Here is a 47,434-nt window from a genome sequence, read left to right as displayed (position 1 = left end):
GGGTGACGGCTTCTTTAATAGGAATGAGTAGAGAGCACAAGACTCTCAACAACCGTCATTCCTGTGCAGACAGGAATCTTCTGAGGGCTTGGTGCACGCTTTGAGTAGACCCCTGCCTACGCAGGGGTGAGGGCTTCTTTAGTAGGAATGAGTAGAGAGTACAAGACTCTCAACAACCGTCATTCCTGTGCAGACAGGAATTTTCTGGAGGCATGGTGCACGCTTTGAGTAGCCCCCTGCCTACGCAGGGGTGACGGCTTCTTTAATAGGAATGAGTAGAGAGTACAAGACTCTCAACAACCGTCATTCCTGTGCAGACAGGAATCTACCGGAGGCTTGGTGCACGTTTTGAGTAGCCCCCTGCCTACGCAGGGGTGACGGCTTCTTTAATAGGAATGAGTAGAGAGCACATGACTTTCAACAACCGTCATTCCTGTGCAGACAGGAATCTACTGGAGGCTTGGTGCACGCTTTTAATAGGAACCAAATCATTACATGATCGGCTACATAGGATTATTTACATTAATCACAGTTGCAGTGACGAGCTCATGCGCAGTTTTGCATGGCCTGATTTGTTACGCTAAGCCTCAGCGCTTCGCTGCGAGTGTAATTAGCCTAAGCCGATTCTTCAGCACAATATCTTTCTTGTTCTCGTTAAGCTCTATTCTAGTATTGGCTTACGCATTCGCAGTTGACGATTTCTCTATTCGTTACGTTTCAGACAACTCCAATCAACAACTCCATTTAGGTTACAAACTCGCCGCCACATGGGGTGGACACCAAGGCTCGATGCTATTTTGGGTAGTGACATTGTCACTTTGGGGTGCGATTATTGCTTGGTCAAAGCCGAAAAACCGTTCAACGAGCTATTCAACGAGTCATGCAAGCTTGGTCATGCAGTCTATAGTCGCTATCTTCGCTTGGTTTACACTGCTCGCATCGAACCCGTTCGAGTTAAACACGGTCATGCCATTACAAGGTCGTGATTTGAATCCCATGTTGCAAGATATTGGGCTTATTATCCATCCACCACTACTGTATGTCGGTTATGTTGGATTTGCGTCAGTACTCGCGATGGCTTTGGGGGCACTACTGTCAAAGCACGTTGATCTAGACTGGATCCCACGTGCACGCATCTTCACTCTGGTGGCTTGGCTGTTTTTGACAGCAGGCATCGCTGTAGGTTCTTGGTGGGCATACTACGAGTTAGGCTGGGGAGGGTGGTGGTTTTGGGATCCGGTTGAAAATGCCTCTTTGCTTCCATGGCTCACCTCTACTGCGTTACTGCATACCATGATGGTTGCTCGCAGCAAACAGCTTGTTTTTTGGACCTACGCTCTCGCGTTTATCACTTTCTGTTTGAGTATTCTTGGCACCTTCATTGTACGCTCTGGGGTGCTGACATCGGTGCATGCGTTTGCCGTCGATCCGACCAAAGGCTTTAGCCTGCTGGCGATTCTAACCTTAGTGTTTGTTCTCGCCTTTGTCGCTTTAATTGCCAGGGTCGATTCTATCAAGTCGCTCAGTATTACAAACTTGGCGACTAAGCCATTTCTAGTTCTGATTTCAGCTAATTTGTTTGTATTGGCTACCGCTGTGGTTGTGTTTGGTACCTTTTACCCGATGGTTTACGAACTTGCAGGACTTGGGAATATTTCGGTTGGTGCTCCGTACTTTAACTTGTTGTTTGGTCCCATCGCGATAGTGAGCTTATTTGTCATGGGAGCTGTACCGTTTCTTAGCTGGTCGCGTACCAGCCAGAAGCTGAGAATTGGACTGCCCGTTATGTTGTTGGTTGTTTCACTGATGTTGGCTTTTGTTATCGTGATCTATTGCACCATGCACTATGAGCCAGTCGGCGCGCAGTGGTCGAACTGGGCGCTCTTTACCGTTTGGGCAAGCCTTTGGGTGTTAATGTCACATATTGCTACAGTCTTCGCCAAGACTAAGCAGACATCGCTGTCGGCATGTATTGCGCACGTTGGTATTGCGATCGCGGCGTTTGGTTGTGTGATGAATGCTGAGTATTCTTATGAAATTACCAAAAGGCTTGACCCTGGCAGTCAAGCAGAGTTTGGGGATTACCAAGTTACCTACGTTGATACCCATTTATACGTCGGTCGAAACTTTACCGCCGAGCAAGCCGTTATTGAGATCACCGATAAAGACAACGACCCACATACTAGAACCGCCACGCCCGAAAAACGTCACTATTCGGTGCGAGTTATGACCATGACAGAGCCTTCCATGACACCACTGTGGCACGGTGATATTTATATCTCTTTGGGCGATAAAGTCGATACAACGGATTACGCCGTGCGTATTCAATTCAAAGCGTTTGTTCGTTGGATTTGGTTCGGTGCACTATTGGTGTGTATCTCTGCATGTACCGTATTGCTGAGATCGTCCAATAATGTGGCAGCTTCAAAAAATGCGTCACTGATATCGTCATTGAGGGAGACTGCGAATGATTGATAAATTGCGTTTGGCTTTTTCTCCAATCAAGCTGTTGTTTGCACTCTTGCTATGCTCAAGTCATGCATTCGCGACACAAGCCCACTCTGTTGACCTGTTTGAGTTTGATACTCCCAAACAGCAGAAGCAAGCTATCGATCTCGCTAAAACCCTTCGTTGTCCCATGTGCCAAAACCAAAACCTGATCGAGTCTAACTCTCCAGTCGCAAAGGATATCCGATTACGAGTGTTTGAACTGGTCAAATCAGGGAAAAGCAATCAGCAAGTGAAAGACTATATGGTCGATCGTTATGGTGAGCACGTCCTTTATCAACCCGCATTAACTGGTAAAAACATTCTCCTTTGGGGAATGCCCATAGTCTTCGCCTTATCACTCGGTGGTTTGATGGTTGTGACTATCCGTCGAAATTCCCGCAAGTAGTTTGTAGCGATGTAAATAGACTATTGATATCAAAGCCTAAATTGTTTATCTCTATAACTAGTTCAAGGATGAAGGAGATAAGCTGCTATGCCGTATTCAGTTTCTACTGATAAACAACACCTCGATATCACACTCATACACCGCTATCTCTCAAACAGCTATTGGGCGAAGGGCGTTCCTTTATCTGTGGTTGAAAAATCGATTGAACACTCTTTGTGTTTCGGCGCCTATGACAGTGGCGGTAACCAAGTGGGCTTTGCACGCATTATTACTGACCGTGCGACGTTTGCCTATCTGAGTGATGTCTTTGTCATCGACGAAAAACAAGGTGAAGGCATTGCCAAGCTCATATTAAGCACCATAGAAAAGCACCCTGATCTGCAAGGCTTGAGACGAACCATGCTGGGTACTGTTGACGCGCATTCGCTCTACCAGCAATTTGGGTTTGAATCGATTCAACAGCCGGAGTTCTTGATGCAGAAAAAGGGAATTGAAGCCTATGTCTAACTTTAAAGGCCTTAGCAGCGAGGAAAGCGGCTATTCACTTTTGACAGATGCGCCTCAGCATAAGTCCACAGTCATCGATTGGTATTTTGATGCTTGGGGCAAGCGCGATCCTAACAACACTCTAGAAAGCTATTCCGAAAAACTCGAGAGCTTTTTGCAAGATGGCTCTATCCCGGCACACGTTGTTATTTGCGATGGTGAACGGCTAGTTGCCACGGCGCATATTCGAAAGCATGAAATCCCGAGTTACGTGGATTATGAGATGTGGCTTGGCGGTGTCTATGTTGACTCCGAATATAGAGGTCAAGGCGTCGCAAAAACAGTCGTCAATGGTGTGATTGAAGAAGCAAAGTCCCGTCGCATTAAGGCGCTTTATTTGCAAACGGAAGATCTATCTGGTGGGTTATATGCGGTACTCGGATGGAGAAAGCTTCATCAAATTAATAATAAAGGCTGTGAGGTGATAGTCATGGTCAAGGAACTATAATATGACACCTATGCAACGAGAGTTTTTCCAACGGTTTCTCAATACGTTGTCGGCGCCTGAAAGCATCAATATCGACAACGTCATTGCTGAGCATTACTGCGCTGATGAATACAATGCCAACGAGTGCGCCAGACTGATTAACGAAGGTATCAAGACCGCATCATGCGGATTAAAAGCGGGTTGGGATATCGAAGATGAACCCTTGCCTCAAGTAGGCAGCTATTCGCTTGTCCTAGATTGGCAGCAAAATCCGGTATGTGTGATTCAATTAACGTCTGTTGAAGTATGTCCGTTCGATCAAGTGAGTGACGAGTTCGCCTATGCAGAGGGCGAGGGCGATCGCACATACGCATGGTGGAAAGAAGCACATATTAAGTTTTTCGAATGGTACGCCAATGAGATCGGTGTGGTATTTTCGCCCGAAAGTGAATTAGTACTAGAGCGTTTTAAAAAGGTGTATCCAAGCTAAATGAAAAGTATCGCAATCCAAACAGAGCGTCTCTCAATGGCGCAGATCACTCACGTCGATTTTGACTTGTTTAAGCGCTTACAGACCGAGCATGAGGTTATTGAGCTTTGCTTTGATAAACCTAGCGATGAAGACATTCAAGCGCGATTTGATGAACGCCTACCCACATGGTGTAAAGGTTCAGAAGAGTGGCTCTGTTTGGTTGTTTCACTCAAGCATACTGGTGAAGCCGTTGGTGTGACGGGCTTCAAAGTCTCAAATGGCTATGCGGAAGTTGGCTATTTGTTGCTTCCAGAATTCCATGGCTGTGGAATTGGCACTGAGTCGTTAGAAGGTTTAGTCAAATGGGCGGAGCGCGATCTCGATCTCAACAGGTTTTCCGCGATTGTGACAAAAGGAAACAGAGGCTCAGAGCGTGTGTTAGAAAAATGCGGTTTTGTGCTGACCAAGGTAGAGAAAGACGCCTACCAAATAGGTGGTCAAACATTTGATGACCATATTTTTCATCGTGGATAATGTCACGAGGAGTGCCCTTTGATTCGTAATGTCACCGTAGCGGATGCGGAAGCTATCGCAACGATATACAACCACTATATAGTCCATTCAACTTGCACATTTGAAGAAGAGATCGTGTCAGCGAAGCAAATAGCTGAGCGTATTGAGACGCTGATTGACTCGAAGATGCCTTGGCTTGTGTATGAGCATCAAGGGCAAGTGGTCGGTTATTGTTATGCTAAGCAATGGAACGCGAGAAGCGCTTATCGGTTTACGGCCGAGTCCTCTGTTTACCTCTCGCCTGAGTGTCCGTTAAAAGGGGTGGGCAGTAGACTCTACGAGCAATTGTTTAGCCGATTACGTGACGATGGAATTAGGAACGTCATGAGTGTCATTACACTGCCGAATGATCAGAGCACCAGATTCCATCATAAAATGGGCATGGAGCAAGTAGGGCATTTCAAACAAATTGGCTACAAGTTTGACCGCTGGCTCGATGTTGGATATTGGCAGAAAACACTCTAAGCCAGAGGAGTATCTGTGGCTACTGCTAACCAAAATCTAACGTCAGTAATAGTCTGTTCTCCCCAGAAGCAACGGAGGGCGAGCGATGAACCAGACCGCCACCTTCGTTGCCGATCCATTTTTCTCCTTTGAGTAGCGCGACATCTCCACAAGTCAGACGTTGAACATCAGTTTCACTTTGATACAGCCCAGATTCTGAATCTGGAAGACCATTGCTGCCATGTCCGAGTTTAGAGCGATCTACGATATCGTGCTCTAACCAGTCAGTGGCGACACCGCTGTAGGTGGTTACCAAGCGGCAAGGCACTTTGTCAGTATGGAAGCGCGGGCACATGGCGCTTTCTAGTGTGGCGAGCCGAAGCCCTGCGTAATCAAGCTCAAACAGACAGCAAAACATATCGACCAGTTCAGCGATATTTTGGAGCAGCGCTTTTGGAGCCAAGCCATCGGTGGCGTATTCCAATGCTGCAAAAGCGTCACTTGGTGATACTGAAAGAGATTTTTGAAACTTAGGGTTATTAGCAAGAAACTCATTGGTTAAACGTTGTAAATCGGCGTTGAGTTCACGTTTCCAGATAGCGATATTCACTGATTCTTTATAGATATCGGTTAACACGGTTGGGTGGTCGCCAGAAGCACTTAATCGCACTGTGGTTTGTTGGGTAGTGGGAGTTTGTATACTGCCTCTCGGCGAAGTGAGTGGGGCAATTGAGTCGCGTAACATGAAATTTCGCTCCTGGATTGTTTGAATTAATTGTTATGTTATAACATAATTTCGAGTATTTAAAACGGTCGATTTTTCTCTATCCACTGCGTATTAGCCACCTATGACTGCGATCGATTCATTGTTTCGAGTTCATTAACGCGCCTTAAATTTTCTTGAATTTATTTCCCCGTAGCCCCCATATTATCCTTAGACTTATGGGGAAATCGGGGAAGCTCGATAGAATCAAGAAAGTGGAAACGAAATGGGCAAGCGATACATTATAAGCAATAAGCATCATGACAATTTCATGCTAGCACAGCGTCACGTCGACAAGATTGCGTTGGTGACTGAAGGTGGTGGACAGCGCGGAATATTCACCGCAGGAGTGCTGGATGCTTTCTTGCGAGCGGAGTTTAATCCTTTCGACCTACTTATTGGAACGTCAGCAGGGTCGCTGAATCTCGCCTCTTATATTTGCGGTCACCAAGGTCATGCTTACAAGATGATCGCAGAAGCCACTCGCCACCCAGAGTTCTTCACCTTAGCGAAGTATCTGCTGAGCGGTGAAGGACTCGATCTGGACTTTCTCGTCGATAGTGCCGAATCAAGAATACCTCTTAACTGGGATAAAGGTGCGGACTTTCTTAGAACCAAACAAGTCGTTGCAGTTGCGACTCATGGAACCGAACTCACTAGCGCTTGTTTTGATGTCACTCGGGAGAACTGGAAGCATGTGTTAAGCGCTTCTTGCGCGATCCCTGCGCTTCACAAACGCCCCGTTGTCTTTGACGACACTCGTTGGTTTGATGGCGGTATTGCTGCGCCCATTCCGGTGGAAGAAGCCTACCGACGAGGCTACAAGCATATTGTCGTGGTCAGAACCATGCCGATAGACTTTGAAGATCATCACCCCATGCTCGAAGCGTTGTTGAAACGCGCACCATCGAAAACGCTTACTGAGTTGTCGGCAATGCTGATTAAGCATGAAGAGAGCTATCGCCAGACTCAGCGCTTTCTTGCTTCACCACCGGACGATGTAGAAATCTATGAGATTTCCCCTGATAGAGCTCTGCAGTCCTCTGTCATTGGTAGCACCAAAAAGCAATTGGATTCTGATTATATGCATGGCGTGCGCCTTGGCCGTCTCTTTGTTGAAAGCGTGGGAAGAAAGCTTGATATCCCTTACAAACCTTATCAGCGCTATAAGATACAGACCTCAGAGTTTGCATCACAGGCGCAAAACAGCGAACGGATAGAAACAACATGGGCATCCCGCACGACAGGGCAATTTGAGGGTGAGGTTGGTGTCAATATAGAGTGGATTAACGTTAACCCCAATCGTCACCAAAGAGCGATAGTGTTGGTACAAGGGAGAAATGAAACGTTCTGGAAGTATCAAGAGTTAATTCACGAGCTTAGCCAGTACTTCAGTGTGTACACATACGATCATCGCGGTCAGGGTGAGTCTGAGCGCTTGGTTGAGGAATCAGAGCTTGGTCATATTGATGATTTTCGCCGCTATGTAGAAGACTTAGCGACCTTCATTGAAACGGTTGTTCATAAGCAAGGCGGTCATGATGACATTGAAATGTTGGCTCATTCGATGGGCGGTGCTGTCGCGACTCAATACTTAGCTACAAAACCAAATAAGGTAAAGTCATGTGTGCTAACAAGCCCTATGTTTGGTTTAAAGTTACCCAAAGTTGTTGGTGGACTTCATTCTGCAACCATTAAAGTCATCAGCCAGCTACAAAAAACACCTCACTACGCACCCACACAAACAGCGTTTGTGACTAAGTCGTTTGAAAACAATGACCATACGACGAGTAAAGTCCGTTTTCAGGCGTACAGCAACTTGTTAACCAGTAATCCACACTTGCGGCTAGGCGGAGTCAGCCCAAAATGGATCACTGAAGCGATGGCAGCCGGAAAGCAATGTTTGCACTACGCCAAATCGATCACCACGCCGATACTCATCATCCAACCAGAAGCGGACAACGTAGTATCCAATCCTGCTCAGGACTTGTTTAACGAGCGCTGTCTAACTTCTCGAATATTGAGTGTCCCTCATGCTCGGCATGATATTTTGATAGAAGCTGACCGTTATCGAGATTGGACTCTAAAACACATCTTTAATTTCTATGACCACAGATACAAAAACGTTTAAACTCTGAGGGGTTACGCTAGCATCACGCAAGCATGTCATCGCCAATCAACTGCTAGGTAAAGAGAAGTGGTATGTAAATTACACCGTTGAAGTCGTTGAGGTAAAAAGGAGTTACTCAAATGAACGTGTCGTATCGTGAAATGCAAGTCGCGGACTATGATGCTGTGATGGCATTGTGGAATGAAACAGAGCATATGTTAATCCGTGAAGCGGATAGCCGAGAAAATGTGACGGCTTATCTCGACAAGAACCCAAACATGAGTTTTGTTGCGACGGTTCATAGCAAAGTTGTTGGGGCCGTCCTTGCTGGAACAGATGGTCGTCGGGGCTATCTTCAACATCTCGCAGTTGATGAAGGGTATCGAGGTCAACGGATTGGAAAAACGTTGGTTGAAAAAGTAACCGACGCCTTCGCTCATATTGGCATCAGTAAAACCCATCTATTCGTGAACACTGAAAATGAACAAGCTCAGATGTTTTATAAGTCCATGGGGTGGGAGGTGCGTCAGGAAGTGAAGATGTATTCGTTTAACTCATCAGCCAATCTGGATATTTAACGTGATATCAGTCCTTTAAGTGTTCTCGTAGAGTACTTGATTAGGCACCGATTCTTGTAGGGGTTTGGAGACTACACATAAACGGGCTGTGTCTATAGGAGTTAATGCATTCTTTTGCTGAATGTGATCGACCAAACTCATTCCTCCTATTGATAAAAATATTTGAAAGTGACAATCCTCTTACTAGCATACTTGAGCGGGATCTAGCAAAGCGGTGTTTCCGTAATTCATTCTAATGATCAAGGAGAGGAAGAGTGAAGTCACTACTTATCGCTGTAGGTCTATTGTTGGCAACATTTTCCAGCTTAGCGGAAAATGGTGGAGCACCTGGCACAATTTGTCAGTTGGAGTCTGGGCAAGTAATAACCACAAACCTTACTACGTGTCCTAAGAACACCAAGAAGCTTTAACCAACATATAAAAGGGAACCAACGCCAGCGTTGGTTCCCTCGTTAGTATTTGATATCCGTTTTTGTCGGTTTAGTTTTTAAGGAAGCGGTTGTATACGAACAGTAGGATGAACGCACCGAGCGTCGCTGTAATTATACTGCCGATGTTTACTCCACTTGCACCGCCAAATCCCAAAAAACCGCCGATAAACCCGCCTACAAACGCGCCAGCAATTCCGAGGAGCATTGTTTTTATCCAACCACCAGCGTCATTCCCTGGCATCAGCCATTTCGCTAAAGCACCTGCAATAAGCCCGAGAATAATCCACGAGAAAATGCCCATGTGTACCTCCTTTGAAGTGAGAATTTTCTTAAGCATAGACGATCGGTAGATTTTCAACGGTTGGCTATTGGTTGCAGACGGTGATCTTATAGACAATCTCAATTTAGAGATGGTGGGCAGTAAGCGATAGTGTTCTATTATTAGGGAACGAATAAAAAACTTAGCACCATCAAGGAGTTTTGAATGTGTGTTTCCTTTTCCTCGGTTTTTTCTGCCTCGTCTTTACAGCGCAGATGGTCAGCCATTTTTCTATCGCTATTTTTGCTTTGTTTTAGTGGAGCTCTCTTTGCAGAGAGTGAATCGGCGCAAACAACATCTCCCGCGGCAACGAGAGCGGAAGCCGCTCTAACACGTGTTAACGGCGAAATTCGTGATTTATCTGAGCAATTAAAAGTCACAACTGGCGATCAAAAAGATGCCATTCAGTTTCGTTTGTTTAACAAGAACAATGAGTTGCGTGAAGTAATAGGCAATGCCATTGATGCCGGATCACTTCCCAAAGAGATGTTGATTGAGCAAGTGAGAGTCCAACAGCAATATACTATTGGGGCAAAAGAGTACCTTGAGAAGAAAATCGACGCCGTCTCTGAGGAGTTTAACGGTGCGAAAGAGGAGAGTAAGCTTTCAATTTTGAATACCTACAGTGAGCTTCAAGACTATTTGAATTCAAGCTACGATGCCAGCTGGCAGAACTTGGAGTGGCTCGACAAACTGGATGTGCGAGACGAAGAGGCGGAAGCCGAGTTTAAGCTTCTAATTGGCAATAAATTACGTCTAACCTCGGCGTCAATTGAATATTTTGGTCAACAAGCCACGGCGATCAGCGCGCAAATTGCTTCCGCACCAGAAGCGGATAAAGCGGGTTTACAAACCAGCCAGCTCATTTTAAAGCAGCGTTTGAGTATTGAGACCAAAAGCCTACGAAATCTTATTGTACTTGGTGATGCAGTCGGGATAGACACATCAGAATATAAGCGCCAAGTCTTTTCGATTACGGGGAACATTACCCAAGACATTCTCGATGGAAAAGTGATGCTGTCACTCATTAGCCATTGGTGGAGTCAGGCGGTAGATTGGCTTGCTGACAATGCGCCGCAACAGTTATTCCAAGTGTTGATTTTCCTACTAATCCTGTTTGTAACTCGCGCTATCGTTAAACTAGTGAGGAAAGTGGTTTCCAAAGCGGTGATCAATAAAAACCTCAAACTGTCCCACCTCATGCAGAACTTCTTTGTATCGATGTCAGGCAATATTGTCTGGGTGATCGGTATTATGGTCGGTTTGTCTCAAATTGGCTTAAACCTTGCGCCTATCCTAACCGGTTTCGGTATTGCGGGTGTAATCATCGGTTTCGCATTGCAAGATACACTGTCAAACTTTGCCGCTGGGATGATGCTACTCATCTATCGCCCGTTTGATGTTGGTGACTTTGTATTTGCAGGGGGTGTAGACGGCAAGGTAAGCCATATGAGCTTGGTGAATACCACGATTCGAACGTTTGATAACCAGATTATCATCGTGCCGAACAGCAAGATTTGGGGCGATGTGATAAAGAACGTGACCCATGAGCGCACACGACGAGTTGATATGGTTTTTGGTATCGGTTATGGGGATGACTTGCTAAGAGCAGAAGCGGTTCTGACGGAGATTGTTACAGCGCACCCAGCAACGCTCAAGTCCCCAGAACCAATGATTAAGGTACACACGCTCAATACTTCATCTGTCGATTTTATTGTTCGACCTTGGGTAAAAACAGACGATTATTGGGATGTGTATTGGGACATTACTAAGGAAGTGAAGCTTCGTTTTGATAAAGAAGGTATTTCAATCCCATTCCCACAGCAAGATGTGCATTTGCATATGATTAAAGACAAGCTAACGGATTGATAAGCTGAGTTTAGTATTTTCACTCACACAGTGAATTGCGATTGTATTCACAAAACTTCTAGCCCAAGAGAGCTGCTAAAGTGCGACCATAACGGTTGGATGTTTAGCTCGTCTCTTGGGCTTTATTCATTCTTAATGTATTGAATGAATTAAATTTTCAATAGAAAGGAATCATATTATGTTAGGTAAACATCAGGAACCCTATAGCGCTTTTTATCGCTCCACTCACGACAACAAACATCTCGATACTAGAACAGAGCTTTTGGTTGGGCTATCCGCCGCAATGGCCATGAACTGTTTGCCTTGTACTCGTTACTATTTACATGAGGCAAAGAAAGCAGGGATTACCAAAGGTGAGATTTCGGATGTAACAGCGAAAGTGATGGCCGTCGCTGCTGGTCAGAAGAAATTGCAAATGCAAGAAGTACTGACGAAGTACAACATTTCACTAGATGACTATGATTAAAGTTCTCAACCGATTGTCGGTTGGGCTTCTGATGCACAAATGGAGTTGATGATGTTCCCTATAGAAGTCTTTATTGCGTATACCACCGCATGTGTGTTGCTGGTGTTATCTCCTGGTCCAGACAACTTGCTTGCTATAGGCAGGGGACTCAGTCAAGGCAAGCTTGCTGCTTTGGTGTCTGGCCTTGCTTCTGGTTGTGGGATCTTGTTTCATGTGATGTCGGCAACATTTGGGCTGACCTTACTTATTCAAACGTCGGAGTTGGTCTTTTACGCTGTGAAACTGATTGGCGCAACGTACCTGATTTGGTTAGGAATAAAGGTGCTTAGAACGCGAAGTTTATTCACTCTAGAACCGGCCAAGCCAACACCGTTAAAATCCATTTTCTCGACTGGTTTTCTATCGGCAGCACTCAATCCAAAGCCAGGCTTATTTGTACTCGCGTTTGTGCCTCAGTTTGTAAATCCATTGTTGGGTTCAGTGACATGGCAAATGGTCGTTTATGGCTGCTGGTTCGCATTACTTACCGCGGTCGGCTTTGCTTTGATGGGCGTATTTGCATCCCGTTTGGTAACTTGGCTCAAGAATAAACCTAAGGTGGTGTCTGGGCTTAATGTCGGCGCTGGCCTTACTTTTCTTGGTTCAGGGTTCGCCATAGCACTGATGCGTCAGAGGTAATGCTAGGTGGTACTGGTTCCATTTCTTGGTTACTATCTAATGAATTCATTACGTTAAAGTTAATTCATTAATAGGGACTTGGTATGATACGTCACATATTACTCATCCAATTCAAATCCACGGCGACGGAAGCTGACGTTCAGGCACTTATGTCATTATTTGAGGCAATACCATCAAAAGTTGACGGAGTAGAAGCGGTGGAGTGGGGCATCAACGATAGCCCTGAAAGAAAAAATAAACAGTATACTCACTCTGTGTTGATGACGTTTCGCGATGAGCAAGGCCGTCAAAACTACTTACCGCACCCAGAGCATGACGCGCTCAAAGCCGTGTTTCGACCACTACTCGAAGACATTATTGTCTTTGACTACTCTCTTTAAACTATCATGTTACATATTTCAAATACCGTTACGATTGCCGATTGGGAGATTGAGCTCACAGCCATTCGCTCTATGGGCGCTGGTGGTCAAAAGGTTAATAAAACCAGCTCTGCGATACACCTGCGCTTCGACATTAAACGTTCTACATTGCCTGACTTTTACAAAGAAAGACTCCTGTCGTTAACCGATTCGAGGATTACAAAAGAAGGCGTCATCATCATAAAGGCTCAACAATTTAGAACACAGGAGCAGAATCGTGAAGATGCTCTCGAGCGGCTCAAGCAAATAATACTTTCTGCGACAGTCGTTCAAAAAGCGCGGAGAGCGACTAAGCCGACAAGAGCATCCCAAAAGCGACGTGTTGATAGCAAAAAGCGTAAGAGCCAAACAAAATCGCTTCGAGGAAGAGTACAGTAAATTCAATGTTGTAACCCTCCTTATCCCTGCCAAGGTGTATTTAAGACTTACAATACTTTCAACGATTGTATGCTGGTCTAGTTTTGAGATCTAAACCTCACAAAGCATAGCAAAGGCTGTTAATTTTCAACGAGATATGGATTTCATGATACGGGGTCGTATATTGTTAGCTTGAAGCTAGTAACCGAAGGAAAGATAGTTGGATATTGTTAAGGACGATTTGCAAAGCCACAAAATTAAAGCTCTACTTCAAGAGCACTTAGATGATATGTATGCCACGTCACCGGCGGAAAGTGTTCACGCTCTTGATATAGAGGCTCTACGCCAATCTAACGTAGAATTTTGGACGGCGTGGAACGAGCAAGAGTTGTTAGGGTGTATTGCGTTGAAAGCTTTGGACAGTGAGCACGCGGAAATTAAGTCGATGCGCACTGCTCATAATGCGAGAGGCAAAGGGGTGGCGAAAACACTGCTCAATCATCTTGTGAGTCAGGCATCTGCGCGGGGTTTTTCTCGTTTAAGCTTAGAAACGGGCACAGAGGACTACTTTACAGCGGCTCGCACACTTTACTCCGGCCATGGTTTTGTTGAATGCGACCCTTTTGCTGATTACGTGCTCGATCCCAATAGTGTGTTCATGACCAAACAGCTTTAGGAGAAACGATGCTCAACCTAATTCGTCTTATAGTCGTTGCTAATATCGTTGCTGCGTTAGCTGTCTTTGGGCTAGGTTTGTTTATCCCGTTTTTTAAAGTCACCAACTTGATGGATGGGGCGTTTTTTAATGCCGCTTCAATATGGTGTGTCACCGCTCTCGTTTGGGATGGTGGAAAGGTCAGTCGAACTTACGATGTAGACATAGTAACGCATAAAATGAAGAGCATGGTCACTGGGCATGACTTGCAAGGCGAAAAGCACCAGCACTATCGTCAAAATTACAGCTTTGGTTTATCGCTGTTTATTGCAGGTGGGATGCCAATGTTGATGGCGATTGCACTGTCGATTTTTTCTTAGTTCAATTTGTTTACAGGAAAAGAACCAGTGATGCCTGCGCACCACTGGTGAACCATGTTTATCCTAATCAATTTCACTTCCATGGCGCTCACGCCACTCTTGCCACATACGCGCTTTAAACTCTAGAAAGCCCATATCGCTGTTCGGCGTAAACTGCTCGATGGTGCGATTTTCTGGGTTAAGGTAATCGAAATATTCGTAATGCTGAGTATTATCACGGCTGTACTGGTAGCACTGAATAGTAATGCAAGCATTGCCATCACTCGCGTTGTTTTCAAGTTGGTGAATTTGATTTAGACCCGGTGATAACCAGGTGACTTCGCCTTGTTTAAACACTTGAGTGGCAAATGGCGTCGGATTGTCGTGAAATTTAGATAGCATTGCGAATAGATTCACTGTGATTTCACCTGCCAGCACCCTGATGATGGCATTAGCATCACCGTGGTTGTGAATGGGAGAGCGATGTTCGCTCGGCCATATTTCCATAACGTAAGGGATGCCCGGTGATTCACCTTGATTCACTCCCATAGTGATCCGCAAATAGCTTTCGCTTGGGTCGTCCCCAAACTCGTTTTTCTTAGCTTTGAGCGTTTGATAACACCAGCCATTGACGTCATTGATACTCTCGTTAATAGCCTGCTCAAACTGCGGGAAGGCTTGTGTATTGAGGGTAAATTGCTTACCTGAGATGTTGGCGTACAGCTGCTGACAGGCTGGGGTTAAGTTCTCTGCAACGGTTTTGTGCTGGAAGGCGATGTCATCCATACTGATATCGTCTGTTTTGGCGACAAACAGCGGAGGGTCGATGGTTACGGGGTCAATGAGAACCTTATCGGTAAGGCGGTTATCTGAAGCCAGAATATCGACGTCTTTCACTTCTTTAAGCCAGCTATCAGCTTCGCTATCAATATCATTGGCACGAAGATATTGCTCATCTTGTTTAAGCCCGTATTCCAACAAGACGGTATTACCGCGTATCTCACCTTTACCATAGCGAACGACGGCGTTGTTACCATCGATACTGAGCCAATATTGACATTGCGGATCGCGATCGATGCCATGATGGTTCGCAGCCAGTATTACCCAATCTCCAGAACCATCTAACCCTTGTATCGTTGTCGAAATACTGGTTACAGAGAGCTTCATTGCTCGCTTTCCTTCACCAAAGCAAAATTCTAAGAAGTTGAGTTCGCAATCAGTACTCGCCGCTACGGCGACAACGCCTTGCCCTCTGACAATGAGTTCCTTTTCTAGCTTTTTGGTATGGCTAAAATCGGTACTACTGGCTAAGGATGGGTTATTGGTTTTTGTCTTGTCAGTCATTGTCATTTCCTTTTGAATTAGTGTCGTCATAGGCTCGAGTAGCGAGGATCCAGCTAAAATCAGCTCCAGCTCTTTGTGCACCTTGGTGGCAGTTCATACAGCTATCGTATTGGTGATACGTCTCCATAGTAATGTTGGCCAATTGGCACTCAGGAAATGGCATGCCGCCCGCTTGAACGGGTGTACCGTCTTCACATCCAAAGTCTCCATCGGTGGGTGTTTTGGCAGAAATAGAGGGTAATTGAGGCCATTGTGAACCAATTAGTTGATAATGCTCCCAAACGGTTCCTTTTAGCAGGTTGCGGTATCGAGTATTCATATCAGTGGTCGAATAGCCAAGCTTGTTAGGGTCTTCGCGCAAAGGAGTATCAGGAATTTGGCTAAGGCGAACCACATTGATGGGTGTCGTATTAGAAAAGTCTCCAGGTTCTGGTACTCGGCTTGCTCCGGGGTGTTGCGCGGGATTGGCTCTTAAAACTGAGGCTTCACGCTGATACAAGGTAGGGTCGTAGTAGGATGGCGTCATCTCTGCGGGTGTGGATGGATCTTCGCCAAGGTTATCGACTTGCTCAAAGGTAGCCCAAACCCATTGTGGGAAGTCGGGCGTTTTCTGGGCGATATGAAAACCAACAAGACCAACCTTGGTCGTAGTACAATCACAGCGCATCATCGCATTTTTATCGTCATCACAGGTACCTGGTACGGATACGACAGCGTTATCAAGCGTAAAGAAGCGAGAGTGGAACTTCGGGCTTACTTTGCTGAGATCGCGCCATGCGGCTTTGACCTCTATAACACCTTCTTTATCCTTTCCGTTACCTGATGGCATGATGATGGCCTCGTTAGGCCACTCGCTACGATTGTAATAGCCGTTTTCTCGAATAAAGTCGTATTCAACTTTGTTTACTCTTACTTCGTAGCGGGTAAATAGACCAGTTTGATCGACCAAAGGCCCTCCAAAGGCTTGGTCTAACTCATCTGCAACCGTACTGAATTTGGAACCGCTAACCAAAACCGGTTGTCCTTCGTAATCTCCACTTTTGCAAATAGCCGTACCATTGCGAGCTGTCCACGCTACGGGCTTATCACCATTTTGTGGAAATAGGTCAAATGCGGATTTCCACCCAAGCCATACGGGAAGCTTCCCATCAGAGTAATGACCAAAAACGGCCGTATTGTTGGGTTCAAATGGTTCACCATGGGAGTTGGCTTTCGATGGCCACATTAACGCAATAAAGTTTTGCCAGTTGAAGTAGTCGAAGAATGGTCTCTTGACGACACCAGAAGCGGCGAAAGGTTGCGAGGGCACTTCGGCAAGCAGGTGCCCAGAGAGTTTGGGTTCAAGATGGTGGTATAGCTCGTCCTGACTCTCTGCAAGTGCTTGACTTGCACACAATGTAAAGAGAGTTAATGCAATAAGGTTCGCTTTCATTACTTGTCCTCACACTCTCTTGGCATGTTCGCAGCGAACATCGCATGCTGTTGAACGGCGATTTGCATTTGCAAAGACGTATCTAGATTAAGTAGGTTTGGATAGTTTCCACCGCTATAAGCTTGCGGGAACTGTGTCGTTTGGAAGTAGTTAACGTTCTCTTGGCTGTATTGGTTACATAGACCGTCAAAACCAAAAATAGGGGGAATAGTGACACCCATTTGAGGGTTGGTATCATCTACATTGGCAAATGCGCCAGCATGACATGATAAGCAAGAGCTGAGTTTGTTATCTACGGGGCCTGCTAAGCGGTCTTCGCAACCAAAGTGCTCATACTTCTCAATGGATTTGTTGAGGACGCTTTGACGCGCAGTAATGGATTCAGATTTTGGTACGGCTGGGAATGTCCAAGGATCCATACCCCATTGGAGCCCAACTGGTTGAAGATTATCCCAAACCGTCGTTCCGCCGTTGTTGATGTATGCGTATGTGCCGTAGACCCATCGGGTAGGCGAGCGGCTATCGACAACCGCGACATCAACCTGAACGAGGTGAACATCTTGAATTGTGCGGCTGCACTTATCAAAATTGTCGCTTGTTTCTTTATGACGGTTAGCCTGCCATTTAGGAGAGCCTTTGAGGTACTCCACATCAGTAGGCGTAACACTAGAAAACAGGAATTTGACGACCACAGTGCCTTCTTTGAACGGCATACCTTTAGTCGAGGTGATTCCGTTAACTGTCTCTAAGATAGGCTGGCCATTTTTATCAAAACTTTGGCCAATTGTGTACGCACCGATATCGTTGTACATACCCACAGCCCACGTTTCAAAGCCACGTCCTTCGCCATCGCTAGGGCCACCTACACCATAAAAGTCGCTTAAATGAGCGGTACGCTCATTAGTGAGTCCATGAACAAATTCACGTCCGGTTTCTTTTGCATAAGCCATCCATGGTATGTGAAACCATCGTGTTTGACCGTCTACGTCGACGATCAATCCTTGGTCATTGTTGAGGTCGCGGGTTTGACCTTGTTTGATGTAGTCGAGGATGCTGGTTATATAATCCTTGTATTTGGGTTCTTTAGACCAGTCTGGAATACCAGAGTCGCTAAAGTCGACACCTTTCGACTTAGAGAAAAGGTCGATGTTTAGCCAAGGGCACGTGACATCTGTGCAGGCTGCTGGCATTTCAGTGGGGTATTGATCGCTAAGCTTGAAAGTAGGCCCCTGCCAATTTGTGGGTGGTTTGTTTACAGCATTATTCCATGCTGGGGATTCTGCAAACGCTATGAAAGATGTGGTCGCTAGCCACAGAGTGAGTAATAGGCGATTTATGTTTATCTGTATCATAATGCTTCCTAGTGTTCTGACGTAAATGTGGTTTATTTTGTGACGGTGTCACTATTTATAGTATTTAGATAATTGCGATAGGTAGCGTCAGCATCGGCCGAAAGGGCAATGTTTACTGACGAACCATTGTTGTGATCGACCAAAATCTGTCCCGAAGTATCGTTTTCTTCATTTAAGGTTTGCTCGACTCGAATTCGAAAAGATTGAGTTTGAATCAATTGAGGATTAGTGATGACTGAAGCGGCGAGGGGGTCCCAAAAGTCGAGGTACTTGCCAATGCCTTTTTTAATAGACTGGCTGTTGAATACCTGAGTGAGAAAGCGTGCACTGTTGTTTTCTATTTGATTCAGCTCATCGACAAAAGCTTGAGTAATTGGAACTTGCTGGGTTGCATTGAGTGCGACGAGCGTAAGATTCAAATCACTTTCAATGATTGTCTGAGCGCCTAAGGGATCGACAAAAATGTTCCATTCAGCCACTTTGTTGGAATAGCAAGGTGGCTCTGACAAGGTTGGTTGAATGTTCCCTTCAGCACCAGGCTCGACGAACTCACTCGTTAGGTTGCCTCCCATCATTATGATTTGAGAGATTTTGTCTTTTAACGCTTTGGACAAACTAGGCTTGTCTTTTGCGTATTCAAGAAATCGCCCCCATGTGGTTCCACCACCGATACATAGTAGCGAAACGGGTTCTGAGGCACTTAAGATGTATTCTTCTAAAAAAGGAATCGCATCTATGTAATCACGATGCATGTTTTGATGTGGAAACGGAGTGTCGTAGTGGTTATCGGCAGCCTCTCGTTCTTCACCGGGAAAGGTGTTGCTGTATCGCATGGGGGCATTAAACCCTTTGACGACTGGTATATGTAAGTCTGCCGCTTTTCCAGTTAGCGTGAGCATGTTGCTAACGTTGTGTAGCCCATGACTGAGGTGTGCATCACCTGTACCAGTGACGGAAATTCCAACCACATTGACTTCGGGGTGTAGCAGTAGATACAGCATTGCCATGTAGTCATCGAAGTCGACGTCGGTGTCGATTAGAACATTCACAGTGATCTCCTTATATGTGCTTGTGCACATAGAGGCTAGGACAAGATTTGTTAATGTCTCGTTAAAATTCTAAACTTGATAAAAAGCAACAGGATTGGAATATGGAAGCGATCAGAGAATGGCGGGTGAACTGCCCTTATTGCGGGGAGGCGTTTGAGACCTCTATTGATTGCACGTTGGACAATCAGGAGTACATTGAAGACTGCTATGTCTGCTGTCGCCCAATTTTGTTTGAAGTTACCCTAGAAAGTGAAGACGTGTTTGTGACTGTACGGCATGAGAACGAGGTTTAGATTGAAATTCAACTAACTACGCGCTAAAACATCAGATTGTTATATGGATGTAACTCGGAGTTGGTTTGGATATTGGGGTCTTTTTTACCGGTTTTTCGTTAGGTTTATCGTTAATTCTCGCTATCGGCGCACAAAACGCATTTGTCTTAAAGCAAGGGTTAAAACGCCATTATGTATTTGCAGTTTGCGCGGTCTGTGCGGTTTCTGATGCTTTGCTGATTACCGCCGGTGTGAGTGGCTTTGGAGCAGTGATTGAAGCCTATCCTTCTGTCGAAACGGTTGCTCGATATGCAGGCGCGGCATTTCTCTTTATCTACAGTTTTCAGAGTTTTCGCTCTGCAATTTCAAGCAACCATCAGCTAGATCCTGAAGGGGATAGCAACGCCAGTCTGATGAAAACAGTGCTTATTTGTTTAGCATTAACATGGCTCAACCCTCATGTTTACCTAGACACTGTCGTTCTTCTAGGCTCTATCTCAACGCAATATGCCCCTCAGCAATTCTCGTTTGGCCTTGGTGCGGTAACGGCCTCATTCGTGTTTTTCTTTTCGCTTGGCTATGGTGCCAGGCTCCTCACTCCAATTTTTCATAAGCCTATTTCATGGAAGATTTTGGAGGGGCTAGTGGGCTTTATCATGCTGGCGATTGCATTGTCTTTGATTTCAGGTTAGTGGAAATGAGTAAATTAATTGTGGTTACCGGTGGAAGCAGAGGCATTGGCGCTGCTACATCCAAACTGTTAGCGGCTAAAGGCTATAGAGTGGTCGTTAACTTCTTATCAAACGCCAAGCGAGCAGAGCAGGTGGTTAGTGATATACGACGAGATGGTGGAGAAGCGTGTAGTTATCAGGTGAATATTGCCAGTGAGGATTCAGTTGTTTCCATGTTTGACTCCATCTATGCAGAGCATGGCGAGATATATGGGTTAGTGAATAATGCAGGGATCTTAAGTACGCAGTGCACCCTTGAGCAGATTACCGCGGAGCGTATTACTCAAATCTTAGCGACTAATGTGACTGGAACACTACTATGCGCCCGTGAAGCAATTAAATACATGAATGGGGGAAGCATAGTGAATGTTTCTTCTCGAGCATCGGTTACCGGGTCACCATTTGAGTACCTGGATTATGCCGCCAGTAAAGGAGCGGTGGATACTCTTACTAGAGGGTTAGCGTCCGAATTAGCCGGTAGAAATATTCGTGTAAACGGGGTGCGCCCGGGACTGATTAATACGGAAATGCATGCCGATGGCGGAGAGCCAGAAAGAGTTAAACGATTAGAGTCGCAGATCCCGCTCGGCCGGGGAGGTGAAGCGGAGGAAGTTGCCAATGCAATTTCATGGCTGATATCAGAAGAGGCTTCTTTTGTGACGGGCACATTCGTGGATGTATCTGGCGGAAAGTAAGGAAACAAATGTATGAAACAACAAGCGCTCAGTTGTCATTGTGGAAATGTGCAGCTTTCTTTTGACCATTGGCCTGAATCGGTCACCTGCTGCAATTGCTCAATTTGTCGACGCTATGCCGCGCTTTGGGGTTATTTTCAACCAAAAGACGTGATGGTTGAAATAGCGAAAGAGACAGTAGCTTATCGCTGGGGGGATGGCTGTATCGATTTTCATCACTGCGCTGTGTGTGGTTGCGTTACTCATTATGAGTCTGCTGATAGCTCATCGACCCCGAGAACGGCCATCAACTTTAGAATGGCGGATGGCCTTAAATCTACCCAGGTTAAATATTTCGATGGAGCTGAGTCTTGGTGTTTTCTTGATGAAAGTGAGGTGCGCAAGGTATGAATCAAGAGAGGTTGAGTTTTCAAGATATCACGCTTCGGGTCGCTACTGAGCAAGACTTTGAACCGCTCTATCAACTTATGACAGAGGATGAAGCTTGGACGGAGCTTAATGGTCCTTACTTTGGTTATCAGCGTCCAACGCGTGAGCAATTTAGCGAGGGTTACTTCTCCAAACTCATGTTGGGTAATGAAGCGCTTGTTATTGAGTATCATCAAAGAGTCGTCGGAACGGTAAGTTGTTACTGGGAAGACCAAAAAACCCGTTGGCTTGAAGTTGGAGTACTGGTTTATGACTCCCGACTTTGGGGCTGTGGCATTGGCATGAAAGCGCTGATCCCATGGGTGAGTTATCTGTTCAATACTCTAGATATAGAGCGAGTAGGGCTGACTACATGGAGCGGCAATCCGCGAATGATGAAGTGTGCGCTAAAACTTGGTATGACCCAGGAAGCGCGCCTGCGCAAGGTTCGTTACTATCAAGGGCACTATTACGACAGCGTTAAGTATGGCGTGCTGCGAGAGGAGTGGCGTGAACTAGAAAAGCTTTGGCGTCAACGTGATCATATTTACTTGTTTGATTGGGGCGATACACTCATGGTCGATGACCCCAGCCAAAGTGGCAAGATGTGCGATTGGCCAAAAATTCAGCAGGTGGAGGGGGCGAAAGCGCTATTAAGTGGGCTTGCAAAATACTGCCCCATTTATGTCGCAACCAATGCCAAAGATTCTGCAGAAGAGGATGTAAAAAGAGCCTTTGAAAGAGCGCAGCTTGCTGAATACTTATCTGGGTACTTCTGTTTCAGCAACCTTGGTGTCGGCAAAGATGATGAGGATTTTTACCCACGCATTGCCTTTAAGCTCAATACAGATACCAGTCAACTCGTAATGACTGGAGATCAACTTGAACGAGATATACTGCCAGCAAGGCGTGCGGGATTGAGAACGAACTGGCTTAATGTGAGTTCTATTTCACATAATGAAAACGGCTTTGCTCGATTAGAAGATATTCTCTATCGGGAGCAAAGCCGCATGTCTTTGGTTGACCTCGACTAAAAGGTGGCGATTACGATGATTGGATGGTGGTGATAAGCTTCTCTGCTTGATCCAAATATTCACCACCAAACAAATTGCAGTGATTGAGCACATGATACAAGTTGTAGATGTGCTTGCGGTACTCGTACATAGGCTCGATCGCCAAAATACTTTCGTATCCGTCGTAGAACTCCTGCCTAAACCCGCCGAAAAGCTCTGTCATTGCTAAATCACATTCTCTATCACCCCAATAGCTCGCCGGGTCATAGCATATTGGCCCAAACGCGGTATTAGCCGCATTGCCATACCAAAGGTCACCGTGTAGTAAAGACGGTTTGGGATTGTGCCCGGAAAGCTGTTCGTTAACCAGCTCAACAAATTCATCGATATCTGTGAATGTGATTTGTTTTTCTTTTAGAAGCTGAAGTTGCCAGCCAATTCGCTGCTCAGAGAAGAAGCGTGACCACTTTTTGTGCCACTGATTAGGTTGCAGTGTGGTGCCAATATAGTTGTCTTGATCGAACCCAAACTCCTTTTGCTCGCCCCACTTGTGTAGTTTGGCAAGTTCCTCTCCAAGCTGGTAACTGGCAGGGCCAGTATCTAAGGGTTTGACAGGTATGTAATTGAGTACGATAAAGGCACACTCTTTGGTTTTACCAATGTGAACCAGTTCAGGTACATGAACCGTGTTGGTTTCTCTTAGGGCAGTGAGATTGTCGGCTTCGATTTCAAATTTCGCGATAAAGTCTTTGTCATTGATTTTGACGAAGTAACGCTGATCACCATCGCTGATCATGTAACACTGATTAATGTCCCCACCGCTCATTTTAATGCGCTCGGAGATATTGAACTCAAACATTAGAGTTTCTGAAAGCTGATCTGAAATTGCTTGCCACATAAACGTCTCCCACCTGCCAACACTATGGCTAGTGTAGAACAATATTGCTTACATAACATACTGTCAGCGCACAGAATCATTGACGTGACACCCGAATTTTCCTTTGTGTTCTTACAAACGTGACCTAGGTTTGCTATGGTGAAGATCTTGTCATTATTGTCATTGCTAGGAGAGCAGTCGTGGTTGTAGATACTGACGGCTATCAAGCACTTATTGAACACCTTGCGCTCAATCTAAGTGTGTTTACCTCAGAGTTGGGGGATACAGGAGAAGAGACCATTGAGGACGTATCAACGGATATGGTTGCCTCAAATATTATGGCGGTCTTCGAACAAAACCCAGAGCTTCATGCCAGTGTACGCTTTAAACTTCTTAAGGAAGTGGATTTAGTTATCCAGGATCTGGAAGAAGTGTTAGCGGGCGTTTGGAACAAAAAAGCGACCAATGAACAAGTCGCTTTTCTTGAGGAATATATCGCACTAGTAAAAAATCTATTTGACACTGCGGTGGCAAAATACGATTAATCTAGGCGTTTCTCTCTGTATCGAATTACAGAGAGAAACGTTATTGAACACTTCTAAAGTGCCAAAACGTCGATGCCCAGTATGGGTTATCTAAGCGAGAAAGCACCACCCCTTTTGATGTCGAAGCATGCATAAACGTATTGCCACCTAAATATATTCCTACGTGACGGGTTTTTCGACCAGTTTTAAAAAAGACTAAATCTCCACTTTGCGCACTATTGTAGGCGATTTTTTCACCTACTTTGACTTGCTGCGCTGTAGTCCGTGGTAATGAGAGAGAATAGGCGTCTTGATAAACCGCTTGAACAAATGCTGAGCAGTCAACACCGGAATAATTGGTGCCGCCCAAACGATATGGAACACCTTGCCATTTTTTATATTCAGCGAGGAAGGGCGCATTATCTGGGGTATTGTAGTGTTGCCTTGTGTGTTCCGCTCGCTCTGGCTGACTAGAGCACGCCGATACGAAAACCACCATACCGTATAAAATCAATAATTTAACAAATTTCATCTGTCACACTGCTTACATCTAAACGTAATAAAAATGTCACTAAGGATTACTAATATCCTGATAATTCTATACCAAGTTATTAAATAGTACGAACCTATTACTTATTTGGTTACCGTTTAATGGATCAGCTCGACGGATTGTTTATGAAAACCCCAGACAAGGGAAAACGTGCCATCTCTTTGATTCACTCTTTGAGTGCTATCTTCTTAACAATTATTCTAATTTTTGTCGGTGTGAGTGTACTTAGCACTAATGGCCTTAATCAAGTTAAGCAACAGTTTGACAATTTATCAGAAAAAGCCCTTCCACTGTCTCTTAATAATGCCGCATTGACGCAAGATGTACTGGAACAAGTAAAACTGCTTAACTATGGTACACAGCTTGAGTCGACAGAAGAGTTAGAGCAGACCCGCCAACGCATCACGCAGCTTGTCGAGCAAAGTAATCAAAAGGTTGAAAACCTATTCGCCATTGCCTCGGAGTTGGGCAATGCCGTTACACAGGAGCAACGAGAGCTCCTTGGGCAGAAAATTGTTGAACTTCAAAGAAGCACTCAAGCGATTCTGGCATACCAATCGCAAATACTGGCCATGAGTGCAGATATCGATAAAGAAGTGGCCGGCTTTCGATATGCCATCAGTACACTTGGTCAAGAAATGAATCGCATCAGCTTGCTGTTTACACAAAACAATCCGTCTTCGGCCGATGCCGCTACACGAGTGGTGACGGCTGCTAGTTCTCTAGAGAGCGCATTCTTGATGCTGATGATGCAGACCGATCTGAAAAAGGCCAATGGTGAATATCGTCAGATGCGCAATCGCTATGCAAGCATCAATTTAGCTTACGATCAGTTTGAAGAATGGCATCCAGAAATCAGCGAGTTCCCAAGTTTCACTGCGCCCTATGACATGGTGAAAGCAGGGTTTAAGCAAAGCGGTGTGGTTCGTCAGATCATTGAACGATTGGAGATTGCGACTACACAGCGTGAAGAACTCGCCAAAGCCGCTGTGCTGGCAAATGAGACCACGCAGATCTTGTCAGCCATTTCGACAACAGCGGAAGGCCTCATTGATGAGAGCCAATCCGTGGTAAACAGCACCATTCAAACCAATATTTACACTCTAATCATTACCACAGCCGTGTTAGTGATGGTTGTTTTTGGATTGTTCTTTGGGCTGCGCCGCTGGGTTAATCGCGCACTTAAGAGTATTACTAGGCAGCTAAAACGTTTGGTTGAGCACGACTTAACGGGCGTCGTAGAGCTTTCAGGTCCCTCGGAAATGCGTGATATTGCCAGAAAGTTGAATCAGGTTATTGAGTCGACCCATGACTCAATCGAAGTGGTTACGCGTAACTGTGAAACCTTGTACCAAACCGCAGAAATCAGTCATGGCGCAGCAGAATCGACGCGAAGCAGTTTGCTAGCGCAAAACGAATCTCTCGATAGCATGGTTGCTACAGTGACTCAGTTGGAAGCGTCAATCAAAGAAATCGCGACCGTGACGACGTCCTCATTTTCTGATTCGCAGCAGGCAGAAGAGTTTGCTTCTCTGGGGCTAAAAGCGGTCGAGGAGAATCAGCAACGTTTGCATACCCTTGAAACGACACTCGGCAACAATGAAACCTCGATGAATGAGTTGGATGGTAAAGTAAAGCAAATCCAAGAAATGGTCGATATGATCAGTGGTATTGCAGACAACACCAACTTGTTAGCGCTCAACGCTGCCATTGAAGCGGCGCGAGCGGGTGAAATGGGACGCGGCTTTGCCGTTGTTGCGGATGAAGTACGCAAGCTCGCGAGCGATACCTCAGAGCAAACCACCAATATTCGCCAAATGATGGCTGAGCTGATGGACGCCGCCCAAGATTCGAGACAATCTGTTATCGAGTCTCGAGCTGAAATGAATCACGCCCTAGATTCTAGTGAGCGAGTTAAAACGTCGTTCTCAGATATTGCGCTGTCTGTGAATCATATTCGAGAACGAGCGGAGCAAGTATCTGTGGCAACCGAAGAGCAAGAGCGAGCGACAGCAGAAGTAGGGCGCGCCATTGTTCATGTCACCGACCAAGGTGAGCATTCAAATATGCAGCTTGAGTCTATGGTTGAAAGTGCTGAGCAGGTGGCTGATATCGCAGGCCACCAGCAAGCAATGCTTCACAAGTACGAGCTCAATCGTCTATCCGTTTGAACGAACAGCAGTTTAAACGAATAGCGGTTTAACCTAATTAGACTCGCGATCGTTCCTAAAAGGCTGGGTAAGTAACTTATCCAGCCTTTGCTCGTTTTTAGCCGCAAATTCTGGAATGCCTATCTCCACCTTATCGTGTCCAAGCTCTGGCTGAGCGCGATAGGTGCCAAACCAGCGATCCCATACCGACAAAAAGAAACCAAAGTTGGAGTGTGTCTCCTTGGGTATTACCGAGTGATGAACGCGATGAAAATCCGGAGTCACCACGATTTTTCTTAGAGCTTTGTCTACGGCTGCAGGCAGCTTGGCATTGCTGTGATTAAACATCGCGCTCGCATTAAGAACAATCTCAAACACCAATACTGCAACAGGTGGGATCCCAAGCGCCATCACCACGCCAATTTTGATCCACATCGATAGCACAATTTCAATGGGGTGGAAGCGAGCACCGGTGGTGACGTCTATATCTCTATCCGCGTGATGCATGCGGTGTAATCGCCAAAGTATGGGCAGTCGATGAAACACGACATGCTGAAAGTAGATAACGCCATCAAGCAAGATGACGCTGATTGGTACTACCAGCCATAAGGGCAAGGCAAGGTGGTTGAAAAGCCCCACTTGAAGTTGAGCCGCGCGCAAAGATGCTTCAATCGCTAAAAGGGGCATGGCAACCGCTAAGGTTAAAGAGTTAAACCCTACCAGCGCGAGATTGTTACTCCAACGCAGTAAACGGCTGCGCGTTCGCGCCTTTCTTGGGACTGCCCACTCCCAGACAGCGCAGAGCACTAATACAGAAAGAAAGATCGCTAGGCGAATAGTGTCACTGTTTTCCATTGCTATTGAGTTTCCTTTTACTAACGCACGTTGGCAGAGTAGAATCCCGCCACCTTTTGTCAAAGTACCATGATTATGAGACGCCACGCCTTCCACGCCATGTATGACGAGCGACTTGCCGCAGCCACCAAACCATTCAACGCCCGCGGAGCAAAAGTTGAACGTTGTAAAACCTGCCAAATCGCCAAGCAATACTGTATCTGCGAACACCAACCCGCACCGAACCTTGATATTGCGGTCATGCTGTTGGTCTCTGATGCAGAGATTTTAAAACCAAGCAACACTGGGCGTCTGATACTTGATACGGTTGAGCAAGGCTATGCGTTTCCTTGGCATCGTACCGAGCCAAATGCAGACATGTTGGCGGTGTTAAATGATGAGACCTTACAGCCGATTATAATCTTTCCAGAAGATTATGTAGATGATAAAACACGTGTTCTAGAAATGGGTGCGCAATCTGAGTTAAATACGACTTTATCTGAAGGTAAAAAGCCACTGTTTATCTTTTTGGATGGCAGTTGGCGCGAAGCACGAAGAATGTTTCGCAAATCGCCGTATTTGGACAGGTTCCCAGTTTGTTCTATCAAACCAGAAGCAGTGTCGAATTACGTAATGCGCAAGTCTGAGAATGAAGACCACCTAGCGACCGCAGAAGTGGCCAGTTTAGTATTTGAGCAATTTGGCGAAGAGAAAACCGCCAATACACTCGCGCTTTGGTTTGCTGCTTTTCGTGAAAGTTACATGTTAAGTAAGACTCGTTTCTCTTCTGATCTCACTCGTCCAGAGTTAAATAATTTCATAGCTCTAATAAAAAACGAGATGTTGCTCTAATAGTGCCCATTTAGGTGACGACTTGTTAACCAAGCGATGTAAGCAAAGGTATAAATTGGGGCTGCATCACGGTTTGAGGGGGTAGGGATATGGATAATGCCATCAATTGTCTAAATTTTTTACTTCGTATTGAGGTTTCAAGGAGAGTTTCATGTATTACGGCTTTGACGTCGGCGGCACAAAAATTGAGTTTGGTGCTTTCAACGAAAAACTAGAACGTGTTGCCACTGAGCGCGTTCCAACACCAGTTGATGATTACCAAGTATTGGTCGATACGTTAGCGGGCTTAGTTGCGAAATACGACGCAGAGTTGGGTACGGAAGGCAAAGTAGGTCTCGGCCTTCCTGGTATGGAAGATGCGGACGACGGTACTGTATTGACAGTAAATATCGGCTGTGCGAAAGGCAAACCGTTACGTCACGATCTACAACAAAAAATTGGTCGTGAAGTGAAGTTAGAAAATGACGCAAACTGTTTTGCGCTTTCTGAAGCTTGGGATGATGAACTTAAAGATTCGCCTTCAGTGATGGGGTTAATCCTGGGTACTGGTTTTGGTGGCGGTTTGATTTACGAAGGAAAAGTATTCTCAGGTCGTAACAACGTTGCTGGTGAGTTAGGCCATATGCGCTTGCCTATTGATGCATGGTTCCATCTAGGAGAAAAAGCACCTCTTCTGGATTGCGGTTGCGGTAAAAAAGGTTGCTTGGACAATTACTTGTCAGGTCGTGGCTTTGAGCTTCTTTATGCTAATTATTATGGCGAGAGCAAGAAAGCGATTGATATTATTAAAGCGCGTGAAGCTGGTGATGCAGAGGCGACTGAATTTGTCGACATGTTCATGGAACTGTTGGCTATCTGCTTTGCGAACATCTTCACCGGAAATGATCCACATGTCGTGACACTTGGTGGTGGCCTGTCTAACTTCGATTTGATTTATGAAGAAATGCCTAAGCGCGTGCCAAAATATTTAATGTCTGTGGCTAAATGCCCTAAGATTATGAAAGCGAAACACGGCGATTCGGGCGGCGTTCGCGGCGCAGCATTCTTGAACATTAAGTAATTGCCATCGTTTTAAGTAAGGCGACCCAGTGGGTCGCCTTTTCTGTTTTTAGGTGGGAGTTGTCGTCAAAGCGAAAGTGATCTATCATTTGATACGTTAAGAGTGTATCAAGTGGTGGTTTAAATGAGTGCTTCAACTAAATTCGTTCCTTCTCGTTCAAAGGCTAGCTTTTGGTCGCAGATTGGCGTGCCTCCAAGAGGGCGCAAACTCTATGAAGCGATTGAAGCAGGCTTCGACTTTGCAACCTACCAAAAGCTCGCGACAGCGACGGGGATAGAGAAAAAAGAGCTCGCTCGTATCACCAACATCAAAAGCGCAACACTGAGCCGCCGAGCGAAGGATGGTAAATTCTCTTCAGATGAAAGTGACAGGCTTTACCGATATGCCGAAGTCTACAATGCGTCACTGCGTTTGTTTGAGAACAATAAAATCAAAGCGTTTCAGTGGATGCACAACCCAGTGAAGGCATTAGGGCATATCGCGCCGAGCGACATGTTGAAAACCAGTGCTGAAACCGAAGAAGTACTAAGCGTAATTGGCCGCCTAGAGCATGGCGTTTTCAATTAATGCAGTTGTATCGAATTGTAAAGAGAAAATTCGCCACAAGCATAGAGCAAGTCTTTGATGGTGAGGGGGCGCGGCGCTATGGTGGGCGATGGAACTCGGCAGGCATGCGATGTGTGTATCTCGCAACGTCCGAGTCATTGGCTATTTTAGAAGTGCTGGTGCATCTCAACGATTCTGAGCTACTCAATGACTATGAGTTGTATCGTATTGATGTGGACGATAATGCGATCATCGAACTTGACCAAAGCTATTTGCCGGATGACTGGCAAGAAGATCCGGCACCGGCGTCGACCGCACAAATTGGTGATGAATGGATAGGCAGTGACATAAGTCTTTTTCTTAAAATCCCTTCGACTATCGTACCGCGAGAGTTCAATTGCCTGCTAAATCTCGCTCATCCTGATTTTGACTTAGAGAAACTTAACGTCGTTAAGCTCAACTTTGAGCCGGATCCTCGTTTGCTTGGTTAAGATAATCAAGGTTAAACGACAGGGCTGTGAGCCGGAAGCACTAGCTTGATGGCGTTTGGCAGTACACTGAACTTGATGTGCTTTGATGTTAGTGGTTCGCCATCGAGATTTACTGGCATCACTGAATCAGAAATCCACTCCAATGTTTTCACTTGGTTTCGCTTTACAAACGTGCCACTAAACTCGGGTTGTTGGAGCAGCTCATCGACCACTGCGGGAATATCGCCTGGCGTAAACTCTTCCAATGACACCACGTCAAGCAGCCCATCATTGAGCATAGCGTTGGGTGACAAAGGTTGACCGCCGCCAGCCATTCTGCCGTTGCATACAGCGCCGACGACAACATGACTGTCTACTTCCTTGCCGTCATACAATACTCTGCCGCTAAAAGGTTGAAAATTAATCGCTTGAACAAGGCCTGCAAGGGTATAAGCACCGCCACCCAAGAAGTTCTTCAAAGCTACGGGTGTATTAGCGGTGACTTGAGCGCCAAATCCGGCCGTGGCGATATTGATAAAGTGTCTTTCATTAGCCGATGCCGCGTCGATAAACGTGGCTTGGCCGGACAGTGCTAAATGCAGAGCATCATAAGGGGAGAGAGTTGGAATTTCGCAGGCTGTAGCAAAGTCATTAGCCGTACCGAGTGGTAGGACAGCTAACTCGATGTGAGAAAGTTTTTGTTTGAGCAGGGCATCGACCACTTCATTGATGGTGCCGTCACCACCGCCTGCGATGAGGCGTGTGACACCATTAGCACCGGCTTCTTGTACTAACCTTTCAATATCTCCGCCTTCCCACGTCACGCGAACCTCAAGTTGATGCCCTTGTTCTCGAAGTTGATAGACGGCTTCTCGAATGTCTTCTTGAGCAGCTTTTTTACCGTTTAGTAGTAGGCGGATGGTCATGTTCTTTCCTTAAAACAGCGAGTTAGCACTGAGTGCAGCGATATTACGAAAAACTATAGCACAAATTTCTCAATCGCTTTTGCTACGCCGTCATCATCATTGCTGTCTGTGATGTAATCGGCAATCGCTTTGGTCGCTTCCATCGCATTCGCCATCGCGACACCTTTACCAGCAAACTTGATCATGTGATGGTCGTTTTCGGCATCACCAAAGCACATGGTTTGCTCGTAAGGAATACCTAGGTGATCGGCTATGACTTTAACGCCTTCGCCTTTATTGCTGAGTGGGTTTAAGAACTCTAAGAAGAATGGGGCGCTTTGAACGATGGTGTAATCATCGTGATACGATGCGTCAATCTTGGCAATGCCTTCAGTGAGTTTGCTCGGCTCGCCAACAATCATCGCTTTGATGATTTCATGGTCATCTTCTAAGCGTTCAAAGTCATAAACAGTGAAGTCGAGCTTATTGATTTCTGCTTCGTGGTCGGTGTATGGGTTAGCTTCTGTGGTAATCAATCCGATCTGCGTGCTGAACGCGTGACAGTGTAGCCCTAGTTCGTTTGCAAGACGTGCAATACGCTTAGCATCTTTGCCTGTTAGTGGCTGCTCGTGAAGCTTTTCACCACTTTTGACCTTTTCAACGTAGGTGCCGTTAAAGTGAATAACAAAGTCGTCTTGCTCTGTTAAATCTAATTCTACAAGTGCATCCTTCATACCGTTAAGTGGTCGGCCAGAAGCAAGAACGACCGTAACGCCTTTGGCTTTAGCAGCAGCGATGGCTTGTTTGGTACGAGGGGTGATGTTTTTGTCGGATGTGAGTAGGGTTCCATCCATATCGATAGCGATGAGTTTGTACACGTGACTTACCTAAAAAAGAAATAAAACAAAACCGCATCAGAATAGGGAAATTAGCCGCAGACTGCCAGTGATTTTGTCGTCCGGTTAATGTTGAATTTCTAGCGCGCATCCTTTAAGGTCTGCTCATCTTACATAAATGGCAAAATTTAATGAGCGGTAAACAATTCAAGATCAATGAGATGTTTGAAACCATTCAAGGAGAGGGCGTGTTCACTGGCGTTCCTGCGGTATTCATTCGTCTACAGATCTGTAATGTGGGTTGTGCGTGGTGTGATACCAAGCAGACCTGGGAAGCAAAGCAAGAAGATGAGCGCGCGTTCGGCGAAATCATCACTAAGCAAGGTGATAGCCCTACTTGGAGTGATGTCAGCGCAGATGAGATCGTTGCTATGTATCAAGCCCAGGGCTTTACAGCGAAGCATATTGTCATTACTGGTGGTGAGCCTTGCGAATATGACTTAACGCCCCTTTGTGAGGCGTTTGAGGCTATCGATGCTCGTTGCCAAATCGAAACCAGCGGCACGTCAGAAGTGAGAGTCACTGAGAATACCTGGGTGACAGTGTCACCTAAGATCGCCATGAAAGGCAAACGCGAAGTGCTTACCTCAGCGCTAGAGCGAGCGAATGAAATTAAACATCCTGTGGCGACGGATAACAACATTGAACAGCTTGATGCGTTGCTTGACGGTGTGGCGTTAAAACCGGATGTGGTGATTGCGCTGCAGCCAATTAGCCAAAAGCCACGCGCGACAGAGCTTTGTATGAGCACGTGTATCGCGCGTAACTGGCGTTTGTCGGTACAAACGCATAAATACTTAAATATTGCATAACACCAAATATGGAGATGGTAATGAAGAAGGCAGTAGTAGTTTTTAGTGGTGGCCAAGACTCGACCACGTGTTTGGTGCAAGCATTAAAAGAGTATGATGAAGTACACGCAATCACGTTTGATTACGGTCAGAGACACAAGCTAGAAATCGAAGTTGCACAAGCTTTGACAGAAAAGCTTGGCGTAAAAGCACACAAAGTGATGGATGTAGGTCTTCTCAATGAATTGGCCATCAGCTCACTGACACGTGATGACATTCCTGTCTCTCATGAGCTGCAAGAAAATGGCTTACCAAACTCGTTTGTTCCGGGTCGTAATATTCTTTTTCTAACCTTAGCTGGTATTTACGCTTATCAAATTGGCGCTTCAGCGGTTATCACGGGTGTGTGTGAAACCGACTTCTCTGGCTACCCAGATTGTCGCAATGACTTTATTAAGGCAATGAACAGTGCTTTGATGCAGGGTATGGATAGAGAGCTGGATATCGTTACACCACTAATGTGGCTAGATAAAGCCGAAACATGGGCACTGGCAGACAAATATGATGCGCTAGAGCTTGTTCGTAACGAGACGCTGACCTGTTATAACGGCATCGTTGGTGATGGTTGTGGTGATTGCCCATCATGTGAGCTGCGAGCAAATGGCCTAAACCATTATCTCGATAATCAGCAAGCGGTGATGCAATCACTTAAAGAGAAATCAAACTAAAAAGAGGCGCATGATGCGCCTCTTTATTATCTACTACGTTTATTCAAAACGACAGTGGACTGATTAGTTAAGTTTTAGATACAGCTTAGCAACCTCTGAAGGCTCCATTTCCTTACCGTCTAGCTGAGCGTTCCAGTTCGTGCCGATCAATACGCCGTCTTCGTCCAATGTCAGTAGCCAATCTTCAACGAAGATATCAAGGGGGATGTGCAGTACTTCAAAATCCGCCCACTCTTCAACGTTGTGAGTTTTTGCGTCTTCCTCTGACGACCAGAAAGGCATTACTTCACTGTTTTCGAACTCGGTCGAATCACACGCCAACCAACCATCTTCGTTGCGAAGACCCCATACAAGTTGGGTTTTGCTTGTTTCTTCAATAAACAGCTTTAGGTTTTGTTCGATATCAGACGTTAATTTGCTCATTGTTATCTACTCATAGTAAGAACTGCTTACAAGACTAGCATGAGATCATTAATATCTAAATGAATTGGCAATAAAAAAGCGCTCTAGAAGAGCGCTTTATGTCTGATTGATGGAGAACTAGGCTACTTGCCGATTTTGGTGAATATCGTCCATTCAATTTTGACCTCACCCTTGTAGCCGACCACTGAAGCGACGACTTTACGATTCATTGCATGAGCAAATTCACTGTCGCCTAATTCTTCAGGTTGCGTATCGCCAAAACCAACGATAGTGAGTCTGCTTGGGTCGATACCATTGCTTATTATGGCCTGCCTTACGACATCGGCGCGGTTTTGTGAAAGCAGCATATTCTTGTCAGTATTGCCGACGATACTCGCGAAACCTTGAATTTCAATGCTGGTTTCTGGGTACTCTTTTAGGAAGTCCGCCATCTCACTGATTTGATCTTGGAACACTGGCTTGATGTAGGTTGAGTTGTTATCAAACAAGATACGCAATGCCAGTGTGTTTGAAACGTCGATGTACTCTTCACAGCCGTCGTTATCGAGTGCTGCGCCTTGCGGCGTAGTGATACATAGATCTCTTGCATTGATAACGCCGTCTCCGTCGTCATCAATTAAATCTGCTTTCTGATCTGCAACTGGTGTTGGAATATATTCGTACTTATCGTTTTCTTCGTTGGAGGCCACAGCGGTAAGTGGCAATACCATTAGCCCACAGATGAGCAGTTTTCTCTGTAGTTTCATGATTAATACTCCACTTTCTCATTCCATTCCGACGGCGTATCGACGCGCAGCGCATCAAGCAGGGCACCTGCTGCGTTCATGACTCGGTAGCGCGCGAATTGCTCAGCGTATTTGGCATCTAAATAGCCTTTTCGAGCTTCAAATAACTCGTTCTCGGTGTTCAGCACATCAAGTAGAGTACGCTTACCGATCTTGTATTGCTTTTGATAGGCAACCACGGTGTCAGACGCTGAATCCACGTGGTCGGATAAAAATTCACGTTGCTGAACGGTAAACTCGAGTCCCGTCCAAGACAGTCGCAGTCCTTCTTCAACCATACGATAGGTTCTGTCTCTGAAGTCTTTTGCCTTGTTAAGCTGGTATGCTGCCGATTCACTGCGGTCTGAATCCGAACCACCGTTATACAAGTTGTAGCGCATACGCAGCATGGCTCGGGTTTCGTTATCGGTACCTATGTTGCCGCCAGCATCATCGCGCCAGTTGTGGCCAGCATCGATATAGAAAGTAGGGTAGTTAACCCCTTTGGTTTGTTGGTATTGGAAACGCGCTGAGTCTACATCTACCTGAGAAATCTTGATAACAGGGTGTCTTTCCATTGCCGTTTCTAGGGCATTTTCGACTGAAAGTGGAATAGCTACCTCATCGGCTCTTGGGTATTTAAGCCCCAGAGGCGCTTGTCCTACAAGGCGTTTAAACTGAGTGTGAGTATCAAAAAGGTTGTTTTGAGCGGCTAGCAGATTACCGTGAGCCTTCGCGATACGAGCTTCAACCTGAGATAGATCGGCCGTAGAACCAATACCGGAATCAACTCGCTTCTTAATATCTGAGTAAATCTTTTTGTGAACATCCAAATTCGCTTCAGACAGTGCAAGCACTTCGTAAGCTTTGGTTGAATCCAAATAGATTTGAGCGACTTCTAACGCGATATCTGAGGCATCAGCGAGGAGCTGATAGCGTACTGATTCGGCTTCTGCCGCAGTACGGTCAATGTCGTTTAGTGTTTCGTTACCGTCCCAGATGAGCTGAGTAAGAGAGATTCCAACTTCCTTTCTGGTGAGACTTTCGTTTCGAGGGATGGAGTTTTCTCTGTCAAAATCTGTTTTCTCGTAACCAATACCACCGTCTAAATCAACTTTTGGACGGTAGGCACCAACCGCGGCGTCTGCATCGTATCGCTTACTGACATACTCATTGTACGCAGCTTTAATATCTGGGTTGGTTTTGAGCGTGTAAGCAACGGCTTGCTCAAGAGTTTGGCTACTAACAGGGAGGCTAAGAGCCATAAAACAAGCTGCTGCGGTCGTGGTAAGCTTATTCAAAGTCTTTCTCCTTGATCCTTTGCCTGTGAGGAGCTTTAGCATGAATTCATCGAGCTCAAGTATGTTTGGAAGTGTTCGCATCTTTGCTTCACTCAGTAGTTTGGGAATAAATTCAGCCAAGTCAAAATGTTACCCACTGTAGTACTAACTATAGCGAGAGCTAGGTGCTTTTCAATGTCGATTTGTCTAGATTATGTATCTAATGTAAGACTGGCGCCTATTTCATCGCATCAACAGTGATCTACCCGTACATATTATTGAAAATAGTAAAGAAATTGGCCAATGCAATTAAAACAATGAAAAGGTTTCTTGTTTTTGAGACAGCAGAAACAAAAAAGCCAACCTAAGTTAGGTTGGCTGGGAGAGAAATAGAGTTGAATCTAGCGTTTGGCTGCTATAGCACTTTACAAGCGAAGCCCTTAAGGTAGAAACCTTCTGGATAAGCGGTGTCGATTGGGTGATCACTTGCTTGCTCAAAGCGTTCAACAAACTTCACTGAGCGATTTGCATCTAGTGCTGCATCAGCAATGATTTTTTGGAACAGATTACCATCCATAAGGCCTGAGCAAGAATAGGTGAGTAATGTTCCGCCAGGTTTAAGGATTTGCATCGCGAGCATGTTAATGTCTTTGTAACCGCGGCAAGCACCATTGAGCTGCGCTTTTGACTCGGCAAACTTTGGCGGATCCATAATGACAACATCAAACTTGGTGCCTTGGTCACGATACTCGCGCAATAGTTTGAACACATCAGCATTTAGGAATACGGCTTTTTTCTTTTCAGTAAAGCCATTGAGTTCAGCGTTGTGTTTTGCTGTATCCAGTGCCAATTGAGATACATCGGCGTTGATAACTCGTTTAGCGCCACCTTTAAGTGCGTAAAGGCCGAATCCACCTGTATAGCTAAAGCAGTTGAGTACTTCTTTGTTCTTCACATACTTCTGTGCTTGAAAGCGACTGTCACGTTGGTCAAGATAGAAGCCAGTTTTATGACCGTTGATGATGTCGACACTAATTTTCACGCCGTTCTCTTCAATAACAACCGGTTCATCTGGTGATTGACCAAATAGTACGCCAGTGCGCTCTTCCAAGCCTTCTTTCTTTCTCACCGATACATCAGAGCGCTCATAGATAGAGCAATTCGGGAAGCAGTGGTTCAACGCTTTAACGAGAGTTTCTTTCTGGTGTTCTGCACCAGCACTGAGTAATTGGCAAACGAGAAAGTCGCCATAACGGTCAATGGTTACACCTGGCAAACCATCAGATTCAGCTGCAATTAAGCGATAGCCTGTAAGACCGTCACGCTCAATGATGTCTTCGCGCAGCAATTGTGCTTGCTGGATACGCTCAATGAAGAAGTCCACATCGATGTTTTGCTTGGTGAAGCTCCATACACGCGCACGAATTTGAGAGTTTGGAGAGTAGGCGGCTTTTGCCAACCACTCACCGTTGTGCGCATACACGTCAACTGTCTCGCCAAGTTCTGGAGTGCCATCGACACGAGAGATGCCTCTGGAGAAAACCCAAGGGTGTTTGCGTCGGAGTGATTTTTCACGGCCTTTTACAAGGTGGATAGCTGATGCCATGGTATGCCTTACGATGTTGAAACGAAGAAAAGGTGGGGTATTTTGTGTGAAGTTTCAAATAAATGCAAATTGGCTTGATGAGTTAAAACGTCAATACCTCATTCTGAACTAAAATCAGCATAGCACGCGATGGATCTAGGAGAGTAATTATGACGCAGTATTGTCAGAAGTTGATTGTCACCGGCATGGTTCAAGGTGTCGGTTTTCGTTATCACACCTGCCATGAAGGATTAAAACTAGGGCTAACCGGTTATGCTAAAAATCTCCACGATGGTTCGGTAGAGGTGGTGGCTTGCGGAGACGAATCGAAGGTTGAGGCGCTGTGTGAGTGGCTGTTAAAAGGCCCTAGGACGGCGAGCGTAGACTCGGTAACCAGAGAGCCTTGTGAGCAAACAAAAACCTACACTGGCTTTGTCATCATGTAGTCATAGCGCTGCTATGTCATTAAATAGAAGGCTTGATTACAAGCATTTTGCCGGTTTAGGAAGGCCGGCAAGTTTGGTTGCTTGTTTTGCTGGGCCTTTCTTGAACAGTTTAAATAGGTATTTACTGTTACCTTTTTCCGGGCCATGTGCTTTTTCCATGGCTTTGACCAACATTCTTACTGCTGGAGAGGTATTAAACTCTTCATAGAACTCGCGAACAAATAGAACCACTTCTAAGTGAGCGTCTGTCACTTCAATGCCTTCTTGCTCTGCCAAAATAGTGATCATACCTTGCTCCCAATCTTGATGATTGAGTAGGTAGCCTTCTGCATCGGTATCGATGGTTTTTCCGTTGTATTCAAACATGATTTGCAATCTAGTTGAGGATCATCGACGCAAGGTTAGCTTAGGTTTATCTTGTTTATCAAGTGCTGTGTGATGTTTAGGTTTTCTATTCCGTTTTGATTTTCTAGCGTTCATAGGCAAACAAAAAGCCCGAGACATTGTCTCGGGCTTCATACAATCTATGTAACTTACGAACTAGGATTAATCGTTGTTCATAATGCCCAGGATAGACAATAGGCTGATAAATAGGTTGTAGATAGATACGTACAAGCTAACCGTTGCAGAGATGTAGTTTGTTTCACCACCACGTACGATTTGCTGAGTTGTCAGCAAAATTACGCCAGTAGAGAACAGAACAAACATGCCGCTCATTGCTAGGTGAATCATTGGCATTTGTAGGAAGATGTTCGCGACCATACCGATCAGAAGAACAACAAAACCAGCCATTAGTACACCGCCTAGGAACGACAAATCACGCTTAGTCGTTAGTGCGTAAGCAGAAGCGCCTAAGAACGCTAGAGCAGTACCACCCAGTGCTGTAACGATAACATCACCCATACCAGCGCCAACGTAGGCATTTAGGATAGGGCCTGTCGTATAACCGAGGAAACCAGTGAACAAGAACGTGAATACTAGACCCATGCTGTTGTTACGGTTCTTCTCAGTCAAGAATAGTAGACCGTAGAAACCAACCAACATTAGGATTAGACCTGGACGAGGTAGGTTCATTGCCATAGAGAATGCTGCAACGACCGCAGACCAAAGTAGCGTCATAGAGAGCAGCGCGTAAGTATTTCGCAATACTTTGTTTGTTTGCAGTACACTCGCTTGAGCAGAACTGCGAGATACCATAGGATCGTTCATAATCTTCCTCATAGATGATTGACTTATGTTTATATGACTATTTATGGGGTTGATTGTTCAAAAGATCAAGTCCCGCAGCAAAAGTCAGTGAACAAAATCATAATAAAAATAACTGCTTAAGGATATAATAAGATGTAACACAATATTTCCAGTGTACATCAATAACCTACAAAGAAAAAGGCGACACATTGGTCGCCTTTTTTACATTGGTGCTGATTAGTGGTGCAGAATCTGACTAAGGAAGTTCTGCGTGCGATCTGATTGAGGGTTTTCAAAGAAATCAACGGGGTTGTTTTCTTCGATAATTTCCCCAGCATCCATAAAGATAACGCGATCCGCGACTTCTTTCGCAAAGCCCATCTCATGCGTTACACACAACATAGTCATGCCTTCTTCTGCCAATTCCACCATTACATCCAGTACTTCACGAACCATTTCTGGGTCGAGTGCAGAAGTGGGTTCATCAAACAGCATTACCTGAGGGTTCATGCATAGAGAACGTGCGATAGCCACACGTTGCTGCTGGCCACCTGAAAGCTGACCCGGATACTTGTCCGCTTGATCTGGGATCTTAACGCGCTCAAGATACTTCATTGCAATTGCTTCAGCTTCCTCTTTAGGCATTTTTTTCACCCAAATTGGAGCTAAAGTACAGTTCTCTAGCACTGTTAGGTGAGGGAAGAGGTTAAAGTGTTGAAAACACATGCCTACTTCGCGACGAACTGCTTCAATGTTTTTCAGATCTTCAGTGAGCTCAGTGCCAGAAACGTAAATGTGACCAGCTTGGTGCTCTTCTAGACGGTTGATACAGCGAATCATAGTTGATTTACCTGAGCCAGATGGGCCACAGATAACGATTTTTTCGCCTTTTTTAACGTCTAAATTGATGTTTTTTAGTACGTGAAACTCGCCGTACCACTTATTCATGTCCTTTAGTTGGATCATGTAGTCTTCTTGTTGCGTCATAATACGTCCTCGAATTTCCGTTTATCGTTTGTGACCGGTATGCAGTTTGTTCTCAAGCCATATCGAGTATCTCGACATGCCAAAACAGAACACCCAGAACACTAACGCGACAAATACATAACTTTCCGTAGCAAAACCTAACCACTCAGGGTCGGTGTTCGCAGCTTGTCCGATACCAAGTACATCGAACATGCCGATGATGAGTACCAGACTGGTATCTTTAAAGAGACCAATAAAGGTGTTTACGATCGATGGAATAGTGATTTTCAGCGCTTGAGGCAGCACAATCAGTCCCATCTTTTTCCAATAACTTAACCCGAGTGCATCTGCGGCTTCGTATTGCCCTTTAGGAATCGCTTGTAGACCACCACGAATTACCTCGGCCATGTAGGCGGCACTAAACATTACCACACCGATGAGTGCACGAATTAGCTTATCTGTCTCTACACCTTCAGAAAAGAAGAGTGGTAGCATAACCGATGCCATAAATAACACAGTGATAAGCGGTACACCACGCCATACCTCAATGTAGACTGTACATATGCTTCGAATAATTGGCATTTCAGAGCGGCGACCCAAGGCCAGCGCAACACCAATTGGCAGCGATACGATAATACCCACCAAAGCGATAATAAGCGTAACGAGTAGACCACCCCAACGGTGCGTATCAACGACTTCTAGTCCAAACACGCCACCATAAAGCAGTGCAGCAGCAATGAATGGATAGATGTTGACAAAGAACAACCAAATCCAAAGGCGCTTAGGTGTGCGTTCGTAGGCGAGTAGGGCAACGAATATCGCTAACGTTGCGTAAAATAGACGTGGCCTCCACAGTTCAGCCTGCGGATAGAAACCATACATGAACTGTTCCCAGCGCACGCTAATAAATACCCAACATGCCCCTTCACGAGAACAAGCATCACGCGTTGTGCCCACCCAGTCGGCTTTAAGAATTGCCCAGTCGAACACATACCAAAGTAGTGATAGAGCAAAGTATCCTAAAACGACCGTCAATACTGAGTTAGCTGGACTATTAAATAAGTTTTTACGAAGCCAACCTACAACACCTACAGTGTTTGCTGGTGGCGGGAGATCGGGTTGAAATTGATGCTGACTCATATTATCTCTCCACCAAAGCAACTTTCTTGTTGTAAACGTTCATCAGTGCAGACGTGAGCAAGCTTAGAGCTAGGTAGACACCCATCGTCATTGCAATAACTTCGATAGCCTGACCCACCTGGTTAAGCGTGGTACCGGCGAATACCGAAACCAAATCGGGATAACCGATTGCCATGGCAAGCGACGAGTTTTTCGTCAGATTCAAATATTGGCTGGTGAGTGGTGGAATGATGATACGCATAGCTTGAGGGATAACGACAAGCTTAAGCGTTCTTGAACGTGGCAGCCCAAGTGACATCGCAGCTTCAGTTTGACCATGGTTAACTGCATTAATACCGGAACGAACAATTTCAGCGATAAACGAGGCGGTATAAATACTCAGCGCCAAGGTTAATGCTGCAAGTTCTGGGATAATGCTAATACCACCGCGGAAGTTGAAGCCTTTCAATACTGGGTACTCAGCCGTGATAGGCATACCCATAATAAAAAACACAACCGTTGGAATACCAACGATAAGACCAAGGGCAATTCGACCCATAGGGGTTTGTTGACCGGTGAGCTTTTGGCGGTTGTTCGCCCAAATATTGATAATAATTGTCGCAACAATACCAATAATAAACGCTCCGATCACAACGCCACTGCCTTCACCAAATACTGGGGCAGGCAAGTAAAGACCGCGAACGTTCAAGAAGATCGCTTCGCCTAAACTCATACTTTGACGAGCAGAAGGCAGAGCTTGAAGTACCGCGAAATACCAAAAGAAAATTTGCAGCAAAAGAGGTATGTTACGGAAAATCTCGATATAGACTGCAGCAAAACGGCTAACGAGCCAGTTTGATGACAATCTCGCGATACCCATGACAAAACCGAGAATGGTTGCAAACACAATGCCCAGTACAGAAACCAGAGCCGTGTTTAAAAGTCCCACGTAGAAGGTGCGCCCGTAAGAGAACGTTTCGTCGTACTCAATCAGCGTCAGACCAATACCAAACCCTGCTTCTTGGCTTAAGAAATCAAAGCCTGTAGCGATGCCACGAGCAGCAAGGTTATCCAGTGCATTGGTAACGATGGTGTAGAAGAAAAATACCAGAGCGAGTACGGCTAAGACCTGGAATACAACGGAGCGAAAGGTGGGGTTGTATAGTAGATTTGCGCTTTTCGCAGGTTTATCCTGCGCTGCGACTTGAGTCGTAGTAGGTTTCATACAGCTTTAACCTCAAATCCTTTGAAAAAGGGCGGTAAAACCGCCCTTATTGGAGCATGAAAACGCGATTAGCGAATTGGTGGCGCGTACATGAAGCCGCCAGCATTCCATAGCGCGTTTACGCCACGAGAGATTTGCAGAGGAGAGCCTTCACCTACTGTACGCTCAAAGCTTTCACCGTAGTTACCTACTTGTTTGATAACTTGGTAACCCCAATCGTCAGCAATGCCTAGACCTTTACCTTTAGGACCGTCTACACCAAGGATACGCTTGATGTTTGGATCGGTAGATTTAAGCATTTCGTCAGCATTCTTTGAAGTAATGCCGTATTCTTCAGCGTTCACCATTGCAGCTAAAGTCCACTTAGCGATGTTGAACCACTGGTCATCACCTTGACGTACTACAGGGCCTAGAGGCTCTTTAGAGATGATTTCTGGTAGTACTTCCGCTGAGCTTGGATCTGCAAGGTTTAGACGAAGCGCGTAAAGACCAGATTGGTCTGTGGTAAGAACGTCACAACGACCTGAGTCGAAACCTTTTGAAGTTTGTGCTGCCGTATCGAATACAACTGGCTTATACTCCATACCGTTGTTACGGAAGTAATCGGCTAGGTTAAGCTCCGTTGTTGTACCAGATTGAACACATACAGATGCGCCATCCAGTTCTTTAGCACTTGTTAGGCCAAGTTCTTTTTTGACCATAAAGCCCTGACCATCGTAGTAGTTAACACCAACGAAGTTCAGACCTAAAGCTGAGTCACGGTGTAGAGTCCAAGTTGTGTTACGAGACAAAACGTCAATTTCACCTGATTGGAGAGCTGTAAAGCGTTCTTTTGCTGTTAATGGAACGTATTTAACTTTGGATTTGTCGCCCAGTACTGCTGCAGCTAACGCTTGACAGTATTCTACGTCAATACCTTCCCACTCACCTTTTGAGTTAGGGTTAGAGAAGCCTGGAAGACCAGTACTAACGCCACAAGTTAAAACGCCAGCTTTAGTGACTTTGTCCAGAGTTGAGTCTGCAGCCATTGCTGAAGTACTCATCATCGCAGCAGAAGCCGCCACTAAAGAAGCAATAAGAGTGAGTTTCTTTGCCATTGTGTATCCTTCCTGTTATTTCCGTGTAAGTCAGGTCCAGCCTGAATACCATGTGCTAATTATTGTTGTGTTTCGGTAGAGGCTGTTGTTTTTGAACCGAATTGGTGCAAGTTGTCACAGCCGTTTAAAGCGTAGATAATGAACTGTGAATACTCAAATTATTAATTTAAATGGTTTTTTGAGTAGTCACTCAACGCCAAACAATTGTTAGAATGGCTAAGTGTGATGACTTTGTAAATAGTGCAACTAAGCACTAAAAAAGTGAATTAGAGAGTGGTGTGTTAAAGTTTCGTTAAAACAAAATAAAATAAATGCCATTTTGTTAGTTGTTTGTATTTTCATCTATAAAATGCATTAAATTTGGTTGGAAATAGTTTTGTGATCAATGTCTCGGTGACAATTTTGCACCATCTTGGTGATCATGAATGAATAGTTATATCGTTTAGAAAAGGAAAATTATGCGTTACTTTCCACTGTTTATGGACTTACTAGAAAGGCCCGTCTTGGTTGTTGGGGGCGGTGAAGTCGCTTGTCGAAAAGTCGAAACTCTTGTTCGAGCCGGAGCTAGTGTTACGGTTGTCTCACCTAAAGTTGAACCTTATCTTAGGGAGCTGAGCGAGAGTGGAAAGTGTGTTTGGATCCCACGTTTTTATGAACAAGAGTTGATGCGGGATGAGTTTGTTCAAGTATGGGCAACGACAGACAACCCTGAGCTGAATCATAGAGTGCATAAAGATGCGAAAAATGCCGGCATTTTAGTCAATGTAGTGGACGATACACCTTACTGTGACTTTATAACACCATCGATTATTAACCGCGGAAGAGTCCAAATTGCCATCTCCAGTGGTGGCTCTTCACCGGTCTTGATCCGAGGTATAAGAGAAAAGTTAGAAGCCGTTTTACCAATGAATACTGCTCAGTTAGCGGATTTTGCCGCCAGTAAACGAAGTGATATCAAGCGCCATTTTGCGACGGTAGATGAGAGAAGAAAGTTTTGGGAGCTATTTTTCAAGCAGCCGCTTGTTATCAACTGTAAAGATAATCAAGAGCTTGAAAAAGCCTATCAATCGCTAATTCACGCTGATGCCGAATTTACTGATTCTTGCACTTGGATTGAATTTGGTGAAGATCCCGAACTGCTACCGATCAAAGCGATGCGAATTATGCAGGAAGCGGAAATTGTATTTTATGACAAGCAGTGTCCGTTTGGCTTTGTAGACTTAGTAAGGCGAGATGCAGAGCGAATTGCGTTCGATGATGTTACTCAGGTCTCTTCGGACATTATGACAAGAAAAGCGAACAAACAACGTATTGTGGTCTTTGTAGAACCCAATTCGTCATCTTATAAGCTGTTAAAGGAAGGTGATGAAGTGATTGAGCTGGCGAAGGTAAAATAAAAGGGCGATACGCCCTTTTATTTTATACAGATCAAGCTTAAAGAATTCGCTTAGTCTCTGAAGTTATTGAACTGAAACGGTTGGCCAAGCTCGCCGTTTTTAACCAGTTGCATAGTTGCTTGTAAGTCGTCGCGTTTTTTACCCGTTACTCGAACTTTGTCGCCCTGGATTGACACTTGTACTTTGATTTTTGAATCCTTAACAAGCTTGACGATTTTCTTCGCAATAGGAGTCTCGATGCCCTGTTTGAACAACACGGTCTGGTTCCATAGCTTGCCAGATTGTTCTGCAGTTTGAGATTCCATTGCGTTTACATCAACACCACGTTTCGTTAGGTTGCCACGTAAAATGTCACGCATTTGCTTAAGTTGAAAGTCACCCTCACAAGAGAGTTTGACGGTCTCATCATTTAAAGCGAATGTTGCTTCAACATTGCGAAAATCGAATCGAGTAGAGATCTCACGGTTCGCATTGTCTACGGCGTTGCGCAGCTCTACGGTATCGATTTCAGAAACGATATCAAAAGATGGCATGTTAACTTTCCTTTTCGTTGCGTTGTTTAACGGCGTCAGCAAGAATATCGAGCATATGAACCGTGTCGCTCCAGCTCAAGCATGGGTCGGTGATGGACTTGCCGTAAGTGAGGTTATGGATATCTTCCATACCTTGATTACCTTCCTCGATAAAGCTCTCTGCCATAATGCCCGACACTTTTTGAGAGCCCGCAATAATTTGGCGCGCCACTTCTTGAGCAACATCGATCTGTTTGCGGTGCTGTTTTTGACAGTTAGCGTGGCTAAAGTCGACAACAAGTCGTGCTGGCAAGTCAAATGATGCCAGTTGTTCGCACGCCGCATCGATAGACGCTTCGTCAAAGTTTGGACCTGTATCACCACCACGTAGAATTATGTGACCGAACGGGTTACCGCTGGTGCGATATACCGTCATGCGACCATGTTTATCTGGCGAGTAAAAGTAGTGTGAAGCTTTCGATGCACGAATCGCATCGATAGCAATTTTAACACTACCATTTGTGCCATTCTTGAAGCCAACCGGGCAAGAAAGGGCAGAGGCCATTTCACGGTGGATTTGTGACTCTGTAGTACGAGCACCAATTGCGCCCCACGTGATAAGATCGGCAATGTATTGGCCGGTAATCATATCGAGAAACTCAGTTGCTGTCGCAAGGCCGAGTTTGTTGATATCAAGAAGTAAACCACGTGCTTTGTTAAGGCCAGCCTCAAGTGCGTAAGAACCGTCTAGGTTAGGGTCGGTAATCAAACCTTTCCAACCGACTACGGTGCGCGGCTTCTCAAAGTAAGTGCGCATTACGATAAACAGTTCGTCTTTGTATTGATCTTGGATAGCGCTGAGGCGCTTAGCATAGTCTAAAGCCGCTTCGGTATCGTGTACCGAACAAGGGCCGACAATGCAAAGAAGACGGTTATCGTCTCCAGTAAGAATATTTTCAATTTGACGGCGAGAATGCGCAATGCGCTCTGCTACGTCATCAGTAATTGGGTGGTTAGCGCTCAATTCTGATGGAGTTGGCATTGGACCTAATGCCTGTGTTCTTAGTTCATCGGTCTTTAATGGCATGATGGTGCAGCCTGCAAATTATTATGAAGCGGTTAAGATAACGGAATTGTCCAGTAGAATAAACCACTAATATAGCTATAGCTCAATCATTTCCATGATCACTTAAATTTTAACGCTATGTTTGCCTAAAAACAGAGCGATTTTCCTGTTAAGTTACTGAACGAATGTCGGTTAGCCATTAAATTGCCAGAATCCCTTGTATTCTATGTGGTGAGTCGGTATTTTGCCAAAAGCAGTAATAATTAGAGCATGGAGCAACAATGAGTTACCAAAAAGAACAGCCTCAAAGAAACACGCCATCGGGACTCAACGTCGGCAATGTGTTGCCCAGTTTTGTGGAGCAAGCCCCAGCGTCTTCTCTATATGTATCCATTTCAGAGCTGATTATGGAGAAGGTGTTTTTTCACCCGGGTTTTTCCGCAGCTGAATCGGAACTTGACCCTGTAGAAACAGAAGCCATTCAAGCGCTGCTTGGTGAGCAGACCGCTGAAGACTTCTTTGTTT

56 protein-coding genes and 1 pseudogene (1 of these 57 running past the window's edge) are annotated in these 47,434 nt (G+C 45.4%); 34 read left to right on the top strand and 23 right to left on the bottom strand.

Annotated features, from left to right (window positions below; all coding sequences use genetic code 11):
• Positions 1 to 495 precede the first annotated feature (495 nt).
• From ACVA6Q_RS20805 to ACVA6Q_RS20775, 7 genes are all read left to right on the top strand, one after another.
• Complete coding sequence (locus ACVA6Q_RS20805; RefSeq protein ID WP_446648813.1) at positions 496 to 2,475, top strand: heme lyase CcmF/NrfE family subunit; 1,980 nt, start codon at positions 496 to 498, stop codon at positions 2,473 to 2,475.
• On the top strand, positions 2,468 to 2,896 hold the full coding sequence (locus tag ACVA6Q_RS20800; protein WP_446648812.1) for a cytochrome c-type biogenesis protein: 429 nt from the start codon (positions 2,468 to 2,470) through the stop codon (positions 2,894 to 2,896). The genes ACVA6Q_RS20805 and ACVA6Q_RS20800 overlap by 8 nt, the downstream gene beginning before the upstream one ends.
• A gap of 87 nt (positions 2,897 to 2,983) precedes the next feature.
• Positions 2,984 to 3,403: a GNAT family N-acetyltransferase gene (locus ACVA6Q_RS20795; RefSeq protein WP_353496098.1), complete on the top strand. Its 420-nt coding sequence runs from the start codon at positions 2,984 to 2,986 to the stop codon at positions 3,401 to 3,403.
• Entirely contained in the window at positions 3,396 to 3,890 is a 495-nt protein-coding gene (locus tag ACVA6Q_RS20790; protein ID WP_446648811.1) for a GNAT family N-acetyltransferase, read from the top strand. The genes ACVA6Q_RS20795 and ACVA6Q_RS20790 overlap by 8 nt, the downstream gene beginning before the upstream one ends.
• A 1-nt stretch (position 3,891) precedes the next feature.
• Entirely contained in the window at positions 3,892 to 4,359 is a 468-nt protein-coding gene (locus ACVA6Q_RS20785) for an ASCH domain-containing protein (protein ID WP_446648810.1), read from the top strand.
• Positions 4,360 to 4,875, top strand: coding sequence for a GNAT family N-acetyltransferase (locus ACVA6Q_RS20780; protein WP_446648809.1), 516 nt, complete (start codon positions 4,360 to 4,362; stop codon positions 4,873 to 4,875).
• An 18-nt stretch (positions 4,876 to 4,893) separates the two neighbouring features.
• Positions 4,894 to 5,379 carry a GNAT family N-acetyltransferase gene (locus ACVA6Q_RS20775; protein WP_353496102.1) on the top strand — a complete coding sequence of 162 codons (486 nt, stop codon included), beginning with the start codon at positions 4,894 to 4,896 and terminating at the stop codon, positions 5,377 to 5,379.
• Positions 5,380 to 5,404: 25 nt separating this feature from the next.
• Here ACVA6Q_RS20775 and ACVA6Q_RS20770 read toward each other — a convergent pair whose 3' ends face one another.
• Complete coding sequence (locus ACVA6Q_RS20770; RefSeq protein WP_446648817.1) at positions 5,405 to 6,058, bottom strand: DUF1826 domain-containing protein; 654 nt, start codon at positions 6,056 to 6,058, stop codon at positions 5,405 to 5,407.
• A 289-nt stretch (positions 6,059 to 6,347) separates the two neighbouring features.
• Here ACVA6Q_RS20770 and ACVA6Q_RS20765 point away from each other — a divergent pair, with 289 nt between their 5' ends.
• The 3 genes from ACVA6Q_RS20765 to ACVA6Q_RS20755 all read left to right on the top strand — a co-directional run bounded on the left by ACVA6Q_RS20765 (position 6,348) and on the right by ACVA6Q_RS20755 (position 9,219).
• On the top strand, positions 6,348 to 8,252 hold the full coding sequence (locus ACVA6Q_RS20765) for an alpha/beta fold hydrolase (RefSeq protein ID WP_446648808.1): 1,905 nt from the start codon (positions 6,348 to 6,350) through the stop codon (positions 8,250 to 8,252).
• 119 nt (positions 8,253 to 8,371) lie between these two features.
• Positions 8,372 to 8,809, top strand: a complete 438-nt coding sequence (locus ACVA6Q_RS20760) for a GNAT family N-acetyltransferase (RefSeq protein ID WP_353496105.1) — start codon at positions 8,372 to 8,374, stop codon at positions 8,807 to 8,809.
• Positions 8,810 to 9,063: 254 nt separating this feature from the next.
• A complete protein-coding gene (locus tag ACVA6Q_RS20755; RefSeq protein ID WP_446648807.1) occupies positions 9,064 to 9,219 on the top strand; it encodes a hypothetical protein in 156 nt (51 codons plus the stop codon).
• 70 nt (positions 9,220 to 9,289) lie between these two features.
• Here ACVA6Q_RS20755 and ACVA6Q_RS20750 read toward each other — a convergent pair whose 3' ends face one another.
• Complete coding sequence (locus ACVA6Q_RS20750; protein WP_446648806.1) at positions 9,290 to 9,541, bottom strand: GlsB/YeaQ/YmgE family stress response membrane protein; 252 nt, start codon at positions 9,539 to 9,541, stop codon at positions 9,290 to 9,292.
• Positions 9,542 to 9,724: 183 nt separating this feature from the next.
• On the opposite strand from ACVA6Q_RS20750, the gene ACVA6Q_RS20745 reads away from it, so the two are divergent.
• The 7 genes from ACVA6Q_RS20745 (at position 9,725) to ACVA6Q_RS20715 (ending at position 14,383) form a co-directional block, all read left to right on the top strand.
• A complete protein-coding gene (locus ACVA6Q_RS20745; RefSeq protein ID WP_446648805.1) occupies positions 9,725 to 11,428 on the top strand; it encodes a mechanosensitive ion channel family protein in 1,704 nt (567 codons plus the stop codon).
• A 178-nt stretch (positions 11,429 to 11,606) separates the two neighbouring features.
• Entirely contained in the window at positions 11,607 to 11,894 is a 288-nt protein-coding gene (locus ACVA6Q_RS20740) for a carboxymuconolactone decarboxylase family protein (RefSeq protein WP_418642241.1), read from the top strand.
• A 51-nt stretch (positions 11,895 to 11,945) separates the two neighbouring features.
• Positions 11,946 to 12,572: a LysE family translocator gene (locus tag ACVA6Q_RS20735; RefSeq protein ID WP_446648804.1), complete on the top strand. Its 627-nt coding sequence runs from the start codon at positions 11,946 to 11,948 to the stop codon at positions 12,570 to 12,572.
• Between the two features lie 83 nt (positions 12,573 to 12,655).
• Positions 12,656 to 12,952: a Dabb family protein gene (locus tag ACVA6Q_RS20730; RefSeq protein ID WP_446648803.1), complete on the top strand. Its 297-nt coding sequence runs from the start codon at positions 12,656 to 12,658 to the stop codon at positions 12,950 to 12,952.
• A 6-nt stretch (positions 12,953 to 12,958) separates the two neighbouring features.
• Positions 12,959 to 13,369, top strand: coding sequence for an alternative ribosome rescue aminoacyl-tRNA hydrolase ArfB (arfB, locus tag ACVA6Q_RS20725; RefSeq protein WP_446648802.1), 411 nt, complete (start codon positions 12,959 to 12,961; stop codon positions 13,367 to 13,369).
• Positions 13,370 to 13,568: 199 nt separating this feature from the next.
• Complete coding sequence (locus tag ACVA6Q_RS20720; RefSeq protein WP_446648801.1) at positions 13,569 to 14,024, top strand: GNAT family N-acetyltransferase; 456 nt, start codon at positions 13,569 to 13,571, stop codon at positions 14,022 to 14,024.
• 8 nt (positions 14,025 to 14,032) lie between these two features.
• Positions 14,033 to 14,383 carry a hypothetical protein gene (locus tag ACVA6Q_RS20715; RefSeq protein ID WP_446648800.1) on the top strand — a complete coding sequence of 117 codons (351 nt, stop codon included), beginning with the start codon at positions 14,033 to 14,035 and terminating at the stop codon, positions 14,381 to 14,383.
• Positions 14,384 to 14,446: 63 nt separating this feature from the next.
• On the opposite strand, the gene ACVA6Q_RS20710 is transcribed toward ACVA6Q_RS20715, so the two are convergent.
• From ACVA6Q_RS20710 to ACVA6Q_RS20695, 4 genes are read right to left on the bottom strand one after another with little or no spacing between them, the layout of a single operon-like run.
• On the bottom strand, positions 14,447 to 15,706 hold the full coding sequence (locus ACVA6Q_RS20710; protein ID WP_446648799.1) for a cysteine dioxygenase: 1,260 nt from the start codon (positions 15,704 to 15,706) through the stop codon (positions 14,447 to 14,449).
• On the bottom strand, positions 15,699 to 17,138 hold the full coding sequence (locus ACVA6Q_RS20705) for a hypothetical protein (protein WP_446648798.1): 1,440 nt from the start codon (positions 17,136 to 17,138) through the stop codon (positions 15,699 to 15,701). The genes ACVA6Q_RS20710 and ACVA6Q_RS20705 overlap by 8 nt, the downstream gene beginning before the upstream one ends.
• Positions 17,138 to 18,490, bottom strand: a complete 1,353-nt coding sequence (locus ACVA6Q_RS20700; protein WP_446648797.1) for a hypothetical protein — start codon at positions 18,488 to 18,490, stop codon at positions 17,138 to 17,140. Before ACVA6Q_RS20700 ends, ACVA6Q_RS20705 begins: the two co-directional genes overlap by 1 nt.
• Positions 18,491 to 18,522: 32 nt before the next feature.
• Positions 18,523 to 19,539 carry a nucleoside hydrolase gene (locus ACVA6Q_RS20695; protein WP_446648796.1) on the bottom strand — a complete coding sequence of 339 codons (1,017 nt, stop codon included), beginning with the start codon at positions 19,537 to 19,539 and terminating at the stop codon, positions 18,523 to 18,525.
• Positions 19,540 to 19,640: 101 nt separating this feature from the next.
• On the opposite strand from ACVA6Q_RS20695, the gene ACVA6Q_RS20690 reads away from it, so the two are divergent.
• The 6 genes and pseudogenes from ACVA6Q_RS20690 (at position 19,641) to ACVA6Q_RS20665 (ending at position 22,679) form a co-directional block, all read left to right on the top strand.
• Positions 19,641 to 19,832: a CPXCG motif-containing cysteine-rich protein gene (locus ACVA6Q_RS20690; RefSeq protein ID WP_353496120.1), complete on the top strand. Its 192-nt coding sequence runs from the start codon at positions 19,641 to 19,643 to the stop codon at positions 19,830 to 19,832.
• Between the two features lie 71 nt (positions 19,833 to 19,903).
• Positions 19,904 to 20,503, top strand: coding sequence for a LysE/ArgO family amino acid transporter (locus ACVA6Q_RS20685; RefSeq protein ID WP_353498689.1), 600 nt, complete (start codon positions 19,904 to 19,906; stop codon positions 20,501 to 20,503).
• Between the two features lie 5 nt (positions 20,504 to 20,508).
• Positions 20,509 to 21,237 (top strand): SDR family oxidoreductase, encoded by a 729-nt coding sequence (locus tag ACVA6Q_RS20680; RefSeq protein ID WP_353496121.1) that lies wholly within the window; start codon positions 20,509 to 20,511, stop codon positions 21,235 to 21,237.
• A 12-nt stretch (positions 21,238 to 21,249) separates the two neighbouring features.
• Positions 21,250 to 21,627 carry a GFA family protein gene (locus ACVA6Q_RS20675; RefSeq protein ID WP_353496122.1) on the top strand — a complete coding sequence of 126 codons (378 nt, stop codon included), beginning with the start codon at positions 21,250 to 21,252 and terminating at the stop codon, positions 21,625 to 21,627.
• A pseudogene (locus ACVA6Q_RS20670) lies at positions 21,624 to 22,160 on the top strand (GNAT family N-acetyltransferase); the annotation flags it as partial. The gene ACVA6Q_RS20675 and the pseudogene ACVA6Q_RS20670, both read left to right, overlap by 4 nt.
• 60 nt (positions 22,161 to 22,220) lie before the next feature.
• Positions 22,221 to 22,679 carry an HAD family hydrolase gene (locus ACVA6Q_RS20665; RefSeq protein ID WP_446648816.1) on the top strand — a complete coding sequence of 153 codons (459 nt, stop codon included), beginning with the start codon at positions 22,221 to 22,223 and terminating at the stop codon, positions 22,677 to 22,679.
• Positions 22,680 to 22,689: 10 nt separating this feature from the next.
• Here the strand turns inward: ACVA6Q_RS20665 and ACVA6Q_RS20660 are convergent, their stop codons facing one another.
• Positions 22,690 to 23,556, bottom strand: a complete 867-nt coding sequence (locus ACVA6Q_RS20660; RefSeq protein WP_446648795.1) for a fructosamine kinase family protein — start codon at positions 23,554 to 23,556, stop codon at positions 22,690 to 22,692.
• Between the two features lie 179 nt (positions 23,557 to 23,735).
• Between ACVA6Q_RS20660 and ACVA6Q_RS20655 the strand changes: the two genes are divergently transcribed.
• Complete coding sequence (locus tag ACVA6Q_RS20655) at positions 23,736 to 24,080, top strand: DUF3802 family protein (protein ID WP_042498691.1); 345 nt, start codon at positions 23,736 to 23,738, stop codon at positions 24,078 to 24,080.
• Positions 24,081 to 24,120: 40 nt separating this feature from the next.
• On the opposite strand, the gene ACVA6Q_RS20650 is transcribed toward ACVA6Q_RS20655, so the two are convergent.
• Complete coding sequence (locus tag ACVA6Q_RS20650) at positions 24,121 to 24,591, bottom strand: C40 family peptidase (protein WP_446648794.1); 471 nt, start codon at positions 24,589 to 24,591, stop codon at positions 24,121 to 24,123.
• Between the two features lie 143 nt (positions 24,592 to 24,734).
• Between ACVA6Q_RS20650 and ACVA6Q_RS20645 the strand changes: the two genes are divergently transcribed.
• Positions 24,735 to 26,780: a methyl-accepting chemotaxis protein gene (locus ACVA6Q_RS20645; protein ID WP_446648793.1), complete on the top strand. Its 2,046-nt coding sequence runs from the start codon at positions 24,735 to 24,737 to the stop codon at positions 26,778 to 26,780.
• Between the two features lie 33 nt (positions 26,781 to 26,813).
• Here ACVA6Q_RS20645 and ACVA6Q_RS20640 read toward each other — a convergent pair whose 3' ends face one another.
• Entirely contained in the window at positions 26,814 to 27,614 is an 801-nt protein-coding gene (locus ACVA6Q_RS20640) for a sterol desaturase family protein (RefSeq protein WP_446648792.1), read from the bottom strand.
• A gap of 69 nt (positions 27,615 to 27,683) precedes the next feature.
• Here ACVA6Q_RS20640 and ACVA6Q_RS20635 point away from each other — a divergent pair, with 69 nt between their 5' ends.
• From ACVA6Q_RS20635 to ACVA6Q_RS20620, 4 genes are all read left to right on the top strand, one after another.
• Positions 27,684 to 28,445: a tRNA-uridine aminocarboxypropyltransferase gene (locus tag ACVA6Q_RS20635; RefSeq protein ID WP_446648791.1), complete on the top strand. Its 762-nt coding sequence runs from the start codon at positions 27,684 to 27,686 to the stop codon at positions 28,443 to 28,445.
• 151 nt (positions 28,446 to 28,596) lie between these two features.
• Positions 28,597 to 29,505, top strand: coding sequence for an N-acetylglucosamine kinase (gene nagK, locus ACVA6Q_RS20630; protein WP_446648790.1), 909 nt, complete (start codon positions 28,597 to 28,599; stop codon positions 29,503 to 29,505).
• Positions 29,506 to 29,628: 123 nt separating this feature from the next.
• The gene (gene parS / locus ACVA6Q_RS20625) at positions 29,629 to 30,072 is read left to right on the top strand and encodes a type II RES/Xre toxin-antitoxin system antitoxin (protein ID WP_446648789.1); all 444 of its coding nucleotides are present in this window, start codon (positions 29,629 to 29,631) and stop codon (positions 30,070 to 30,072) included.
• Positions 30,072 to 30,542: an RES family NAD+ phosphorylase gene (locus tag ACVA6Q_RS20620; RefSeq protein WP_353496131.1), complete on the top strand. Its 471-nt coding sequence runs from the start codon at positions 30,072 to 30,074 to the stop codon at positions 30,540 to 30,542. The genes parS and ACVA6Q_RS20620 overlap by 1 nt, the downstream gene beginning before the upstream one ends.
• Before the next feature lie 11 nt (positions 30,543 to 30,553).
• Here the strand turns inward: ACVA6Q_RS20620 and yegS are convergent, their stop codons facing one another.
• Entirely contained in the window at positions 30,554 to 31,447 is an 894-nt protein-coding gene (yegS, locus tag ACVA6Q_RS20615; protein WP_446648788.1) for a lipid kinase YegS, read from the bottom strand.
• A 53-nt stretch (positions 31,448 to 31,500) separates the two neighbouring features.
• Positions 31,501 to 32,304, bottom strand: coding sequence for a sugar-phosphatase (gene yidA / locus ACVA6Q_RS20610; protein ID WP_446648787.1), 804 nt, complete (start codon positions 32,302 to 32,304; stop codon positions 31,501 to 31,503).
• 149 nt (positions 32,305 to 32,453) lie between these two features.
• Between yidA and queE the strand changes: the two genes are divergently transcribed.
• Positions 32,454 to 33,134: a 7-carboxy-7-deazaguanine synthase QueE gene (gene queE, locus ACVA6Q_RS20605; RefSeq protein WP_446648786.1), complete on the top strand. Its 681-nt coding sequence runs from the start codon at positions 32,454 to 32,456 to the stop codon at positions 33,132 to 33,134.
• 20 nt (positions 33,135 to 33,154) lie between these two features.
• Positions 33,155 to 33,841: a 7-cyano-7-deazaguanine synthase QueC gene (queC, locus tag ACVA6Q_RS20600; protein ID WP_446648785.1), complete on the top strand. Its 687-nt coding sequence runs from the start codon at positions 33,155 to 33,157 to the stop codon at positions 33,839 to 33,841.
• A gap of 63 nt (positions 33,842 to 33,904) precedes the next feature.
• Here queC and ACVA6Q_RS20595 read toward each other — a convergent pair whose 3' ends face one another.
• The 4 genes from ACVA6Q_RS20595 to ACVA6Q_RS20580 form a co-directional block, all read right to left on the bottom strand.
• Positions 33,905 to 34,264: a DUF2750 domain-containing protein gene (locus ACVA6Q_RS20595; protein ID WP_353496136.1), complete on the bottom strand. Its 360-nt coding sequence runs from the start codon at positions 34,262 to 34,264 to the stop codon at positions 33,905 to 33,907.
• Positions 34,265 to 34,386: 122 nt separating this feature from the next.
• Complete coding sequence (locus ACVA6Q_RS20590; RefSeq protein ID WP_353496137.1) at positions 34,387 to 35,010, bottom strand: OmpA family protein; 624 nt, start codon at positions 35,008 to 35,010, stop codon at positions 34,387 to 34,389.
• 2 nt (positions 35,011 to 35,012) lie between these two features.
• Positions 35,013 to 36,293: a TolC family outer membrane protein gene (locus ACVA6Q_RS20585; RefSeq protein ID WP_446648815.1), complete on the bottom strand. Its 1,281-nt coding sequence runs from the start codon at positions 36,291 to 36,293 to the stop codon at positions 35,013 to 35,015.
• A 430-nt stretch (positions 36,294 to 36,723) separates the two neighbouring features.
• Entirely contained in the window at positions 36,724 to 37,914 is a 1,191-nt protein-coding gene (locus ACVA6Q_RS20580) for a class I SAM-dependent methyltransferase (RefSeq protein ID WP_446648784.1), read from the bottom strand.
• Positions 37,915 to 38,063: 149 nt separating this feature from the next.
• Here ACVA6Q_RS20580 and yccX point away from each other — a divergent pair, with 149 nt between their 5' ends.
• Positions 38,064 to 38,339, top strand: a complete 276-nt coding sequence (gene yccX, locus ACVA6Q_RS20575; RefSeq protein WP_353496139.1) for an acylphosphatase — start codon at positions 38,064 to 38,066, stop codon at positions 38,337 to 38,339.
• Positions 38,340 to 38,375: 36 nt separating this feature from the next.
• Here the strand turns inward: yccX and ACVA6Q_RS20570 are convergent, their stop codons facing one another.
• The 6 genes from ACVA6Q_RS20570 to ACVA6Q_RS20545 form a co-directional block, all read right to left on the bottom strand.
• Positions 38,376 to 38,705 (bottom strand): TusE/DsrC/DsvC family sulfur relay protein, encoded by a 330-nt coding sequence (locus tag ACVA6Q_RS20570; RefSeq protein WP_338164353.1) that lies wholly within the window; start codon positions 38,703 to 38,705, stop codon positions 38,376 to 38,378.
• Between the two features lie 180 nt (positions 38,706 to 38,885).
• A complete protein-coding gene (locus ACVA6Q_RS20565) occupies positions 38,886 to 39,548 on the bottom strand; it encodes a Bax inhibitor-1/YccA family protein (RefSeq protein WP_112461762.1) in 663 nt (220 codons plus the stop codon).
• 216 nt (positions 39,549 to 39,764) lie between these two features.
• Complete coding sequence (locus ACVA6Q_RS20560) at positions 39,765 to 40,514, bottom strand: amino acid ABC transporter ATP-binding protein (RefSeq protein WP_042498733.1); 750 nt, start codon at positions 40,512 to 40,514, stop codon at positions 39,765 to 39,767.
• A gap of 21 nt (positions 40,515 to 40,535) precedes the next feature.
• On the bottom strand, positions 40,536 to 41,633 hold the full coding sequence (locus tag ACVA6Q_RS20555) for an amino acid ABC transporter permease (RefSeq protein ID WP_353496140.1): 1,098 nt from the start codon (positions 41,631 to 41,633) through the stop codon (positions 40,536 to 40,538).
• Between the two features lies 1 nt (position 41,634).
• Positions 41,635 to 42,837: an amino acid ABC transporter permease gene (locus tag ACVA6Q_RS20550; RefSeq protein WP_446648783.1), complete on the bottom strand. Its 1,203-nt coding sequence runs from the start codon at positions 42,835 to 42,837 to the stop codon at positions 41,635 to 41,637.
• Positions 42,838 to 42,905: 68 nt separating this feature from the next.
• Positions 42,906 to 43,934, bottom strand: a complete 1,029-nt coding sequence (locus ACVA6Q_RS20545) for an amino acid ABC transporter substrate-binding protein (protein ID WP_429759259.1) — start codon at positions 43,932 to 43,934, stop codon at positions 42,906 to 42,908.
• 458 nt (positions 43,935 to 44,392) lie between these two features.
• On the opposite strand from ACVA6Q_RS20545, the gene ACVA6Q_RS20540 reads away from it, so the two are divergent.
• The gene (locus ACVA6Q_RS20540; protein ID WP_446648782.1) at positions 44,393 to 45,331 is read left to right on the top strand and encodes a siroheme synthase; all 939 of its coding nucleotides are present in this window, start codon (positions 44,393 to 44,395) and stop codon (positions 45,329 to 45,331) included.
• Between the two features lie 50 nt (positions 45,332 to 45,381).
• On the opposite strand, the gene ACVA6Q_RS20535 is transcribed toward ACVA6Q_RS20540, so the two are convergent.
• Both ACVA6Q_RS20535 and ACVA6Q_RS20530 read right to left on the bottom strand, forming a co-directional pair.
• Positions 45,382 to 45,864, bottom strand: a complete 483-nt coding sequence (locus ACVA6Q_RS20535; RefSeq protein ID WP_353496144.1) for a YajQ family cyclic di-GMP-binding protein — start codon at positions 45,862 to 45,864, stop codon at positions 45,382 to 45,384.
• A gap of 1 nt (position 45,865) precedes the next feature.
• Positions 45,866 to 46,930: a 3-deoxy-7-phosphoheptulonate synthase gene (locus tag ACVA6Q_RS20530; protein ID WP_446648781.1), complete on the bottom strand. Its 1,065-nt coding sequence runs from the start codon at positions 46,928 to 46,930 to the stop codon at positions 45,866 to 45,868.
• A 260-nt stretch (positions 46,931 to 47,190) separates the two neighbouring features.
• Between ACVA6Q_RS20530 and ACVA6Q_RS20525 the strand changes: the two genes are divergently transcribed.
• Positions 47,191 to 47,434, top strand: partial view of a putative PEP-binding protein gene (locus ACVA6Q_RS20525; protein ID WP_446648780.1) — the start only. The gene runs 656 nt beyond the window's last position; only the first 244 of its 900 coding nucleotides appear in the window; it begins with the start codon at positions 47,191 to 47,193; its stop codon lies beyond the right edge, outside the window.

The sequence above is a fragment of the Vibrio sp. DNB22_10_4 genome (assembly GCF_052879755.1).
Note: the sequence above shows the minus strand (reverse complement) of the source record. Positions and strands in the feature narration are given on the sequence as shown.

Bases quoted from the DNA above. Each gene is read 5' to 3' on its own strand.
- ACVA6Q_RS20805 (WP_446648813.1), top strand. From the start codon at position 496: ATGATCGGCTACATAGGATTATTTACATTAATCACAGTTGCAGTGACG.
- ACVA6Q_RS20800 (WP_446648812.1), top strand. From the start codon at position 2,468: ATGATTGATAAATTGCGTTTGGCTTTTTCTCCAATCAAGCTGTTGTTT.
- ACVA6Q_RS20795 (WP_353496098.1), top strand. From the start codon at position 2,984: ATGCCGTATTCAGTTTCTACTGATAAACAACACCTCGATATCACACTC.
- ACVA6Q_RS20790 (WP_446648811.1), top strand. From the start codon at position 3,396: ATGTCTAACTTTAAAGGCCTTAGCAGCGAGGAAAGCGGCTATTCACTT.
- ACVA6Q_RS20785 (WP_446648810.1), top strand. From the start codon at position 3,892: ATGACACCTATGCAACGAGAGTTTTTCCAACGGTTTCTCAATACGTTG.
- ACVA6Q_RS20780 (WP_446648809.1), top strand. From the start codon at position 4,360: ATGAAAAGTATCGCAATCCAAACAGAGCGTCTCTCAATGGCGCAGATC.
- ACVA6Q_RS20765 (WP_446648808.1), top strand. From the start codon at position 6,348: ATGGGCAAGCGATACATTATAAGCAATAAGCATCATGACAATTTCATG.
- ACVA6Q_RS20760 (WP_353496105.1), top strand. From the start codon at position 8,372: ATGAACGTGTCGTATCGTGAAATGCAAGTCGCGGACTATGATGCTGTG.
- ACVA6Q_RS20750 (WP_446648806.1), bottom strand. From the start codon at position 9,541: ATGGGCATTTTCTCGTGGATTATTCTCGGGCTTATTGCAGGTGCTTTA.
- ACVA6Q_RS20745 (WP_446648805.1), top strand. From the start codon at position 9,725: ATGTGTGTTTCCTTTTCCTCGGTTTTTTCTGCCTCGTCTTTACAGCGC.
- ACVA6Q_RS20740 (WP_418642241.1), top strand. From the start codon at position 11,607: ATGTTAGGTAAACATCAGGAACCCTATAGCGCTTTTTATCGCTCCACT.
- ACVA6Q_RS20735 (WP_446648804.1), top strand. From the start codon at position 11,946: ATGTTCCCTATAGAAGTCTTTATTGCGTATACCACCGCATGTGTGTTG.
- ACVA6Q_RS20730 (WP_446648803.1), top strand. From the start codon at position 12,656: ATGATACGTCACATATTACTCATCCAATTCAAATCCACGGCGACGGAA.
- arfB (WP_446648802.1), top strand. From the start codon at position 12,959: ATGTTACATATTTCAAATACCGTTACGATTGCCGATTGGGAGATTGAG.
- ACVA6Q_RS20715 (WP_446648800.1), top strand. From the start codon at position 14,033: ATGCTCAACCTAATTCGTCTTATAGTCGTTGCTAATATCGTTGCTGCG.
- ACVA6Q_RS20710 (WP_446648799.1), bottom strand. From the start codon at position 15,706: ATGACTGACAAGACAAAAACCAATAACCCATCCTTAGCCAGTAGTACC.
- ACVA6Q_RS20705 (WP_446648798.1), bottom strand. From the start codon at position 17,138: ATGAAAGCGAACCTTATTGCATTAACTCTCTTTACATTGTGTGCAAGT.
- ACVA6Q_RS20700 (WP_446648797.1), bottom strand. From the start codon at position 18,490: ATGATACAGATAAACATAAATCGCCTATTACTCACTCTGTGGCTAGCG.
- ACVA6Q_RS20690 (WP_353496120.1), top strand. From the start codon at position 19,641: ATGGAAGCGATCAGAGAATGGCGGGTGAACTGCCCTTATTGCGGGGAG.
- ACVA6Q_RS20680 (WP_353496121.1), top strand. From the start codon at position 20,509: ATGAGTAAATTAATTGTGGTTACCGGTGGAAGCAGAGGCATTGGCGCT.
- ACVA6Q_RS20675 (WP_353496122.1), top strand. From the start codon at position 21,250: ATGAAACAACAAGCGCTCAGTTGTCATTGTGGAAATGTGCAGCTTTCT.
- ACVA6Q_RS20665 (WP_446648816.1), top strand. From the start codon at position 22,221: ATGGTCGATGACCCCAGCCAAAGTGGCAAGATGTGCGATTGGCCAAAA.
- ACVA6Q_RS20660 (WP_446648795.1), bottom strand. From the start codon at position 23,556: ATGTGGCAAGCAATTTCAGATCAGCTTTCAGAAACTCTAATGTTTGAG.
- ACVA6Q_RS20650 (WP_446648794.1), bottom strand. From the start codon at position 24,591: ATGAAATTTGTTAAATTATTGATTTTATACGGTATGGTGGTTTTCGTA.
- ACVA6Q_RS20645 (WP_446648793.1), top strand. From the start codon at position 24,735: ATGAAAACCCCAGACAAGGGAAAACGTGCCATCTCTTTGATTCACTCT.
- ACVA6Q_RS20640 (WP_446648792.1), bottom strand. From the start codon at position 27,614: ATGGAAAACAGTGACACTATTCGCCTAGCGATCTTTCTTTCTGTATTA.
- ACVA6Q_RS20635 (WP_446648791.1), top strand. From the start codon at position 27,684: ATGATTATGAGACGCCACGCCTTCCACGCCATGTATGACGAGCGACTT.
- nagK (WP_446648790.1), top strand. From the start codon at position 28,597: ATGTATTACGGCTTTGACGTCGGCGGCACAAAAATTGAGTTTGGTGCT.
- parS (WP_446648789.1), top strand. From the start codon at position 29,629: ATGAGTGCTTCAACTAAATTCGTTCCTTCTCGTTCAAAGGCTAGCTTT.
- ACVA6Q_RS20620 (WP_353496131.1), top strand. From the start codon at position 30,072: ATGCAGTTGTATCGAATTGTAAAGAGAAAATTCGCCACAAGCATAGAG.
- yegS (WP_446648788.1), bottom strand. From the start codon at position 31,447: ATGACCATCCGCCTACTACTAAACGGTAAAAAAGCTGCTCAAGAAGAC.
- queE (WP_446648786.1), top strand. From the start codon at position 32,454: ATGAGCGGTAAACAATTCAAGATCAATGAGATGTTTGAAACCATTCAA.
- queC (WP_446648785.1), top strand. From the start codon at position 33,155: ATGAAGAAGGCAGTAGTAGTTTTTAGTGGTGGCCAAGACTCGACCACG.
- ACVA6Q_RS20595 (WP_353496136.1), bottom strand. From the start codon at position 34,264: ATGAGCAAATTAACGTCTGATATCGAACAAAACCTAAAGCTGTTTATT.
- ACVA6Q_RS20590 (WP_353496137.1), bottom strand. From the start codon at position 35,010: ATGAAACTACAGAGAAAACTGCTCATCTGTGGGCTAATGGTATTGCCA.
- ACVA6Q_RS20585 (WP_446648815.1), bottom strand. From the start codon at position 36,293: ATGGCTCTTAGCCTCCCTGTTAGTAGCCAAACTCTTGAGCAAGCCGTT.
- ACVA6Q_RS20580 (WP_446648784.1), bottom strand. From the start codon at position 37,914: ATGGCATCAGCTATCCACCTTGTAAAAGGCCGTGAAAAATCACTCCGA.
- yccX (WP_353496139.1), top strand. From the start codon at position 38,064: ATGACGCAGTATTGTCAGAAGTTGATTGTCACCGGCATGGTTCAAGGT.
- ACVA6Q_RS20570 (WP_338164353.1), bottom strand. From the start codon at position 38,705: ATGTTTGAATACAACGGAAAAACCATCGATACCGATGCAGAAGGCTAC.
- ACVA6Q_RS20565 (WP_112461762.1), bottom strand. From the start codon at position 39,548: ATGAACGATCCTATGGTATCTCGCAGTTCTGCTCAAGCGAGTGTACTG.
- ACVA6Q_RS20560 (WP_042498733.1), bottom strand. From the start codon at position 40,514: ATGACGCAACAAGAAGACTACATGATCCAACTAAAGGACATGAATAAG.
- ACVA6Q_RS20555 (WP_353496140.1), bottom strand. From the start codon at position 41,633: ATGAGTCAGCATCAATTTCAACCCGATCTCCCGCCACCAGCAAACACT.
- ACVA6Q_RS20550 (WP_446648783.1), bottom strand. From the start codon at position 42,837: ATGAAACCTACTACGACTCAAGTCGCAGCGCAGGATAAACCTGCGAAA.
- ACVA6Q_RS20545 (WP_429759259.1), bottom strand. From the start codon at position 43,934: ATGGCAAAGAAACTCACTCTTATTGCTTCTTTAGTGGCGGCTTCTGCT.
- ACVA6Q_RS20540 (WP_446648782.1), top strand. From the start codon at position 44,393: ATGCGTTACTTTCCACTGTTTATGGACTTACTAGAAAGGCCCGTCTTG.
- ACVA6Q_RS20535 (WP_353496144.1), bottom strand. From the start codon at position 45,864: ATGCCATCTTTTGATATCGTTTCTGAAATCGATACCGTAGAGCTGCGC.
- ACVA6Q_RS20530 (WP_446648781.1), bottom strand. From the start codon at position 46,930: ATGCCATTAAAGACCGATGAACTAAGAACACAGGCATTAGGTCCAATG.